The sequence below is a fragment of the Stenotrophomonas daejeonensis genome (assembly GCF_001431505.1).
Taxonomy (GTDB): Bacteria; Pseudomonadota; Gammaproteobacteria; order Xanthomonadales; family Xanthomonadaceae; genus Stenotrophomonas; species Stenotrophomonas daejeonensis.
The window spans coordinates 1-56,740 of record NZ_LDJP01000059.1 but is presented as its reverse complement, the minus strand read 5'-3'; the positions used below and the strand labels follow the sequence as shown (position 1 = coordinate 56,740).

48 protein-coding genes and 1 tRNA gene (1 of these 49 cut by a window edge) are annotated in these 56,740 nt (G+C 69.2%); 24 read left to right on the top strand and 25 right to left on the bottom strand.

All coding sequences use genetic code 11. The features are described from left to right. Positions 1–277, top strand: the 3' portion of a protein-coding gene (locus tag ABB34_RS10500) for a phasin family protein (protein WP_057641275.1). It extends 80 nt beyond the left edge of the window; only the last 277 of its 357 coding nucleotides appear in the window; its start codon lies off the left edge, out of view; the stop codon is at positions 275–277. A 342-nt stretch (positions 278–619) separates the two neighbouring features. Then, entirely contained in the window at positions 620–2,122 is a 1,503-nt protein-coding gene (locus ABB34_RS10495; RefSeq protein WP_057641274.1) for a GGDEF domain-containing protein, read from the top strand. A gap of 63 nt (positions 2,123–2,185) precedes the next feature. Here ABB34_RS10495 and ABB34_RS10490 read toward each other — a convergent pair whose 3' ends face one another. Further along, the gene (locus tag ABB34_RS10490; protein WP_057641273.1) at positions 2,186–3,082 is read right to left on the bottom strand and encodes a DUF808 domain-containing protein; all 897 of its coding nucleotides are present in this window, start codon (positions 3,080–3,082) and stop codon (positions 2,186–2,188) included. 180 nt (positions 3,083–3,262) lie between these two features. On the opposite strand from ABB34_RS10490, the gene ABB34_RS10485 reads away from it, so the two are divergent. Both ABB34_RS10485 and ABB34_RS10480 read left to right on the top strand, forming a co-directional pair. Next, positions 3,263–4,915: an ABC1 kinase family protein gene (locus ABB34_RS10485; protein ID WP_245625437.1), complete on the top strand. Its 1,653-nt coding sequence runs from the start codon at positions 3,263–3,265 to the stop codon at positions 4,913–4,915. Positions 4,916–5,051: 136 nt separating this feature from the next. Beyond that, positions 5,052–7,154 carry a phosphoglycerol transferase I gene (locus ABB34_RS10480; protein WP_057641271.1) on the top strand — a complete coding sequence of 701 codons (2,103 nt, stop codon included), beginning with the start codon at positions 5,052–5,054 and terminating at the stop codon, positions 7,152–7,154. A 99-nt stretch (positions 7,155–7,253) separates the two neighbouring features. On the opposite strand, the gene ABB34_RS10475 is transcribed toward ABB34_RS10480, so the two are convergent. Both ABB34_RS10475 and ABB34_RS10470 read right to left on the bottom strand, forming a co-directional pair. Beyond that, a complete protein-coding gene (locus tag ABB34_RS10475) occupies positions 7,254–9,656 on the bottom strand; it encodes a DUF3772 domain-containing protein (RefSeq protein WP_057641288.1) in 2,403 nt (800 codons plus the stop codon). Between the two features lie 121 nt (positions 9,657–9,777). Then, positions 9,778–10,026 (bottom strand): hypothetical protein, encoded by a 249-nt coding sequence (locus ABB34_RS10470; protein ID WP_057641287.1) that lies wholly within the window; start codon positions 10,024–10,026, stop codon positions 9,778–9,780. A gap of 158 nt (positions 10,027–10,184) precedes the next feature. On the opposite strand from ABB34_RS10470, the gene ABB34_RS10465 reads away from it, so the two are divergent. Together ABB34_RS10465 and ABB34_RS10460 are read left to right on the top strand one after the other, a co-directional pair. Then, positions 10,185–10,613: a hypothetical protein gene (locus ABB34_RS10465; protein ID WP_057641270.1), complete on the top strand. Its 429-nt coding sequence runs from the start codon at positions 10,185–10,187 to the stop codon at positions 10,611–10,613. Between the two features lie 75 nt (positions 10,614–10,688). After that, positions 10,689–11,162, top strand: a complete 474-nt coding sequence (locus ABB34_RS10460) for a YehS family protein (RefSeq protein WP_057641286.1) — start codon at positions 10,689–10,691, stop codon at positions 11,160–11,162. 190 nt (positions 11,163–11,352) lie between these two features. On the opposite strand, the gene cueR is transcribed toward ABB34_RS10460, so the two are convergent. The 7 genes from cueR to ABB34_RS10425 form a co-directional block, all read right to left on the bottom strand. Further along, the gene (gene cueR / locus ABB34_RS10455) at positions 11,353–11,751 is read right to left on the bottom strand and encodes a Cu(I)-responsive transcriptional regulator (RefSeq protein WP_057641285.1); all 399 of its coding nucleotides are present in this window, start codon (positions 11,749–11,751) and stop codon (positions 11,353–11,355) included. Positions 11,752–11,900: 149 nt separating this feature from the next. After that, on the bottom strand, positions 11,901–14,375 hold the full coding sequence (locus tag ABB34_RS10450) for a heavy metal translocating P-type ATPase (RefSeq protein WP_057641269.1): 2,475 nt from the start codon (positions 14,373–14,375) through the stop codon (positions 11,901–11,903). 82 nt (positions 14,376–14,457) lie between these two features. After that, complete coding sequence (locus ABB34_RS10445) at positions 14,458–17,130, bottom strand: bifunctional diguanylate cyclase/phosphodiesterase (RefSeq protein ID WP_057641268.1); 2,673 nt, start codon at positions 17,128–17,130, stop codon at positions 14,458–14,460. A gap of 172 nt (positions 17,131–17,302) precedes the next feature. Next, positions 17,303–17,800 (bottom strand): Ohr family peroxiredoxin, encoded by a 498-nt coding sequence (locus tag ABB34_RS10440; RefSeq protein WP_057641267.1) that lies wholly within the window; start codon positions 17,798–17,800, stop codon positions 17,303–17,305. 54 nt (positions 17,801–17,854) lie between these two features. Then, positions 17,855–18,622 carry an SDR family oxidoreductase gene (locus tag ABB34_RS10435; protein WP_057641266.1) on the bottom strand — a complete coding sequence of 256 codons (768 nt, stop codon included), beginning with the start codon at positions 18,620–18,622 and terminating at the stop codon, positions 17,855–17,857. 132 nt (positions 18,623–18,754) lie between these two features. Further along, positions 18,755–19,789 (bottom strand): LysR family transcriptional regulator, encoded by a 1,035-nt coding sequence (locus ABB34_RS10430; RefSeq protein ID WP_057641265.1) that lies wholly within the window; start codon positions 19,787–19,789, stop codon positions 18,755–18,757. Beyond that, positions 19,786–20,040, bottom strand: coding sequence for a sigma factor-like helix-turn-helix DNA-binding protein (locus ABB34_RS10425; protein WP_057641264.1), 255 nt, complete (start codon positions 20,038–20,040; stop codon positions 19,786–19,788). Before ABB34_RS10425 ends, ABB34_RS10430 begins: the two co-directional genes overlap by 4 nt. Positions 20,041–20,190: 150 nt before the next feature. On the opposite strand from ABB34_RS10425, the gene ABB34_RS10420 reads away from it, so the two are divergent. The 3 genes from ABB34_RS10420 to ABB34_RS10410 all read left to right on the top strand — a co-directional run bounded on the left by ABB34_RS10420 (position 20,191) and on the right by ABB34_RS10410 (position 22,218). Then, positions 20,191–20,670, top strand: a complete 480-nt coding sequence (locus tag ABB34_RS10420; protein WP_057641263.1) for a carboxymuconolactone decarboxylase family protein — start codon at positions 20,191–20,193, stop codon at positions 20,668–20,670. 86 nt (positions 20,671–20,756) lie between these two features. Next, positions 20,757–21,152, top strand: coding sequence for a cupin domain-containing protein (locus ABB34_RS10415; protein WP_057641262.1), 396 nt, complete (start codon positions 20,757–20,759; stop codon positions 21,150–21,152). Positions 21,153–21,330: 178 nt separating this feature from the next. Further along, a complete protein-coding gene (locus ABB34_RS10410; RefSeq protein WP_057641261.1) occupies positions 21,331–22,218 on the top strand; it encodes an RNA polymerase sigma-70 factor in 888 nt (295 codons plus the stop codon). 11 nt (positions 22,219–22,229) lie between these two features. Here the strand turns inward: ABB34_RS10410 and ABB34_RS10405 are convergent, their stop codons facing one another. From ABB34_RS10405 to dtd, 7 genes are all read right to left on the bottom strand, one after another. Further along, complete coding sequence (locus tag ABB34_RS10405) at positions 22,230–23,168, bottom strand: bestrophin family protein (RefSeq protein WP_057641260.1); 939 nt, start codon at positions 23,166–23,168, stop codon at positions 22,230–22,232. A gap of 147 nt (positions 23,169–23,315) precedes the next feature. Then, entirely contained in the window at positions 23,316–24,188 is an 873-nt protein-coding gene (locus ABB34_RS10400) for an alpha/beta fold hydrolase (RefSeq protein ID WP_083490157.1), read from the bottom strand. Positions 24,189–24,336: 148 nt separating this feature from the next. Then, a complete protein-coding gene (locus tag ABB34_RS10395) occupies positions 24,337–25,257 on the bottom strand; it encodes an MBL fold metallo-hydrolase (protein WP_057641259.1) in 921 nt (306 codons plus the stop codon). 481 nt (positions 25,258–25,738) lie between these two features. Continuing rightward, a tRNA-Ile gene (locus ABB34_RS10390) sits at positions 25,739–25,814 on the bottom strand. 66 nt (positions 25,815–25,880) lie between these two features. Then, positions 25,881–28,214 carry a GH92 family glycosyl hydrolase gene (locus ABB34_RS10385; RefSeq protein WP_057641258.1) on the bottom strand — a complete coding sequence of 778 codons (2,334 nt, stop codon included), beginning with the start codon at positions 28,212–28,214 and terminating at the stop codon, positions 25,881–25,883. Positions 28,215–28,362: 148 nt separating this feature from the next. After that, positions 28,363–30,219, bottom strand: coding sequence for an RNA polymerase sigma factor RpoD (rpoD, locus tag ABB34_RS10380; protein WP_057641257.1), 1,857 nt, complete (start codon positions 30,217–30,219; stop codon positions 28,363–28,365). A gap of 113 nt (positions 30,220–30,332) precedes the next feature. Next, the gene (gene dtd / locus ABB34_RS10375) at positions 30,333–30,779 is read right to left on the bottom strand and encodes a D-aminoacyl-tRNA deacylase (protein WP_057641256.1); all 447 of its coding nucleotides are present in this window, start codon (positions 30,777–30,779) and stop codon (positions 30,333–30,335) included. 63 nt (positions 30,780–30,842) lie between these two features. Between dtd and ABB34_RS10370 the strand changes: the two genes are divergently transcribed. The 4 genes from ABB34_RS10370 (at position 30,843) to ABB34_RS10355 (ending at position 35,347) form a co-directional block, all read left to right on the top strand. Next, the gene (locus ABB34_RS10370) at positions 30,843–31,763 is read left to right on the top strand and encodes a lauroyl acyltransferase (RefSeq protein WP_057641255.1); all 921 of its coding nucleotides are present in this window, start codon (positions 30,843–30,845) and stop codon (positions 31,761–31,763) included. A 73-nt stretch (positions 31,764–31,836) separates the two neighbouring features. Continuing rightward, positions 31,837–32,961 carry a GTP cyclohydrolase II RibA gene (ribA, locus tag ABB34_RS10365; protein ID WP_057641254.1) on the top strand — a complete coding sequence of 375 codons (1,125 nt, stop codon included), beginning with the start codon at positions 31,837–31,839 and terminating at the stop codon, positions 32,959–32,961. A gap of 386 nt (positions 32,962–33,347) precedes the next feature. Beyond that, positions 33,348–33,845: a PH domain-containing protein gene (locus tag ABB34_RS15255; protein WP_057641253.1), complete on the top strand. Its 498-nt coding sequence runs from the start codon at positions 33,348–33,350 to the stop codon at positions 33,843–33,845. After that, entirely contained in the window at positions 33,842–35,347 is a 1,506-nt protein-coding gene (locus tag ABB34_RS10355) for a PH domain-containing protein (protein ID WP_057641252.1), read from the top strand. The genes ABB34_RS15255 and ABB34_RS10355 overlap by 4 nt, the downstream gene beginning before the upstream one ends. Before the next feature lie 18 nt (positions 35,348–35,365). Here ABB34_RS10355 and ABB34_RS10350 read toward each other — a convergent pair whose 3' ends face one another. Together ABB34_RS10350 and ABB34_RS14925 are read right to left on the bottom strand one after the other, a co-directional pair. Beyond that, on the bottom strand, positions 35,366–35,848 hold the full coding sequence (locus ABB34_RS10350) for an adenylyltransferase/cytidyltransferase family protein (protein ID WP_057641251.1): 483 nt from the start codon (positions 35,846–35,848) through the stop codon (positions 35,366–35,368). A gap of 16 nt (positions 35,849–35,864) precedes the next feature. Then, entirely contained in the window at positions 35,865–36,884 is a 1,020-nt protein-coding gene (locus tag ABB34_RS14925; protein ID WP_161808907.1) for a CDP-glycerol glycerophosphotransferase family protein, read from the bottom strand. A 178-nt stretch (positions 36,885–37,062) separates the two neighbouring features. Here ABB34_RS14925 and ABB34_RS10340 point away from each other — a divergent pair, with 178 nt between their 5' ends. After that, positions 37,063–37,857, top strand: a complete 795-nt coding sequence (locus ABB34_RS10340) for a glycosyltransferase family 2 protein (protein WP_057641249.1) — start codon at positions 37,063–37,065, stop codon at positions 37,855–37,857. Here the strand turns inward: ABB34_RS10340 and ABB34_RS10335 are convergent. The 4 genes from ABB34_RS10335 to def all read right to left on the bottom strand — a co-directional run bounded on the left by ABB34_RS10335 (position 37,796) and on the right by def (position 42,226). Further along, entirely contained in the window at positions 37,796–39,115 is a 1,320-nt protein-coding gene (locus tag ABB34_RS10335; RefSeq protein ID WP_057641248.1) for an O-antigen ligase family protein, read from the bottom strand. The two genes, ABB34_RS10340 and ABB34_RS10335, sit on opposite strands and share 62 nt — an antisense overlap. 153 nt (positions 39,116–39,268) lie before the next feature. Beyond that, positions 39,269–40,606, bottom strand: coding sequence for a 16S rRNA (cytosine(967)-C(5))-methyltransferase RsmB (gene rsmB, locus ABB34_RS10330; RefSeq protein WP_057641247.1), 1,338 nt, complete (start codon positions 40,604–40,606; stop codon positions 39,269–39,271). Positions 40,607–40,610: 4 nt separating this feature from the next. Continuing rightward, positions 40,611–41,534 carry a methionyl-tRNA formyltransferase gene (gene fmt, locus ABB34_RS10325; RefSeq protein WP_057641246.1) on the bottom strand — a complete coding sequence of 308 codons (924 nt, stop codon included), beginning with the start codon at positions 41,532–41,534 and terminating at the stop codon, positions 40,611–40,613. Positions 41,535–41,710: 176 nt separating this feature from the next. Beyond that, positions 41,711–42,226, bottom strand: a complete 516-nt coding sequence (gene def, locus ABB34_RS10320; RefSeq protein WP_057641245.1) for a peptide deformylase — start codon at positions 42,224–42,226, stop codon at positions 41,711–41,713. Between the two features lie 134 nt (positions 42,227–42,360). On the opposite strand from def, the gene ABB34_RS10315 reads away from it, so the two are divergent. The 8 genes from ABB34_RS10315 (at position 42,361) to ABB34_RS10280 (ending at position 51,559) form a co-directional block, all read left to right on the top strand. Further along, complete coding sequence (locus ABB34_RS10315) at positions 42,361–43,497, top strand: LysM peptidoglycan-binding domain-containing protein (protein ID WP_057641244.1); 1,137 nt, start codon at positions 42,361–42,363, stop codon at positions 43,495–43,497. A gap of 78 nt (positions 43,498–43,575) precedes the next feature. Continuing rightward, positions 43,576–44,709 (top strand): DNA-processing protein DprA, encoded by a 1,134-nt coding sequence (gene dprA / locus ABB34_RS10310; protein WP_057641243.1) that lies wholly within the window; start codon positions 43,576–43,578, stop codon positions 44,707–44,709. Positions 44,710–44,751: 42 nt separating this feature from the next. Then, positions 44,752–45,225 (top strand): DUF494 family protein, encoded by a 474-nt coding sequence (locus ABB34_RS10305; RefSeq protein ID WP_057641242.1) that lies wholly within the window; start codon positions 44,752–44,754, stop codon positions 45,223–45,225. A 170-nt stretch (positions 45,226–45,395) separates the two neighbouring features. Next, positions 45,396–46,115 (top strand): pilin, encoded by a 720-nt coding sequence (locus ABB34_RS10300; protein WP_057641241.1) that lies wholly within the window; start codon positions 45,396–45,398, stop codon positions 46,113–46,115. 40 nt (positions 46,116–46,155) lie between these two features. Continuing rightward, positions 46,156–47,067 carry an RDD family protein gene (locus ABB34_RS10295; RefSeq protein ID WP_057641240.1) on the top strand — a complete coding sequence of 304 codons (912 nt, stop codon included), beginning with the start codon at positions 46,156–46,158 and terminating at the stop codon, positions 47,065–47,067. Positions 47,068–47,256: 189 nt separating this feature from the next. Beyond that, complete coding sequence (locus ABB34_RS10290) at positions 47,257–49,764, top strand: DNA topoisomerase I (protein ID WP_057641239.1); 2,508 nt, start codon at positions 47,257–47,259, stop codon at positions 49,762–49,764. Positions 49,765–50,180: 416 nt separating this feature from the next. Next, positions 50,181–50,741 carry an L-threonylcarbamoyladenylate synthase type 1 TsaC gene (gene tsaC, locus ABB34_RS10285; protein ID WP_057641238.1) on the top strand — a complete coding sequence of 187 codons (561 nt, stop codon included), beginning with the start codon at positions 50,181–50,183 and terminating at the stop codon, positions 50,739–50,741. A gap of 110 nt (positions 50,742–50,851) precedes the next feature. Next, positions 50,852–51,559: a hypothetical protein gene (locus ABB34_RS10280; RefSeq protein WP_057641237.1), complete on the top strand. Its 708-nt coding sequence runs from the start codon at positions 50,852–50,854 to the stop codon at positions 51,557–51,559. A 215-nt stretch (positions 51,560–51,774) separates the two neighbouring features. On the opposite strand, the gene ABB34_RS10275 is transcribed toward ABB34_RS10280, so the two are convergent. Together ABB34_RS10275 and ABB34_RS10270 are read right to left on the bottom strand one after the other, a co-directional pair. After that, complete coding sequence (locus ABB34_RS10275; RefSeq protein WP_245625435.1) at positions 51,775–54,684, bottom strand: TonB-dependent receptor; 2,910 nt, start codon at positions 54,682–54,684, stop codon at positions 51,775–51,777. A gap of 359 nt (positions 54,685–55,043) precedes the next feature. Beyond that, on the bottom strand, positions 55,044–55,817 hold the full coding sequence (locus tag ABB34_RS10270; protein ID WP_057641235.1) for an SDR family oxidoreductase: 774 nt from the start codon (positions 55,815–55,817) through the stop codon (positions 55,044–55,046). A 39-nt stretch (positions 55,818–55,856) separates the two neighbouring features. On the opposite strand from ABB34_RS10270, the gene ABB34_RS10265 reads away from it, so the two are divergent. Next, complete coding sequence (locus tag ABB34_RS10265) at positions 55,857–56,402, top strand: hypothetical protein (RefSeq protein WP_057641234.1); 546 nt, start codon at positions 55,857–55,859, stop codon at positions 56,400–56,402. 57 nt (positions 56,403–56,459) lie between these two features. Next, complete coding sequence (locus ABB34_RS10260) at positions 56,460–56,684, top strand: hypothetical protein (RefSeq protein WP_057641233.1); 225 nt, start codon at positions 56,460–56,462, stop codon at positions 56,682–56,684. Positions 56,685–56,740 lie beyond the last annotated feature (56 nt).

Below are 56,740 nucleotides of genomic sequence, written 5' to 3'. Positions count from 1 at the left end.
GCTGGAGAACGCCGAGAGCGCGTTCGGCGTGCAGTTGCGCGCCTTCGAGCGCAACGCCAATGCCACCGCCGGCTTCATCGGCGAACTGTCGCAGGCTGGCGCAGAACTGCCCACGCTGCTGCCCAAGGGCCTGCAGGTGGCGGGCGACAACCTGCAGCGGCTGGGCAATGCCGGCCAGGAAATGCTGGACCTGGGCCTGAAGACCGGCATCGCCATCGGCGAACTGGCGCGGCAACCATTCACCCCGGCACCGGCGCAGCCACGCAAGGCGCGCTGAGGCAACAGACAAGCGATTTGCGCGGTTTCCCTCCCCCGCGCATCCCGGACCCGGCAACGCCCCCGTTGCCGGGTCTTTTTTTGGTTCATTTCCCAACCCCGGGGAGCCATTCCGAGTACACCGCTTCCTCGTAGAGCGGGGCTTGCCCCGCTGGGGTCTTCCCGGTAGAGCCTCAGCGGGGCAAGCCCCGCTCTACCAAGCGCCGCCGCCGTGGCACGCGCAGCTTGCCCATCCCCGCAATCGGAGGCCTGGACAATGGCCGGCGGCGGTTCAAGGCAGTGCCGCGACGGCCGATAATCGGGCATCGTTCACTTTCCTGCCGCCCGTATCCGAACGCCCGTGATGGCCGACAGCCCCGACACTCCGCCGCCCGAACCCGCTGGCCTGGGGCGCATCCTCGCGCGCCGCAAAGCGGCCGCGACGGTACCTGCCAATACCAGCGACCCGCAGTCCGCGGCCCATGCGCCGGAAGCATTGCTGCTGGTCTTCGCCGAAGGCATGGCCGCGCTGCCCGGCGAACTCGGCCAACTGGGGGAACTGCTGCACGGCGCCCATGCCAACCGGGACTGGAAGCGCTACGGCCGGCTGCTGCGGCAGTTGATCGACAAGTACCTGCGCCACCTCGACCTGGAGCATGCGCACGCCGGCAACGGCGAAGCCGCGCGCCTGCGCGACATGCTCCGCAACACCCTCGACGCCGTGCTCAGCAGCCTGCTGCTGCAGGCGCCGGAGCTGGAAACGCAGGCGCGGCGCATGGGCGAGGAACTACGCGGCTGGCACGGCGGGCAGCCGCTGGAACCGGTGGAGCAGCACCTGCGCGAACTGTGCCACCAGGTCGGCGTGCGCAACAACGTGCTGCACGAACAGCATGACCTGCTGCTGAGCCTGTTCGACCTGCTGCTGCAGAACGTCGCCGAACTGATCGACGGCGGCAGTTGGCTGCAGGAGCAGATCGGCGCCATCCGCCAGCTGCTGTCCGGCTCTCTCGACCGTGCCTCGCTGGAACGCACCCGCAACGACCTGCGCGAGGTGATCTACCGGCAAAGCCTGCTCAAGCAGGGCATCGACGAATCCAAGGCGGCGATGCAGGAGCTGATGGTCGACTTCGTCGAGCAGGTCGAGGGCATGGCCGCGCAGACCGGCGAGTACCACGACCGCATCGCCGGCTACGCCGTCGCCGTGCGCCAGACGCGCAACCTCGCCGACCTCGGCCAGCTGCTGCAGGACGTGCTGCAGGACACCGCGCGCCTGCAGGCGCAGGCGCTGCGCGCGCGCGACCACCTGTCCCGCGCCCGTGCCGAAGCCAAGGCCGCCGAGCAGCGCGTGCTGCAGCTGGAACAACAGCTGGAGCAGGCCGACAGCCAACTGCGCACCGACCCGCTGACCGGCGCGCTGAACCGCCGCGGGCTGGAAGAGCAGCTCGCGCTGGCCACCGGCAACGCCGATTCGACGTTCAGCGTGGCGCTGCTGGACCTGGACCACTTCAGCCAGATCAACAACGTCCACGGCCACGCCGGCGGCGACCACGCGCTGCGCCACATGGTCGGCACGATACAGGCGCGGCTGGGCAGCCACGGCCAGATCGCCCGGCTCGGCGGCGACGAATTCGTGCTGATCTTGCCGGGCATGGCGCAGGCACAGGCCGAGTCGCAGCTGCGGCGCCTGCAGGAACTGCTGGCGCAGCGGCCGTTCCTGCATGGCGAACAGCGCGTGCAGGTGCGCTTCAGCGCCGGCGTCGCGCAATGGCAGGCGGGCGAAGCGGCCGACACCCTGCTGCAGCGCGCCGACCATGCGCTGTACGCGGCCAAGCAGGCCGGACGCGACCGGGTGGGTAGCGCGCAATAACGGCGTTCCGCCGCCATCCGCTCTCCACTCCAAGCCCCCTCCGCACTGTCGGGAACCGGTTGCCTACCTGCCGCGCAAACGCTGCACGCCGCCGACCACCGCCAGCACCGCCGCGCCCATCACCATGCCCACCACCACGCTGCCCAGCGCGTTGGCCAGCCATGCCAGGTTCGCCGGCGCCAGCCCGACGATGAAGTGGTGCAACGCCGGCAGCGAGTGCACCAGGATGCCGCCGCCAACCAGGAACATCGCCGCGGTGCCGGCGACGGACAGGCCGCGCATCAGCCACGGCGTCGCCAGCAGGATCGCGCGGCCGGCCGCCATTGCGGCGCGGCCCCGGCGCAACAGCCACAGGCCGAGGTCGTCGAGCTTGACGATGCCGGCCACCAGCCCGTAGACGAACGCCGTCATCGCCAGCGCGATGGCCGCCAGCACCAGCACCTGCTGCATGAACGGCTGCTTCGCCACCACGCCCAGCGACAGCACGATGATCTCGGCCGAGAGGATGAAGTCGGTGCGGATCGCGCCGCGGACCTTGTTGCGCTCCCACGCCGCCATGTCGGCGGTTTCCTTCGCCAGCGCATCCAGGCGCTCGGCCTGGCGCTGCCCGCCGTCCTCGTGCCGGTGCAGGAACTTGTGCGCCAGCTTCTCCACGCCCTCGTAGCAGAGGAAGGCGCCGCCGGCCATCATCAGCGGCGTGATCGCCCACGGCAGCCACGCGCTGATCGCCAACGCCGCCGGTACCAGGATCGCCTTGTTCAGCAGCGAGCCCTTCGCCACCGCCCAGACCACCGGCAACTCGCGCGCGGCGGTGACGCCGCTGACCTGCTGCGCGTTGAGCGCCAGGTCGTCGCCGAGCACGCCGGCGGTCTTCTTGGCCGCGACCTTGGTAAGGATGGAAACATCGTCCAGCAGGCTGGTGATGTCGTCGAGCAGGGCGAGCAGGCTGGCTCCGGCCATTGATGGGGCACCGAGGATGGGAAAATGGAATATTCGCCGATCCGCGGTGGCGGCGGCGTGCTCCGGCGCATTCACCCGCCGCCCACCGCCCCCCGGCGACACTGCCGGCTCCACGCACGACGAGGGCCGGCCTTGACCACCACCGCATGCGATGCCCCCGGCCCCGCGCTGATCGGCGGCATGAACCGGCGCCAGCAGATAGTCCGGTTGCTGCTGCGCTACCGGCACTCGGGCATCTTCTCCGGGCTGCAGCTGGACGGCGAACTGCCGCGCCTGGAAAAGGCCCCGGCCGCCGGCGACCCGGACCAGTTCGTCGCCGACCTCGAAGCGCTGGGCACCACCTTCGTCAAGCTCGGCCAGGTGCTGTCCACCCGCCCGGACATGATCCCGCCCGACTACGTGGCGGTGCTGGCACGCATGCAGGAACAGGTTGCACCGATCCCGGTGGAGCAGGTGCGCGCGGTGATCGAGGAGGAACTGGGTGCGCCGGTCGGCAAGCTGTTCGCGGCGTTCGACCCCGAGCCGCTGGGCTGCGCCTCCATCGCCCAGGTGCACCGCGCGGTGCTGCACGACGGCCGCGAGGTGGCGATCAAGGTACAGAAGCCCGAGGTCGCCGCGCAGTTGCGCTCGGACCTGGCGGTGCTGCGCAGCTTCGCCAGCGCCGCCGACCACCTGACCCGCGTCGGCCGCCGCGTGCGCTTTTCCGACTGGCTGGACGAGTTCGCCAAGACCCTGCACATGGAGCTGGATTACGAGGCCGAGGCGGTCAACCTCGCGCGCTTCGGCCGGCACCTGGCGCCGTACCCGGAGCTGTGGGTGCCGCAGCCGCTGTGGGACCTGTGCGGCCGCCGCGTGCTGACCATGCAGCTGGCGCACGGGGTGCGCGTGGATGCCATCCCGCCGGTGCGGCGCACCGAGCAGTCGATGCTGCCGCTGGCCGCGGCGCTGGTGCGCGGCTACCTCGACCAGATCTTCGTGCACGGCGAGATCCACGCCGACCCGCACCCCGGCAACCTGCGCGTCACCCCCGACGGGCGCCTGGCGATCTTCGACCTGGGCATGGTCGCGCACGTGCCGCCGCGCCTGCGCGAGCGCCTGCTGAAGGTGCTGTTCGCCGCGGTCGATGGCCGCGGCGAGGAGGTGGCCGACGAGATCATCGGCATCAGTACGCGGCTGGAGGACTACGACGAGGAACGCTACCTGCGCGAAACCGGGCAGATGATCGCGCGCTACGCCGCCAACGGCACCCTGTCCGAGGGCCACGTGGTGCTGGAGATCGTGCGCATCGCCACCGCCAGCGACCTGCGCACGCCGCCGGAGCTGAGCCTGCTGGGCAAGGCGCTGCTCAACCTGGAGGGCGTCTGCCAGCAGCTGGCGCCGGAGCTGGACACCCGCAGCGTGGTCGAGAGCCAGCTGCAGCACGTGATGCGCGCGCGCCTGCGCAAGTCGCTGTCGGCGGCCAACCTGGCCAGCGAGGCGATGGAACTGCAGCAGTTGCTGCGCACCGGGCCGCGGCGCATGTCCGACATCCTCGGGCTGATGGCCGAGAACCGCCTGCAGGTGAAGGTCACCGGGCTGGAGGAATCGCGGCTGATGGAGAACATCCAGAAGGTCGCCAACCGCATCGCCGCCGGGCTGATCACCGCCGCGCTGCTGCTGTCCTCGGTGCTGCTGATGCGGGTGCCGGCGCGGTTCACGCTGCTGGGCTACCCGGCGCTGGCGATGCTGCTGTTCCTGCTCGGGGTCGGGATCGGGCTGGGGCTGATCCTCAGCGCGCTGCTGTTCGACCACCACACCCGGGCCCGGGCGCGCGAGGAACGGGGCCACCGCTAGGGAGCCCCCAGCCAACATTTCAGTCAGGTTCGCATCGGCATGATCCTGTCATCCACGTTTCATGCGCCTGACACGGGCACGTGGGCCAGGCCTTCCGGGGGAAGGCTTTCTCTCCCTTCCACTACCAAGTGACCGCATGCATTGGATCATCTGGCTGTACCTGCCCGCGTTGTTCCTGCTGTTGCTGCTCTCGCCCAGGCTGGCGCGGCTCAAGGCCGGCCTGCTGTCGCTGTTGCTGCTGCTGTTGAGCACGTGGTGGCTGATCGACCGGCTCAGCGGCGACGGCATCAACTCGGCCACGCTCTACCACCTGCGCAGCGACATGGAAGGCGCCGGCGTGGGCGACTTCAGCGGCTACATCGTCGCGTACATCGCCCTGGCGCTGCTGTCGCTGACCCCGCTGCTGCTGGTGCGCGTGCGCCGCTTCCGCCTGCCTCGGCATGGCTGGGCGCTGTCGGCCGCGTTCGCCGCGCTGCTGGTCGGCGCCACCCTGCACAGCCCGCTCTACGGCGACGCGCAGCGCCTCTACCGGCAGATGCAGCCGGTGGACTACAGCGCGGTGGCGCCGGAGTACGTTATCCCCGCACAGCCGCTGGCGCGGCCGAAGAACATCGTGTGGATCTACGGCGAGAGCCTGGAGCGCACCTACCTGGACGAAGCCGCCTTCCCCGGGCTGATGCCCAACCTCAAGCGACTGGCTGGCGAAGCGCTGGACTTCCGAGACATCGCCTCGGCCGACGGCAGCGGCTGGACCATCGCCGGGCTGGTGTCGTCGATGTGCGGCGTGCCGTTGACCACCGCGCAGGGCGACGAGAACAGCATGGGCCGCATGGGCCGCTTCCTGCCCGAGGCGTTCTGCCTGGGCGACTACCTGAAGCAGCAGGGCTACGACAACCACTACATGGGCGGCGCCAACGGCCAGTTCGCGGCCAAGGCCGACTTCCTCGCCACCCACGGCTTCGACGAGGTGCGCGACCTGGCGTGGTTCAAGCAGCAGCGCATCGCCGACAAGCACTTCTCCAACTGGGGCATCCACGACGACGTGCTGCTGGACCGCGCCTTCGACCGCTTCATGGAGCTCTCCCGTGCTGGCCAGCCGTTCATGCTGACCACGCTGACGATGGATACCCACCACCCGGCCGGGCACCTGCCGGTGGCCTGCAAGGGCACCCGCTACCGCAGCCAGTACGGCAACATCGGCCTGCTCAACGCGCTCAAGTGCACCGACCGACTGATCTCGAAACTGGTGGACCGCATCCGCGCCAGCGAATACGGGCAGGACACGCTGGTGGTGGTGGCCTCCGACCACCTGGCCATGCCCAACGACCTCAGCGACGTGCTGGCCAACCTGCACCGCGAGAACCTGCTGCTGTTCCTCGGCGCGGACATCGCCCCGCGCCAGGTGGTGGCCAGCGCCGGCACCACGCTCGATTCCGGCGCCACCCTGCTGCAGTTGCTGGACCCGGCCATCGACGCGATCGGCTTCGGCCGCTCGCTGCTGGCCGCGCCGCGCGCGGCCAGCGCCAGCGTCGCCGCGCTCAAGGACGACGCCAGCGACTACGCGCGCTACCGCGCCTTCGCCCGCTCGCTGTGGCTGGGCGAGAAGACCCGCATGCTGCGGCTGGACGACGGCCAGGTGCTGGTCGGCGTGCAGAAGGTGCAGCCGCCGGTACTGCTGGAATACGACGCGCAGTGGGCGCTGCAGTCGGTGTACCTGGAGAACACCTCGCGCAGGTTCGACGAGGCCGACCCCGGCCACCGGCTGGCCTACGTGGACCGCTGCACCGCGTTCGAAGACGGCCTGGCCGATGGCGACTGGTGCGCGCTGCTGGTGGACAGCGACCAGGGCATGCGCCTGTACCGCGACGCCCAGCTGCGCCGCGGCATCGCCGTGGACGCGCCGCTGGAGCCGTTCCATGGCCCGCGCCCGAGCGTGCGCCAGTCGCGCATGATCAGCCGCCAGGCGCAGCACACCGGCCCCGGCCGCTACGTGCTGGAGCTGTACGCCAGCCAGCGCCCGGCGCGCGCGTTCTGGGTCGAGGCGGTGTCCTCGCAGCGCAAGGTGGTCGTGGCCCAGCAATGGGTGCAGGCCGACAGCGACGGCCGCATCATCCTGCCGTTGGGGCTGGACGAGGAAATCGACGACCTGGAGATCCGCGCCTGGCTGAGTCATGCCGAGAAGCTGGCGGTGGACAGCTACGCGCTGCTGCCGGCGATCCGCAGCCGGCCGCGTTCCTGAACCCATGAATCCTCCCTTGCAGGAGTGACGTGAGTCGCGACAGGACGCACGGGAGAGCCCCGTCGCGACTCACGTCACTCCTGCAAGGGATTCAAGGATTCACTGGTCGTCACGCACGAGGTGGATGTCGGTCGGCGTGACCAGCGCGATGCCCTGCTCGGCGGTGCGCCGCAGCAGCTCGAACAGCAACTCGCTGCGGGTGCCGTACACGTTGCGCGGGCTGGAGACGTAGGCGAAGCAGTTCAGCGCCACCAGCCCGCCGGCGATCGAGTCGATGAACACCGAGGGCGCCGGATCGTCCAGCACGCCTTCGTGGCCTGCAAACATGTCCAGCAGCAGTTGCCGCACCTGCGCCACGTCGGTGTTCAACGGCACCGAGAACTGGAGCTGCACGCGGCCCAGCGCACCGGCCATCGTCATGTTGCGGATGGTCTTGGTGATCAGTTCCGAATTGGGCACGATCAGCGTGGAGCGGTCGCCGACCTGGATTTCGGTCGAGCGCACCGAGATGCGGCGGATGTCGCCCTCCTGGTCGCCGATCTTGATCCAGTCGCCGATCTTCACCGGCCGCTCGGCCAGCAGGATCAGGCCGGAGACGAAGTTCTGGGTGATCGCCTGCAGGCCAAAACCAATACCCACCGACAGCGCGCTGGCCAGCAGCGCCAGTTTCTCGAAGCCGATGCCCAGCGTCGCCAGCGCCCACAGCACCGCCAGCACGATGCCGAGGTAGCGGGCCACGGTGCTGACCGAATTGCGCACGCCGGCATCCAGCCCGGTCTTCGGCAGGTAGGTGCCCACCAGCCACTGCTGCAGTATCCGCGCCAGGCCCAAGCCGAGCACCAGCACCAGCGCCGCCCACAGCAGCGACGACGGTTTCAGCAGCTGGTCGCCGATCTTCAGGCCCGAGCCCAGCGCGGCGGTCCAGTCGTACAGCGCGCTGGCATTGCCGAACAGCGCCACCAGCGCGGCCAGGCCCAGCAACACCAGCACCACCCGCAGCAGGGCCGACAGCAGCACGCCGGCCTGTTCCAGCTGCGCCGGCTGCAGGCCGGTGGACAGGCGCAGCACGCGGCCGAAGCCGCTGTCCGGCGCCAGCAGCCACAGCGACAGGTCGTCGGCGAATTTCAGCAGCAGCGAAACCACCAGCACCAGCACGGTCACCCCGACCATCTGCTGGGTGGCGAACAGCGCGAAGTTCAGGTAGCCCAACAGGGTGGCCAGCAGCGCCGCCAGCACGGTCAGGTGGCCACCCAGCCGCGCCAGCACCAGCCAGCCGCTGCGCAGCCGCAGCGGCTTCGCCGCGCCCGCATCGGCGCGCTGCTCGGCCCGCATCGCATCGGCGGCGCGGCGCCGGTGCAGCCGCGTCAGCGTCACCAGCATCGCCATGATCAGGGCGACGTAGCCTAGCGCGACCAGGCCATCGAGTAGCACCGCGCTGACCTGCGAGGTGCGCGCCGCGCGCGCCAGCGCGCGCAGCAGCAGGGTCGCCCAGGTCAGTGCCGCGGCGCCACGGGCCAGCGCCAGCAGGCGCCGGGCACTGGCGTCGTCCACGTTCGCCAGCCGCCACGACGGCCGCCGCGGTACCAGCAGGCAGGCGGCGACGGCGGCGATGAAGGCGGACACGAAGGTCGCCGTGACCAGTACGTCGGCCACCGACTCCAGCCTTGGCGGGATCGCCGATACCGCGCGCAGGCCGCCCACCACCGCCAGCGCCGCCAGCCCCGGCAGCAGCGTGCCGACCAGCAGCAGCCACACCGCCAGCCCGGTGCGGCGCAGGCGCCCGGCCGGTGCCTGCGCGGACGCGGCGCGGCGGCGGCCGAACCGGCGCAGCCAGAACTGCAGCGGCAGCACCAGCAGCAACGCCAGCAACACCCCCAGCGACGGGACCTTCGCCCCATGCGCGGCCACCGCGTCGTGCAGGGCGTTGCCGGCCTGCCGGTACAGCGCGCGGATCCGCTGCAGGTCGCCGGGCAGGCTGTCGGCGAACTTGCGCCACAGCACGGGCGACAACGGCGAGCCCACCTTGCGCCCAAGCTGCGCGCCGAACTGCTGGGTGCGCATCTTCTCGATCGAATCACCGAGCTGCCGCGCCTCTTCGGCCAGCAGCCGGCCACGCTTGACGTCGGCGTCGAGCTGGCTGCGCTGCTGCTCCAGCACGCCACGCTGGCGGGCAATGCCACGCTCCTCGGTCGCGCCCTCCTGTAGCGGCCCGAGCTGGGCGATGCGCGCGTCCATCCGCTCCAGCGCCGGCTGCAGCGCCTGCACCCCGGCCTCGGCGTCGCGCCGCGCCTGCTGCGCCCGCTCGGACAGCGTCCGCAGCGTTTCCTGCGCGTCGGCGTCGTCCAGCCCGAGGCGCACCGCCTGCAGCGCATCCCCGGCCTGCTCGATGCGCTGCCGCGCCTGCGGCAGGTCGACCTCGTCGGCCACGTTGCCGGCGGCGAGCGCGGCGCACGGCCACGGCCCGGCGCCGACCAGCAGCAATGCCAGCAACCACGCGCGCAACAACGGGAAACGGGGACGGGAAGACAAGGCGGCGCATCCGCGGCATGCGCGGACCACCGCGCGTGGGCGGACTATAAGTCAGCCGATGTCCACGCCCCGCCAATGGCGGGCCTGCCGGCCCTCAGTATTTCAGCGCCAGCTCGGCGACCTGCGGCCGGTACTGCTGGTACAGGTCCTGGAATTCCTCTTCGGTCAGCATGTCCGGCGCGTATACCGCCACCGGCTCCCACTCCCGGTCGGTCGGCAGCGGCTGCCGCGGGCCGGCGCGCAGCGAATAGCTCTCGCCCTCGTAATCGACCAGCTCGGGCACGTGCTCCCAGTGTTCGCGCGCATAGCCTTGCGCCCCCTTGAGCAGGATCACCGCGTACATCATCGCCTCCTGTGTTGCCGCGAAGAGGCCTTGCAGCCTAGCGCCGTCGGCAGGCCGGTGGAAGGTCGCGGCGCGACAGGCCGGGTTCACCCCGGTGACGCTAGCGTGGCCGCATCGTCCCTGCCACGATGCAGCCACACCTTCCGGAGCGCCCCGCGATGAAACCGCCCGTGATCCTCCTCGCCTGCCTGCTGGCCCCGTTCGCGGCGGCGGCGCAGAGCGCCACGCCGGGTGCGCTGGACCTGAGCGTGCCGCAGGCACCGCTGCGCTACATGAACGACCCGTCCTACCAGTCCGACGCGCCGGGCACCTACTACGGCGACCACAGCGGCCCGCGCCCGAAGCGGGATGCCGTTGCCGCCACCACCCACGACGATGGTTTGCAGGTGCATGGCGCGATCAGCACCGGCATCGGCTACTCCAAGGCGTTCGGCAACAGCCGCTGGAGCTCGGCCGACATCAACCTGGGCAAGGACTACACCACCGACGAAGGCAACAGCCGCCGCGTGGACCTGAACATCCACATCAGCCAGGGCAAGGGCGCCGGTCCGTTCGGCTATGGCCCGGGCCCCTGGCATGGCTGGTGACGCCGGGGCAATGACGCCGCGGCGCTACAATGCGCGCCCGCCGGGCGGTTCCGCCACGGCCGCGACGGAATGGCGATGATCAACAACGACGTACTGCGCAGCATCCGCTACATGCTCGACCTCGGCGACAAGCACGTGGTGGAGCTGATCCAGCTGGCCGACCCCGCCTTCGCGGTGGACCAGGCGCAGGTGCACGACTTCCTGCGCAGGGACGACGAGCCGCTGTTCGAGCCCTGCCCGGACGCGGCGCTGGTGCGCTTCCTCGACGGCCTGATCGTCCACTTCCGCGGCCGCGACGACACCCAGCCGGCGCGCGCGCCGGAAGCGCGCATCAGCAACAACCTGGTGCTGAAGAAGCTGCGCGTGGCGTTCCAGCTCAAGGACGTGGACATGCACGCGATCTTCGACGCGGCCGGCTTCCCGCTGTCCAAGCCGGAGCTGTCGGCGCTGTTCCGCCAGCCCGACCACAAGAACTACCGCGCCTGCGGCGACCAGTTGCTGCGCAACTTTCTCAAGGGCCTGACCGCGCGCCTGCGCGGGAATGGCTGACATTGGTCCAAGCGATAGCCCTCGGCAGGAGCGCACCTCGGTGCGCGATGGGACTTTCGCAGGAGATGCATCCCAGGTGGCGCCCGACCGTTGGTCGCGGCGGCGGCGCAAGGCGCCGAGGGCTGTGCCGACCAACGGTCGGCACCCACCGGGTTGTCGGTAACGCTTCATCGCGCACCAAGGTGCGCTCCTACAGACCACCTCCGCCCTCGATGCCGCGCAAAATCGGGCAATCCGGCCGTTCGTCGCCGGCGCAGCAGTCGGCCAGCGCCTGCACGGTCTGCACCATGTCCTGCAGCTCGGCGATGCGCCGTTGCAGCACCGCCACGTGTTCCAGCGCCATGCGCTTGACGTCGGCGCTGTGCCGCGAGCGGTCGCGCCACAGCGCCAGCAGCTCGCCGATGCGCTCCACGCTGAAACCCATGTCGCGCGAACGCTTGATGAAGCCGAGGGTGTGGATGTCGCGTGGGCCATAGACGCGGTAACCGGCGGCGGTGCGCGCCACCGGGCCGACCAGCCCGGCGTCCTCGTAGTAGCGGATCATCTTGGCCGAGATGCCGGTGGCCGTGGCCGCCTGTCCGATGTTCATGGCGTCTTCCATCGTCGTTTCCTGCCTTGCATGGGTCGGGGCCACGCCCCCGACGTTCATTGCCCCGGGTAAAGCCGCGTCGGGGGTGTAACCCCGACCTACGCTGTTCGCGGTTCCGCGCGAAAGGGCGGGAGAGTTCAGAGCCATCGTTACGGTTTGAACCTGCGCAGCCGCAGCGCGTTGCCGAGCACGAACACCGAGGACAGCGCCATCGCCCCGGCGGCGAACACCGGCGACAGCAGCACGCCCCACGCCGGGTACAGCACGCCGGCCGCGACCGGGATCAGCGCGGCGTTGTAGGCGAACGCCCAGAACAGGTTCTGGCCGATGTTGCGCAGCGTCGCGCGGCTCAACGCGATGGCGTTGGGCACGCCCTGCAGGCTGCCGGACATCAGCACCACGTCGGCCGCTTCGATCGCCACGTCGGTGCCGGTGCCGATGGCCATGCCGACGTCGGCCGCGGCCAGTGCCGGCGCATCGTTGATGCCGTCGCCGACATAGGCCAGCCGGCCGTGCGCAGCCTTCAACCGCCGTACCGCATCGACCTTGCCTTCGGGCAGCACCTCGGCCACCACGTCGTCGATGCCGAGTTGGCGTGCGATGGCCTGCGCGGTGCGCCGGTTGTCGCCGGTGACCATCGCCACCTTCAGGCCCAGCGCGTGCAGCCGGGCGATGGCCGCGGCGGTGTCGGGCTTGATCGGGTCGGACACGGCGATGATCGCCGCCAGCCGGCCGTCGAGCGCGGCGTACAACGGCGTCTTGCCCTGCTCGCCCAATCGTTGCGCAATCTCGGCGAAGGTCGCCACATCCAGCCCGAGCGTGTGCATGAAGCGGTCCGCGCCCACTTCCACGCGCACGCCCGCCACCTGTGCGCGCACGCCGTAGCCGGTGACCGACTCGAACGCCTGCACCGCCGGCAACCCCAGCCCATCCTCCCGCGCGGCATCGACGATCGCGCGCGCGATCGGATGCTCGGAGCGGTCCTCCACCGCCGCCACGCCGGCCAGCACCTGTTCGCGGGTGAAGCCCTCGGCCACGTGCAGGTCGGTCAGCACCGGCCGGCCCTCGGTCAGCGTGCCGGTCTTGTCCACCGCCACCACCGCCGCTTCCTTCAACAGCTGCAACGCCTCGCCCTTGCGGAACAACACGCCCAGCTCGGCGCCACGGCCGGTGCCGACCATGATCGAGGTCGGCGTCGCCAGCCCCATCGCGCACGGGCAGGCGATGATCAGCACCGCCACCGCGTTGACCAGCGCGAAGCTCAGCGCCGGCGACGGGCCGAACAGCCACCACGTGGCGAAGGTCAGCAGCGCCAGCGCCATCACCACCGGCACGAACCACATGGTGATGCGGTCCACCAGGCCCTGGATCGGCAGCTTGGCGCCCTGCGCCTGTTCCACCATGCGGATGATCTGCGCCAGCACGGTGGCGGCGCCCACGGCGGTGGCACGCACGCCCAGCGCACCGGTCTGGTTGACGGTGCCGCCGACCACGCCGGCGCCCACGGCCTTGGCCACCGGCACCGGTTCGCCGCTGACCATCGATTCGTCGACGTAGCTGTCGCCGTCGACCACCTCGCCATCCACCGCGATGCGCTCGCCCGGGCGCACCTCGACCACCTCGCCCACTACCACCTCCGCCAGCGGCACCTCCACGGTGCCGCCCTCGCGGCGCACCCGCGCGGTGCGCGGCTGCAGGCCGAGCAGGCGCTTGATCGCCTCCGAGGTGCGGCCCTTGGCCCGCGCTTCGAGCAGGCGCCCGAACAGGATCAGGGTGACGATGACCGCCGCCGCCTCGTAGTAGACGTTGACCGTGCCGGCCGGCAGCAGCCGCGGCAGGAAGGTGGCCACCAGCGAATAGCCATAAGCCGCCAGCGTGCCGACCGCGACCAGCGAGTTCATGTCCGGCGCGACGCGCAGCAACGCGGGAATGCCGGCGCGATGGAAACGGCGGCCGGGGAACAGCAGCACCAGCGTGGTCAACGCGCATTGCAGCAGCCAGCTGTTGCGCGTGCCCAGCGTGGTGGCGATGACGTGGTGGAAGGCCGGCACCATGTGCGCGCCCATTTCCAGCACGAACACCGGCAGGGTCAGCGCGGCCGCCAGCAGCAGGTCACGCTTGAGGCCGCGCAGTTCATCGGCTTGGCGCTGCACCTGTGCAGCGTCGTCGCCGGCAGCCTGCGGCAGCCGCGCCGCGTAGCCGGCCTTGGCGACGGCGGCGACCAGCGCGGCCGGATCGAGCGTGGCATCGCCCAGCACCCGCGCGCGGCCACTGGCGAGGTTGACGCTGGCCGACTGCACGCCGGGCACCTTCGCCAGCACCCGCTCGACGCGGCCGACGCAGGAGGCGCAGGTCATGCCGTCGATGCCCAGTTCCAGCGGCGCCGGTGCCGCCACTTCGTAGCCGGCCTTCTCCACCGCGCGCACCAGCGCCTGCCGGTCCACGCCCACGCCCTGCACCGTGGCGCGGCCGTTGGCGAGGTTGACGCTGGCCCGCGCCACGCCCGGCACCGCGGCCAGCACGCGCTCCACCCGGCCCACGCACGAGGCGCAGGTCATGCCGAGAATCGCCAGTTCCTGTGTCGGGCCACCGGCGGCGGGTAGCGGGTTGTTCGGGGATGTCATCGGCTCACCAGCAGGCATTCGTGATGGCGGCCACCATAAAGCTTCCCATCATGGGAAGGTCAACAACCCATCGGCAACCCCATTACGGGGTGCGCTGGAACAGCACGCGCTCGGAGCGGTGCAGGGCGAACCCCTGCGCGTAGTCCACGCCCAGCGCGCGCAGCACCTCCAGGTAGCGCTGGTCCTCCACCCATTCGGCCACCACCTTGGCGCCGCGCTGGTGGCCGATGCGGGCCACCGCGTCGATGATGATGCGGTTCATCGGGTCGCTGTCGAGGTTGCGCACGAAGCTGCCGTCGATCTTGATGACGTCCACCGGCAGGTTCTTCAGGTAGCCGAACGAGGCCATGCCGGCGCCGAAGTCGTCCAGCGCGATGCGGCAGCCGGCCGCGCGCAGGCGCTCGATCATCCGCACCACCCGCAGCAGGTCGCGCACGGCCACCGTCTCGGTGATCTCCAGGCAGACCTTGCGCGGCGGCACCGCGTGGCGTTCGAGGGTGTCGAGGATGAAGTCGGCCAGCCCTTCGTCCTCGATGCTGGCGCCGGAAAGATTGATCGCGCAGGTCGCCAGCGTGTCGCCGCACGGGTGCAGGCGGGCGAAGTTGGACAGCGCGGTGCGGATCACCCAGCGGTCCACCGCCGGCATCAGCCCGTAGCGTTCGGCCGCGCCGAGGAACGCGCCCGGCAACACCACGCCGCCGCTTTCGTCGCGCATGCGCAGCAGCAGCTCGACGTGGGTGGCCGGCGCCAGCGTGCCATCCAGTTGCACCACTTCCTGGTAGTCCAGCAGCAACCGGTCCTGCTCCAGCGCCCAGCGCAGGCGGTTGGCCCATTCCATCTCGCCCATGCGCCGGGTGGCGTCATCGTCGTCGCCGTGCACGCGGACGCGGTTGCGGCCGTCGTCCTTGGCCAGGTAGCAGGCACTGTCGGCCCAGGCCAGCAGGTCCTTGAGGGTGCGCCCGTCGCGGTCGACCATGACCACGCCGACGCTGGCGCTGACCGTATAGGTACGGCCCTGCCACATGAAGGTGGAGCGCTCGATGCAGCAGCGCACCTGCTCGGCCAGCGCCAGCGCCTGCACCGCGTCGACGTCGAAGGCCAGCAGGCCGAATTCGTCGCCGCCCAGCCGCGCCAACAGGTCGCCGTGGCGCAGGCCGCCGCGCATCGCCTGCCCCAGCTGCACCAGCAACTGGTCGCCGGCCATGTGCCCGGACAGGTCGTTGATGATCTTGAACTGGTCCAGGTCGATGTACATCAGCGCGAACGGCTCGGACGCCAGGCGCCCGGCACGGTTCATCAGCGCCTGTCGCAGCTGGCGCTCGAACTCGCGGCGGTTGCACAGGCCGGTGAGTTCGTCGTGCGTGGCCTGGTAGCGCAGGCGCTCGGTCATTTCCCGTTGCGCGCTGGTGTCGGTGGCGACCATCAGCAGGTGCGGCGCGGCGTCCACTTCCACCCGTGCCAGCGCGGCATGCACCCACAGGCCGGCGCCGATGCCGTTGAGCACCACCGCCTCGCGGCTGTCCCAGTGGCCGTCGTCGGCGACGGCGGCCAGCGCCTGCGCGCCCAGCGCCGGGTCGGCGAACAGCGCGTCCAGCCGCATCCCGGCCACGCGCCCGAGCTGGGTACGCGCGGCGTGGTTGGCGTGGATGATGCGGCCATCGCCGGCACCGGCCAGCAGCACCAGCGCCGGCAGCAGTTCGTTGAGCACGCGGAAGCGGGCCTCGCTCTCGCCGAAGCGCGCGCTCATCTTCCGCCCCAGGTCCACCGCGCGGCGCTGGGTGGCGCCCTGCGACCACAGGAACAGCGCCAGCAGCACGCTGATCGCGCTGCCGGAGGCGAGGATCAGCCACAGCTGCGTCCAGTTGCCCAGTTCCGCGCGCGGCCACAGCCGCAGCTCCCACGTACGCCCGCCGAACTCGACGCGGCGCACCCGCACGCCGGCGGCGGCATCGTCGGCCGGCAGCGGCGCGGTGGCGAATACCTGCGCGTGCTCCGGCGCCGCGCCCGCGTCGCGGATGTCCACGTGCATGTGGTCGAGGATGCTGCCCTTGAGCGCGTTGCCGACCATCGGCTCCAGCCGCAGGCTGACCGCCAGCGCGCCCAGTTCGCGCGCCTGCCGTTCGGCCAGCGTCGTCGGCGCCGGGCCGCGCGTGTACGCCGGCAGCCGCACGGTGACGCCCAGCGCCGCCTGCCCCTGGCGGTCGCGGAACTGCAGCAGCGGGAACGGCGCCGACAGCGCCGGGGTGTCGGCATCGCGCGCGCGCAGCAGCGCGTCCATGTTCTCCGGCTGGCTGGCGATGTCGAAGCCCAGCAGCGCCTCGCTGCCCTGCAACGGTGCGAGGAACAGGTAGCGGTAGATCCCGCGCCCGTCGTCCGGCGCGGTTTCGCGGCCGGCGAAGCCGGTCAGCACGTAGCCGTGCAGCCAGTCGCCCGAGCGCAGGTTGCGCTGGTAGTCGGTGAAGGCGGCCTGGTCCATCGGCTGGCTGCTGGACAGGAACACGGTCTGCATCGAGCGCAGCACCAGCGCGGTATTTTCCAGCGATTCGCGCAGCCGCTGCGGCGCGGCGTCGGCCAGCGAGCGTTGCAGGGATTCGACCTTCTGGTGCTCGACCTTCCATTCGCGCCGCGCCAGCTCGGCGGTCAGCAGCAGGCCGGCCAGCAGCGCCGCCAGCGCCCACAACGGCGAGGCGAAGCGGTACGACGGCACGCCCGCGGCGATACCGTCATGCCCTCGCACTGTGTCTTCTTCATCCATGCCGGCGGCTCCCCCCTGTCATGTGGTCCTGCCCCACGATGACCCTGCGCCGCGATTGTTAGCACAATCCACTGCAGGCCGCGACTGCGGCGGCGGGACATGGAAGCAGGTGCGCCGCCCTATCCGGCGGGATGGAAGCGGAACGTGCACCGGCGATGCGCGGGGCGCGGGATCACGCCACGGCCACCCGCACCACATGGCTGATCCCGCGATGGAACATCTTCGCGTAGGGGCATACCCGTTCGGTGTTGCGCACCAGCTCGGCCGCCAGCGTCGCATCCATGCCCGGCAGGTACACGACGATCTCCGCCGACAGCAGGTACAGGCCATCCACCGGGTCGCGGGCGAAGGTCACCGCCACCTCGATGCCGGGGTTGTCGAGTACCAGCCCCGCGCGCGCGGCCACCAGCACCAGGGCGCCGTGGAAGCAGCCCGCGTAACCGGCCGCCAGCAACTGCTCCGGGTTGGTACCGCCGCCCGGCCCGCCCAGCTCGGGCGGCAGGCGCAGGTCGACGGCAAGGGCGCCATCGTCCGAGCGCACCACGCCGGAGGCGCGCCCGTGCCGCGCCTCGCCTCCGCTCACCCGCACCCGGCCGGTATACAGCGGGCGCGCGGCATCGCCGTGGTATTTGTCGAGCACGCTGGAGGGCGGCGGCTTCAGTCCGGTCATCGGGTCTTCCCGCAGGGGGTGGCGTGGATGCGCAGGGATGCGCTCACGTGCGGCTCAGGCCGCCCGGTCCTGCGCCGGGCCGGACTGCCGCAGCCATTGCTCGAAGCCCACCTTGCCCGTCCACGCCGACCCGGCCGGCACCAGCGTGTCGTCCTGCAGCCGGGCACCGAAGTAGCTGGCCAGCGCATCGCCCACCACCTCGCGCGCATCGCCGGTGGCGGCGAGGAAGCGCTGCACCAGCGCGGCCATCGGCGCGCGCTCCGGCCCGGCGATCTCGACCACCCCGTTGGCCGGTGGCATCAGCGCCACGCGCGCCACCGCGTCGGCCACCTCCTCGGCGGCGATCGGCTGCACCAGCGCGGTCGGCAGGCGCAGGGGGCCGCCGTCATCGGCGGACTGGACGATGCCCGGCAGGAACTCGAAGAACTGGGTCGAGTGGATGATGGTGTAGGCGATGCCCGCCTCGCGGATCAGCCGCTCCTGCGCGATCTTGCCGCGGAAGTAACCGCTGGCGGCGAGCTTGCCGGTGCCGACCACGGACAGCGCGACGTGGTGGCGCACCCCGGCCCGCGCCGCGGCGCCGAGGATGTTGCGGCCGGCCGTCTCGAAGAACGACAGCACCGCCGCGTCCTCGAACGACGGTGAATTGGCCAGGTCCACCACGACCTTGGTACCGGTCATGGCCGCATCCAGGCCTTCACCGGTCAGCACGTCGATGCCGGTGGACGGCGCGGCGACCACGGTTTCATGGCCGGCCGCGCGCAGGCGCTCCACCACCTTGCTGCCGATGCGGCCGGTGCCGCCGATGACGAGAAGCTTCATGACATGTCTCCAGAAAGTGGGGAAGGCCGCGCGGGGTGCCGGTGGCGCGGGAAGCCATCCTAGGAAGCCGCCGGCCGCGGCAGTAGGTCCGCGCAGGGACGCGCAGCGTTGCCCCGTGCGCACCAATGGCAGTCACGCCCACGCCGGCTGCGCCGGCGCTTCCCGGGCCGCCGCCTGCTGGCGGGCCTCCCAGTGCGAGACCACGTCCAGGTCCAGCGCGCGGATGCGCTGGGTGCTGAAATCGATGAACGCGCGGATGCGCCTGGGCAGCTGGCGGCGGCTGAGGTAGCACAGGTAATGGCCGCGGTCGTGCGGCGCGTAGCGGTCCAGGCAGGTGACCACGGTGCCCGCGCGCAGCGCTTCGCACGCCTGGTAGCTGGGTAGCTGGGCGATGCCCAGCCCGTCGACCACCGCCTGCAGCACCAGGTCCCCGTCGTTGAACACCAGCGCCGTGGCTGGCTGCGGGCTCACCGCGTCGCCATCGACGCGGAAGTCCCAGCGCTGCAGGCGGCCGCCGGGCAGGCGCCGGCCGATGCAGGCGTGCGCGGCCAGCTCCTCGACGCTGGCCGGCAGGCCGCGGGCCCGCGCGTAATCCGGCGCGGCGCACACCACCAGTTGCATCGGCACCAGTTGCTTGGCGATCACCTGGCTGTCCTCCAGCAGGCCGTCGCGGAAGGCGACGTCGATGCGGTCGGCGGCCAGGTCCGGTGCCTGTTCGTCCAGCAGCAGCTCCACCGAAACCTCGGGGTATTCGTCGCGGAAATCCGCCAGCAGCGGCGCGATCACCCGGCGCCCGAACCCGTGGGTGGCGCTGATGCGCAGGTGCCCCCGGGGCGGGCCGTCGCGCAGGTCGCGCATCTCGTCCAGCGCCTGCAGGATGCAATCCACGCCGGGGCTGCAGCCCTCCAGGAACAGTTCGCCCTCGCCGGTCAGCGAGGTCGAGCGCGTGGTGCGCAGGAACAGCCGCACGCCGAGCTGGTCCTCCAGCTTCCGCACGCTGCGGCTGACCGCCGAGCGGCCGATGCCCAGGCGGTCGCCGGCACGCGCGAAGCTGCCTTCCGCGGCCACCGCGATGAAGGCCAGCACGCCCGCATAGCTCGTGGAGAACGAGGCGTTGAGGGAATCGCGGCCATCGGCGGCCGCGAAGGGTTGCGAGGTGGATTTCATGGGGTTCCCGGTTCCAGGTGGTCGCGATGGGCCCGCAGGCGGGCGCGCGCCTGTTGCAGCCGCCGCCGGCACGGCGGCAGTTCCAGCCCGAGCAATGGCGCGATGTCGTCGAAGCCGGCGCCCAGCACGTCGTGCAGCAACAGCACCGCACGGGCATCGGGTGGCAGTTCGTCGAGCGCGGCAAGGAATTCCTGCCAGACGCGCTCGCTGGCGGGCAGCAGGGCATGGCGATGGGCGGATGGCGTGTCCATGCCCGGCAGACGGGCGGGCACCCGCGGCTGTGACAGCGTATTGGTGCCTTTCGCGCACCACGGTGCGTCCCCGCGCCGGCCTACCGGCCGCGGCGGGGCAGCCGTAGCCTCGCACCAATCCCGTCACCCCAACCGCAAGGAACCATCGCCATGACCGCACGCCTGGACTACGCCAAGCAGTCGCCCGAACTGTTCAAGAAGCTGGCCACCTTCTCGCAGGCCACCCACGCCACCTCGATCGAGGCCACGATCCACGACCTGGTCAACATCCGCGCATCGCAGCTCAACGGCTGCGGCTTCTGCTTGGACATGCACGTCAAGGAAGCCACGATCCGCGGCGAGCGCCCGCTGCGCCTGCACCACGTCGCCGCCTGGCGCGAATCGAACCTGTTCAGCCCGCGCGAGCGCGCCTGCCTGGCGTGGACCGAGGTGCTGACCGAACTGCCCGCGCAGGGCGTGCCGGACGAGCTGTACGAGCGCGTGCGCACGCAGCTGTCCGAGCAGGAGATCGTCGAGCTGACCTACGCGGTGATGGCGATCAACGCATGGAACCGCGCCAACGTCGCCTTCCGCACCGAACCGGGCGCGCTGGACAAGGCCTTCGGCCTGGACAAGGCCGGGCTGGCCTGACGCCGGCGGCGCCGGCCTCCGCGCCGGCGCCGCTTTCCATCCCGCCCACGTGCCGCGACGCGATGGGCCACTGCAGGAGATCCGCCATGCGTTCCCTCCCCTCCCTGACGCTGCTCGCCCTGCTGCCGCTGGGTGGTTCCGCCGCCGAGCCGCCCGGGCCGGTCGTGCACGACGTGATGACCCGGGCGCTGCCCGACTACCCCGGCAAGGAAGCGTTGATCCTCACCGTCGAGTACCCGCCCGGCGGTGCCGATCCGGTGCACCGCCACGACGCGCACGGCTTCGTCTACGTGCTCGAAGGCCATATCGTGATGGGCGTGGCCGGCGGCCGCGAAGTCGCCCTGGGCCCGGGTGAAGCCTTCCACGAGGGCCCGCACGACCTGCACACCATCGGCCGCAACGCCAGCGCCAGCGAGCCGGCGAAGTTCGTCGTGTTCCTGCTCAAGGACATCGGCAAGCCGGCGGTGCTGCCGCCGCACTGAGGCAACCCCGCCGCACTGTGCCCTCTCCGGAGGGCGCAGTGCGGCGCAACCACCGCAGCCATCCCGGCTCCCCTCTCCACGCACAGCGCGGCCCCATCGCGCCACGGGTCCGCCCATCGGCAACCGCGGCCGGCGGCGCCGGTGTCACAATGCAGGCATCCCATCCGTCTGCATTGGCGTGGAAGACCCCACCGACCTGTTCACCCGCCTGCGTCCGCGCCTGTTCGGCGTGGCCTACCGCATGCTCGGCTCCGCGGCCGAGGCGGAGGACGTGGTGCAGGACGTCTGGCTGCGCTGGCATGGCGCCGAGCGGGAGGACATCGCGAACCCCGAGGCCTGGCTGGTCGCCACCACCACGCGCCGCGCCATCGACGGCCTGCGCCTGGCCCGGCACGCGCGCGAGCACTACGTCGGCATGTGGCTGCCCGAGCCGCTGCTCATCGACGACAGCGCCACCCCGGAATACGTGCTGGAAACCGCCAGCGACCTGTCCCTCGCCTTCCTCAACGTGCTGGAACGGCTGGCGCCGGATGCGCGCGCCGCCTTCCTGCTGCGCGACGTGTTCGACCAGGACTACGACGTCGTCGCCCGCACGCTGGGCAAGACCGAGGCCGCCTGCCGGCAGATCGTGCACCGCGCGCGCCTGCAGCTGCGCCAGGAACGGCCGCGCTACAACGTGCCGCAGGACGTGCACCAGCGGCTGATGCGCCGCTTCGCCGAGGCGGTGTCCAGCGGCGACTTCGCGACGATGAAGGCATTGATGGCCGAATCGGCGGTGCTGGTCGGTGACGGCGGCGGCATCGTCACCAGCTTCCCGCAGCCGCTGCGGGGCGGCGTGCGCATCGCCCAGTTGCTGTATGCCCCGCAACTGCGCCGCCGGGACCAGCTGCGCATCGTGCCGGCGATGTTCAACGGGCGCATGGGCCTGCTGCGCTATTTCGACGGCATGCTGGAATCGGCGATGGCCTTCGACACCGATGGCGAGCGGATCGTGGAAATCCTGGTGCAGCGCAATCCGCACAAGCTGCAGCGCCTGCTCGAACAGCGGGTGACGAGCATCCGGTAGCGCCCGCGCCGCTATGGCGCGAGCGGCGCCTGCTGCGATGGTGGGGTGGAGGTTGCGGCAACGCCGGGCGCGATCTCCAATTCCCGCTCCAGCGCGCGGCAGGCTGTTGCGATGGACGTGCCATCGGCATCGTCGTACGCCGCATTGCGGCCCATGTCGCCCAGCGTCAGGTACAGCCAGCTCAGCAGCGCGGACAGCGGCACGATCGCCCAACACGCAATGGCGCCGATGACGTCGTCGTCGAACAGCACCAGCGGCCCCATTGCATCGAGCAGGCCGAAGGGCAGCAGCAACCCGAAAGCGACCGGCAGCAGGACATCGACGATGGCATGGCGGCCGGCGGCGGCGGCGGCGGCGTCCCGCAGGCGCTCGGCGGCGGCCTGCCGCCTCTGCAGCTCATGCAACAGGCGATGCAGTTCCAGGAACGTCGCGGCATGCAACCGATCCTCGGCCAACAGCACCTTCAATGCGTCGCCCTGCAGTTGCAGTACCTGGCCGGCCATGTTGTCCGCGGCAAGGATGCAGCTTCGCTCATGCGCATCGACGTGCCGGCCCAGCCCGCGCCTCAGGATCGCCATCTGTCCGGGCGCCTGGCAGCCCAGGTCGTACTCCATGCCACGGCCGGCAACTTCCCGACCGTCGTCGGGCCGCACCTGGTGACGCAATGCCGCCAGCCATGCCAGATGGCGATGGACCAGTTTCTGCGCCGCCGCATCGTCTGGCAGCGCGCTGCGAACCAGCAGCGCCCAGCTGCGGCTGGCGGCGGCGATCGACGCCCACACTCGCCGCGCATCGGCCGCACGCGCATGGCCACGTGCGGCCTTGAACCCACCACTGACCGCCAGGGTGAGCCCCAGCATCGTCAGCAGGCTCCACGGCAGGATGATCCACTGGCCATCGGTCCAGCGGTAGAGCACCACGACCGCCGCCGCATAAACCGTGGCCGGCAACAGCGGGCGTTTCGTCCAGCGGATGCGGTCACCCGGAACACACGTGTCTGCAGCATGCATGGCTGCGTTCTCCTCGTTGGCATGGAGGGCCCGATCCTTCGCCGGGCCACCTCGGGTCGGGTCGACCCGACCCGCCTTGGAACCGCGTCACGGCCGCAGGAAGGCCAGCAGATCGTGGTTGAGCCGCTCCTTGTGCGTCTCGGTCAAGCCATGCGGTGCGCCCGGATAGACGATCAGCTTGGCTCCTTCGATCAGCGCGGCGGACAGGCGGCCGGCCACGTCGATCGGCACGATCTGGTCGTCGTCGCCGTGGATCACCAGCGTGGGCACGTCGAACTTCTCCAGGTCACCGCGGAAGTCGGTGGCCGAGAACGCGGCGATCGAGTCGTAGGTGTTCTTGTGCCCGCCCTGCATGCCCTGCGCCCACCAGCTGTCGATCAGGCCCTGCGAAACCTCGGCGCCGGGACGGTTGAAACCGTAGAACGGGCCGGACGGGATGTCCCGGTACAGCTGCGAGCGGTTCTCCCGTTGCGCCTTGCGGATGCCGTCGAACACCTCAATCGGTACGCCGTTCGGGTTGTCGTCGGTCCTGAGCATGAACGGCGGCACCGAGCTGACCAGCACCGCCTTCTTCACCCGGCCGGTGCCGTGGCGGCCGATGTAGCGCGCCACCTCGCCGCCGCCGGTGGAGAAGCCGACCAGGGTGGCATCCTTCAGGTCCAGCGCGTCGATCACCGCGGCCAGGTCGTCGGCGTAGTGGTCCATGTCGTTGCCGTCCCACGGCTGGCTGGAACGGCCGTGGCCGCGGCGGTCGTGGGCGACCACGCGGTAGCCGTGGCCAGCCAGGAACAGCATCTGCGATTCCCAGCTGTCCGAACTGAGCGGCCAGCCGTGGCTGAAGGTCACCACCGGGCCGTCCTTCGGCCCCCAGTCCTTGTAGTACAGCTGCACGCCGTCAACGGTGGTGATGCAGCTGGCCGTGCGGGCGGTGGTGATGGAGGTATGGGCAAGGGTGCTCATGGTGTTGTCTCCTGCGGGAGTGACAGGCAACCCAGCAATCGCCAACCGGAACCACGGGGGTGCGGTGGCGCAAGGCTGATCGTGGGAGTTCGGACAAGGGCGTGCCTGCATCGGGACAATGCAGGGCACGCACAGCCGGTGGGCGCGATCAGAAATCCCAGAACACCGGCACCCAACGGAAAGCATCGCCATCGGCGGACACGCGGCCGATGGACGGAAACGGCAGGTGGGTGGCCACCAGCATCTCGCCGGTCCCCGCCAGCTCCCGCAGCAGCGCGATGCGCACGCGTGCCGACTCCTCCGGGTCATGCTCGAAACCGTTGTGCCAGTTCGGCTGCTCGAAGCCGACCGCGAACACCGCATCGCCGGCAAAGGTGAGCGCTTCGCCACCGGAGGCCAGCCGCACCACGCTGTGGCCCGGCGTGTGCCCGCCGGTGCGGCGCACCGTCACGCCCGGCGCCACCTCGTGCTCATCCTCGAAGGTATGCACGAAGCTGCCGTATTCGCTCCAGAAGCGCGTGGCGGTGGCGCGCAGCGCATCCGGGAAACCCTGCGGCATGTTGGTGCGGGTGAAGTCCGGCGATTTCCAGAACTCCACTTCGGAGGCGGCGATGTGGATCCGCAGGTCCGGGCGCAGGCGCTCCTTCACCCCGTCCACCAGCAGGCCGCCGATGTGGTCCATGTGCATGTGGGTGATCACCACGTCGGTGATCTCGGTCAGGTCGATGCCGGATGCGCCCAGGCGGCGGATCAGCTGGCCTGCGCGCGGCAGCTGCAGGTCCGGGTCCGTGCCGAGGCCGGCGTCGATCAGGATGGTGCGGTCGCCGCTGCGCACCACCATCACGTTCAACGCCCAGTCGAACGCGTCCTGCGGCAGGTACATTTCCTCGAACCACTCCGCGCGTTCGGACGGCTCGACGTTGTGGCCGAGCATCTTCGTCGGCAACGGCAGCACGCCGTCGCTGACTACCAGCACGTCTATGTCGCCGACCTTCAGTGCATAGCGCGACGGAACCAGTTCGTCGAGCGCGGTGGCGGCGGGAGTTGCGGTGTTTTCCAGGCTGAGCATGATGAGATCTCCACGAGATGACTGCTGGCTGGCAGCAATGCGGGGCTGGCAGGTCGCCGGTGGCCCGAACGTTTCTGAAGCCCGCCCTCGCCCGGCGCAGGGCACATCGATGCGAGGCGGAATGCCCGGCAGGACGGCGCTGCTAATTCGGTTGAAGGCGAGGTCCCTCGCCACAGGCGTTGGACTCAGACCACGGCAGGGCGCCGTGTGGAATCAGCGTAGGAAACGCGGGGGAAAGGCAGTAGACCCGTGGGCGGGCTCACGGTGTTGCCCGTTGCGCAGCAATGGCGGGAAAACCGGACGTGCCGCGTGACACGGATCGCTCAGGGCGGCATCGATGCGCCGATCAACCCGGGTACGACGATCATGAGAATGGCCATCGCAATGAGGGCCCGTGCACGTTGATGGTCGGCAAGTGCCACTGCGGGTTGCCGGAATGCGCAGATTGCGTTGCGCGGCACGAATGCAACCTTGTGTTGCGTGGTGGGCCCACCAGGATTCGAACCTGGAACCAAAGGATTATGAGTCCTCTGCTCTAACCGTTGAGCTATGGGCCCGCGTGCAGGGGCGCAAGTGTAGTGGAGGCCGGCGCGGGCGACCACACCGCCGGCCTTGCGCCGGCGTCAGTGGGTGGACTGCGAATAGGGACGCATCCGCGGATCGGTGCCCCATTCGCGGCTGGGTTCGGCCTGCATGGTGAAGCGCAATTCGCCGCCGGCCATGATCTCCTCGTGTCGCAGAAAGGCGCGCTCCAATGGCTTGCCGTTGAGAGTGGCGCCGCCAATGTAGGGATGGGCGTCGTCCAGGCCGTCGGCGACGATGGTGAAGCGTTCGCCATTGGGCAGGTTCAAGGTGGCGCGCGGCAGGAACGGGCGGCCGATGACGTATTCGTTGCTGCCCGGCGTGACCGGGTAGAAGCCCAGCGCGGTGAATACGTACCAGGCCGACATCTGGCCGAGGTCGTCGTTGCCGGCCAGTCCGTCGGGGCGCGGCGCGTACTGGGTGTCCATGATCCGCTTGAGCCGCGCCTGGGTACGCCACGGCTGGCCGGCATAGGCATAGAGGTAGGCGACGTGGTGGCTGGGTTCGTTGCCGTGTGCGTACCAGCCGATCAGGCCGGTGATGTCCTCCATGTGCTCGAACACCGCCGGGTCCACCTTCGCATCGAACACGTCGTCGAGCCGTTGCAGCAGCTTGTCCGCGCCGCCGTGCGCGGCGGCCAGCCCGGCCACGTCCTGCGGCACGTACCACGAGTACTGCCAGGCGTTGCCCTCGGTGTAGTCGCTGCCGTAGCCGCTGGCATCGGGATCGAACGGCTCGCGGAAGCCGCCATCGCGCTTGCGTGCGCGCATGAAGCCGGTGGCGGGGTCGAAGGCGTTCTTCCAGTTGCCGGCGCGCATGGCGAACTCGGCGGCGACGTCCTCGCGCCCCATCGCCGCGGCCATGCGCGCGATGCTCCAGTCGTCGTAGGCGTATTCCAGCGTCTTGCTTGCCGCCTCGCCTTCCTCGTCGATCGGCACCCAGCCCAGCTCGCGGTACTGGGCGATGCCGTCGTAGGGGCCGTAGTCGGCGCTGGCGACCATCGCCTCCAGCGCCTCGTCGGCATCGAAGCCGCCGATGCCCTTCATGTAGGCGTCGGCGATCACCGGCACGCCGTGGTAGCCGATCATGCACCACGTCTCCAGGCCGTGGAACGACCAGACCGGCAGGATGCCGTAGGGGCTTTCGCGGCGCGCGGCCAGCAGCGAGTTGACCATGTCGCTGCTGCGCTGCGGCGGCTGCAGCAGGGTCATCAGCGGATGCAGCGCGCGGTAGGTGTCCCACAGCGAGAAGGTCGAATAGTGGGTCCAGCCCTTTGCCTGGTGCACGGCGTTGTCCGGGCCGCGGTAGCGGCCGTCGCTGTCCATGAACAGGGTCGGGCCGAGCATGCTGTGGTACAGCGCGGTGTAGAAGCTGGTGCGCAGTGGCGCCGGCGCATCCACGTCCACCGCCGCCAGCGCCTGCGCCCACTGCGTGCGGGCGGTGGCGCGCATGCCGTCGAAATCCCAGCCAGGCGCTTCGGCGTCGAGGTTGGCGATGGCGTTGTCCTCGCTGACCGGGGAGATCGACACCTTCACCAGCAGCGGCTCGCGCCCTCCATCGCCGAAATCGAAGCTGCCGACGAGTTGACGGCCTTCGATCTGCGCGCGCGCGGCCGGGTCCTTCTCCGCCGGCGGCGGGAAGCCGCGGTAGGCGACGTCGGCCTCGGTATCGTGGAAGGCATGCCCGGCCAGCGGCCGCGAGAAGCGCATGGCGAAATACAGCTGGCGGCCGGGCGCCCAGCCGCGAGTTTGGCGGTAGCCGGTGACGGTGCCGTCCGCGCGCAGCCGCAGGCGCGACCACAGGACCTTGCCGGGGTAGTCGTACATGCTGGTGCGCAGGTCGACCAGCACGTGCGCCGGCTGGCCTTGCGGGAAGGCATAGCGGTGCATGCCCACGCGCGCGCTGGCGGTCAGCTCGGCACGCACGCCGTAGTCGTCCAGGGTGACGGCGTAGTAGCCCGGCTCCGCTTTCTCGTCCTCGTGGCGGAAGCGCGAGGTGTAGCCGCTGCCGGGCCTGTCGACGTCGCCGCGTTCGTACTTCACCTCGTTGGCGATCGGCATCACCAGCACGTCGCCGAGGTCGGAGTGGCCGGTGCCGGAGAAGTGGGTGTGCGAGAAGCCGACGATGGTGCGGTCGTCATGGCGGTAGCCGGCCGCCCAGCCATAGCCTTCCTTGCGCGACTTGATTTGGGTGTCGGGGCTGAGCTGGATCATGCCGTGCGGCACCGTCGCCCCGGGGTAGGTGTGGCCTTCGCCGCCGGTGCCGATGAACGGGTCCACCGCCGCCACCGCGCGCTCGCCGGCACCGTCGCCCGCCACCGCCGCGCCCGCCAGCAGCGCCAGCGCCAACCCCCACTTCGCCTGTCCGACCGTCATCACCCGCCCCTTTTGGACCGATCCAATGCAGGCGTCGAAAATACCATCCGCCGCTGCCGCGAAGGTGGTACGACCTTCCATAAACGGAAAAGCCCCGCTTGCGCGGGGCCTTTCCTGCCGCTCCCGCGACGGGCGCGGGCCGGGTGGGTCACTCGATGTCGAGGAAGCTGCGCAGCTGCTCGGAGCGGCTCGGGTGGCGCAGCTTGCGCAGCGCCTTGGCCTCGATCTGGCGGATGCGCTCGCGGGTGACGTCGAACTGCTTGCCCACTTCTTCCAGCGTGTGGTCGGTGTTCATGTCGATGCCGAAGCGCATGCGCAGCACCTTGGCTTCCCGCGGGGTGAGGCCGGCCAGCACGTCGCGCACGGTCTCGGACAGGTTGATGTTGGTGGTGTTGTCGATCGGGGACTCCACGTTGGTGTCCTCGATGAAGTCGCCCAGATGCGAATCCTCGTCGTCGCCGATCGGGGTTTCCATCGAGATCGGCTCCTTGGCGATCTTCATCACCTTGCGGATCTTGTCCTCGGGCATGTCCATTTCCTTGGCCAGCTCCTCCGGGGTGGCCTCGCGGCCGTACTGCTGGAGCATCTGCCGGGAAATGCGGTTGAGCTTGTTGATCGTCTCGATCATGTGCACCGGGATGCGGATGGTGCGCGCCTGGTCGGCGATCGAGCGGGTGATGGCCTGGCGGATCCACCACGTCGCGTAGGTCGAGAACTTGTAGCCGCGGCGGTATTCGAACTTGTCCACCGCCTTCATCAGGCCGATGTTGCCTTCCTGGATCAGGTCGAGGAACTGCAGGCCGCGGTTGGTGTACTTCTTGGCGATGGAGATCACCAGGCGCAGGTTGGCCTCGACCATTTCCTTCTTGGCCTTGCGCGCCTTGGCTTCGCCGTAGGCCATGACGCGGCTGATTTCCTTCAGCTCGTCCAGGCTCAGGTGCGCGGCCTTCTCCACGTCCAGCGTGGACTGCTGCTCGGAGATGATCTGCTCCTTGACGTCACGCAGCGCCGAGGACCACTTCTGCTTGCGCTTGATCGCGTCCTCCACCCATTCCAGGTTGGTCTGGTTGCCTTCCCAGGAGCGGATGAAGTCCTTGCGCGGCATGCGTGCGGTGACCGTGGCCAGGTGCAGCACGCGGCGTTCCTGCGCCTTGACCTGCGCCATCGTGTCGCGCAGCTGGCGGACCAGCACGTCGGTCAGCGGCAGCGGCAGCTTGAGGGTGACGAAGGTGGCCGACAGCTCCTCGCGCAGCTTGGCCTGCGCCTTGGCGTCGCCCTTGGCGTGGGCCTTCTTGAACTTGGCCAGGTCGCTGGCCAGCTGTTCCATGCGGCTGGCGACTTCGGCCGGGTCCGGACCGGTCGGGCCGGTATCCTCCTCGCCGCCGTCCTCGTCCTCGTCCTCGTCGGCCTCCGAATCGCCGTCGTCGCTGCTGTCGTCGCTGTCGGCGGCGGCGGCCGGCGCCGGCACTTCCTCGGCCAGGTCGTTGAAGCCGACGATCACTTCGGCCAGGCGCTTCTTGCCTTCCTTGTGCAGCTCGTAGTCGGCCAGCACCGACTCGACGGCCGGCGGGAACGTGCCGAGCGCGGCCTGCACCCGGCCCAGGCCTTCCTCGATGCGCTTGGCGATGGCGATCTCGCCCTCGCGGGTCAGCAGCTCGACCGTGCCCATCTCGCGCATGTACATGCGCACCGGGTCGGTGGTGCGGCCACCCTCGGTGTCGAGTGCGGTCAGCGCGGCGGCGGCTTCCTCGGCGGCGGTGTCGTCCACCTCGCGGTTGCCGGTGTTGCCGTCGCTCAGGCTCAGGGTGTCGGCATCGGGCGCCACTTCATGGACGTCGATGCCCATGCCGGTGATCAGGCCGATGATGTCCTCGATCTGCTCCGGGTCGACCATGTCGTCGGGCAGGTGGTCGTTGACTTCGGCGTAGGTCAGGTAGCCCTGTTCCAGGCCCTTGCTGATCAGTTGCTTGATATCGGATTGCTGGGCAGGACGTTCGTTGGCCATGTAGTGCTCGCGCCACCGGCAGGGGGTAAGGAAGAGAACCTACTATTATACCAGCGCCACGGGACGCCTGCCGTGCGGTGGTTTCACGGGCGTCACGGGCGACGGGCGGCGGTTCAGGCGCCGGCCTTGAGCAGGAAGGTGACCGGGCCATCGTTGGCCAGGCTGACCACCATATGGGCACCGAAACGGCCGGTTTCCACCTCCGCGGCATGTTTTTCACGGCAGATCGCCACCAATCGGTTGAAAATCCGTTCAGCCTCGGCCGGTGCCGCCGCGCTGGTGAAGCTGGGCCGCATGCCCGAGCGGGTGTCGGCGGCCAGCGTGAACTGGCTGACCAGCAGCAGGCCACCACCGGTATCGCGCAGGGAAAGGTTCATCTTGCCGGCATCGTCGGCGAAAACCCGGTAACCGAGCAGGCGCTCGGCCATCCGCGCCAGCGCCGCCTCGTCATCTCCCGGTTCGACCCCGACCAGCGCCAGCAGGCCCGGGCCGATCTGCCCGACCACCGCCTCGTCGACACTGACCGACGCCTGGGCAACACGCTGGATCAAGGCAAGCATGGACACTCCTGCGGGATGGGCCGCCCATCATGGCATCCGGGCGCAGCCGCTAGACTTGCACGGATGAAACCGGAAACCACCGCCCGCCTCTATCATCGCCTTGCCGCCGCGCTGACCGGCCTGCCGTGGTCGTGGCTGCGCGCCCTGGCCGATGCCGCGGCATGGCTGTGGCGGCGCATCGACGCGAGGGAAAGCCGGGTGACCCGCCGCAACCTGGAACTGGCCTACCCGGAACTGTCCGCCGCGCAGCGCGCGCGACTGCACCGCGACGTGCTGCGCAGCACCGCCCGGCAGACGCTGGAAACGCTGTACCTGTGGACCCACGACCCCGCCGCCAACCTTGCCCGCCACCTGCGCGAGCGCCACGGCCACGAGCTGTACGACGCGGCCCTGGCCTCCGGCAAGGGCGTGATCGTGGTCGCCCCGCACTACGGCAACTGGGAGCTGCTGAACCAGTGGCTGGCCTCGCGTGGGCCGTTCGCCTTCGTTTACGCCCCGCCCGAGAGCCCGGCCGGCAACGCCTTCCTGCAGCTGGCGCGCGGCGGCGACAACGTGCGCCAGGTGCGTGCCGAAGGCCCGGCGGTGCGGCAGCTGTTCAAGGTGCTCAAGGACGGCGGGACGGTCGCCATCCTGCCCGACCAGCAGCCCAAGAACGGCGACGGCGTGTTCGTGCCGTTCTTCGGCGTGCAGGCGCTGACCATGACCCTGGTCAACCGGCTGGCCGAGCGTACCGGCGCCACCGTGCTCTACGCCTGGTGCGAGCGCACCGGCCCCGGCCTGCAGTTCGCCCTGCACGTGGAACCGGCGCCGGAACGGATCGCCGACCCCGATCCGCAAACCGCCGCCACGACCCTCAATGCTGGCGTCGAGCGCATCGCCCGGCGCGACCCGGCGCAGTACCAATGGACCTACAAGCGCTACAGCCTGCGCCCGCCCGGCAGCGGCGAAGCCAACCCCTACGCCACCGCGCGGCATCCGCACTGAGCCCGCGCGCCACACACCGTTCCACCCGCCACCGCGATTGAATCCCCGGCCGGCGGCCCCCATCAGGTTCACGATGAACGCCTCGCTCCCCTCCCAAGCCTCCCGCACCTTCGGCGAAACCGCTGCCATCCGCTGCGAGCGCGCCGCCGCCGAGCTGCGCGCCGGGCGGCCGGTGGTGGTCACCGGCGGCCAACGGCGGCTGGCCACGCTGGCGCTGGACAGCGCTTCCCCGGCCGGCTACGCCGCCTTCGCCGCGGCGGCCGATGGGCGGCACTACCTGTTCCTGACCGCCCCGCGTGCCCGCACGCTGGGGCTGGATACCGCGCACGGCATCCGCATCGCGCTGGCCGGGCACGACTTCGGGCAACTGCCGGCGCTGGCCTGGCTGCGCGATGCGACCGCGCCGCGGGACGGCCTGCACGAGGGCGACGACCTCGACGACGCCGCCACCGAAATCGCGCGCCTGGGCCTGCTGCTGCCGGCGCTGATATCGGTGGAACTGCCGGCGGGCGCGACGCCGTTCGACGGCTGCCTGCAACTGGCGCTGGCCGACCTGCGCAGCGGCGCCACCCAGGCCGGGCAGGACTACGAGCTTGTCACCCGCTCGCCGGTGCCGTTGCGCGACATCGGCATGACCGAGTTCGCCGTGTTCCGCGGCGGCGTGGCCCAGCGCGACCAGGTCGCGGTGATCGTCGGCTCCCCGGACATGGCCGGCGCCGTGCCGGTGCGCGTGCATTCCTCGTGCCTGACCGGCGACCTGTTCGGCTCGCTCAAGTGCGACTGCGGCGACCAGCTGCGGCGCGGCCTGCGCACGCTCAAGGAACTGGGCGGCGGCATCCTGCTGTACCTGGACCAGGAAGGCCGCGGCACCGGCATCGCCGCCAAGATGCGCGCCTACGGCTACCAGCACGAGGGCCTGGACACCATCGACGCCGACGCCCAGCTCGGCTTCGGCGCCGACGAGCGCCGCTACGGCAGCGCGGTGGCGATGCTGCGCGCGCTCGGCGTGCAGCGCATCCAGCTGCTGACCAACAACCCCACCAAGGTGCAGCACCTGCGCAACGCCGGCATCGAGGTGCTCGGCTGCGTGCCGATAACCGGCGAGATCACCGCCGAAAACGAGCAGTACCTGCGCACCAAGGCCACGCGCGCCGGCCACCACCTGGACGTGGACGCGCTGATCATGGCCGCGCAGTGAGGCAGGAACGAGTGGAGAGGAACGAGCAAAGGCAACAGCGATTGCCGCAAGCGTCGGCCGCCTTTGTTCGTCGCCTTTTCCCGAATCCTTCATTTTCACCTTCGCGGGAATGATGGGCTCCTGCTTGATGGTGGCATTCTGATGGTTCGCCCGATTGCGGGGCAGGCACGCAGATGTTCCGTAGAGCGGGGCTTGCCCCGCTGAGGCATTCCCGGCTGAGCCTCAGCGGGGCAAGCCCCGCTCTACAAGAGATGGCACACCCTTGGCATCGCTCGAAGCGGCTCCCCGCCATCGGGCGAACAACCTTTTTGATTGCGGTTGCTTCACGCCGCGAACCCGCTTCTACTCGTTCCTCGTTCCTCTCCACTCGTTCCTCCCGCAGCCCCATGCACCCACCCGAACTCCCGGACACCCCCGACGCCCCCTGGCAACCGCTGCCGGCACGCGGCGCGTTGCTCGCCGCCGCCGGCAGCGGACTGGGCATGGCGCTGATGCTGGGCATGGCCTGCGCCCTGCTGATGCTGGTGCTGCGCCTTCCGCAGGCGTTGCCGGCCCTCCTTGCCGGCATCGCCGTCGGTGTCCTGGCCGGTGCATGGTTCGGCTGGCGCCGGCACCGGCGCACGTTCTGGCGGCTGGACGCGCAGGCGCTGGCCGTGCGCCGCGGCCACCTGTGGCACAGCGAAAGCCTTGTCCCGATATCGCGCGTACAGCACCTGGACCTGCGCCGCGGCCCGCTGCAACGCGCCGCCGGGCTGGCGACGCTGGTCGTGCATACCGCCGGCACCCGCATGAACACCGTGGCCATCGCCGGGCTGGAACAGGCCGACGCCGAACGCCTGCGCGACCGGCTCGCGCGCCAGCTCGACCACGACGACGCGCTGTGAACCACCCCGGGCCACCGGCGGAAGGACAGGAGCAGCGGCTGCACCCGTGGTCGTGGCTGTTCGCGTTGCAGCAGCAGGTGCAGCAGTTCCTGCTGCCGCTGGTGGCGCTGCTGTTCTTCGGCAGCCGCCGCGAGGACGGCCAATGGCCATTCCAACTGGTCACGCTGGCGGTGGTGGTGGCACTGGTCGCCAGCGCGCTGCTGCAATACCTGACCTACCGGTACCGCATCGGCCGCGACGCGCTGGCCATCCGCAGCGGCATCCTCGAACGCACCCGGCGCGAAATCCCGTTCGCGCGCATCCACAACGTCGTCGTCCACCAGAACCTGCTGCACCGCCTGTTCGGCGTGGCCGAACTGCGCCTGGAATCGGCGGCCGGCAGCAAGCCCGAGGCGGAGATGCGGGTGCTGCGGCTGCAACAGGCGCTGGAGCTGGAACGGCTGATCCGCCAAGGCAGCCACGTCACGGCCGCAGGCGAGGCCCCGGCCGAACCGGCCAGCGAGGTGCTGCTGACGCTGCCGTTGCCCGAGCTGGTGCGGCAGGGGCTGATTTCCAACCGCGCGATGGTGGTGATGGCCGCGCTGGTCGGCGCCGTCTGGCAGATGTTCCCGCGCGAGCTGGTCGAGGACTTCATCCGCGAACAGGGCCGCCAGGCCTTCGGCTATGCCAGCGGGCTGCAGCTGGCCACGCCGACGCTGCTTGCCGGCGGCCTGCTCGCGCTGCTGCTCGCACTGGTGCTGATGCGGCTGTTGTCCATCGCGCTGGCGATCGTGCAGTACCACGGCTTCCGCCTGAGCGAGCAGGAGCGGCGCCTGACCGTGGAGCGCGGCCTGCTCACCCGCTTGCGCAGCAGCGTCGCCCGGCGCCGCATCCAGGCATGGACGCTGCGCGAAGGCCTGCTGCACCGGTTGTTCCGGCGTCGCCAGCTGCGCGTGGACATCGCCGGCGGCGGCACCGGGGAGCAGGACGGGCGGGCGCTGAAGGAACTGGTGCCGCTGGCACCGCCGGCGTCCTGCGATGCGCTGCTGCAACGGCTGCTGCCCGGCGTGCAGTGGCCGCCGACGCACTGGCAGGCGGTATCCACCCGCGGCTGGTGGCGGCTGTGCCTGCCCGCGCTGTTCGTCACCGGCGTGGCGACGGCCTTTGCCTGCCTGCGTTTCGGCGGCTGGGGCCTGCTGCCGCTTCTGTGGCTGCCGTGGTCGCTGTTCAACGCGCACCGCCAGGTCACGCGCATGGCCTACAGCATCGATGCGCGACGGGTGGCAGTGCGCGGCGGCTGGTGGAGCCGCTGGTGGCGCATCGCCGAACTGGACAAGCTGCAGGCGCTGCGGCTGGACCGTTCACCGCTGGACCACCGCTTCGGCACCGCCACGCTCACCCTCGACACCGCCGGCGCCTTCGGCGCGCAACCGCTGCGGCTGCGCTTCCTCGAAGAAGCGCAGGCGCGCGAACTGATGGAGCGGCTCGGCAGGGAGATGGCGCGGCGGCGGTTGCGCTGGTGAGCCCTCCCGTCGGAGTGCTTATTCGAACTGATCGACGATGGAGGAAATGATCCCCAGCGCCTGACGCAGTTCGCCGATGTGCTCCTTCCCCAGTACCCGCAGCGCCTGTTTCAAATGGGTGCTGGAGATGTCTTCCGTACGCGGCAGATACACCACCTCGCAATATTGCTTCAAGTCATCGAACCTGCCCGCCCAATCAGCGCCCATCCCAAACACGGAAACCCCATGGTGGCGGATGTCCGCCACCTTCTGTTCCCATGAGCTTTCGGGAATGGCCAGATCGACGCATTTCATGCTCTGCACCAGACGAAGCCGGTCGGGGAATGGAATGATTGTCCGCTTCCCTTTGCCGGCATTGAATTCGTCCGTCGACACCCCGACCACCAGGCGGTCTCCCAGTGCCTTCAACCGCTCCAGCAGGTTCAAATGTCCCACGTGCAGCAGATCGAACGTGCCATAGGTCAGTACCACCCTGTCCCGGTCGCCAACAGCAGTTTCCATTGCATGTCACCCACGATCAGCGCGGAAGTACGCGCCAGTACTTGAAACGCCGCAACAGGTTCAGCGGCTTGCGCCCCAGCCCTGCGCGCCCATTGATCAGCATGTTCTCCACCGCGTCCAACACCCGCTCGCTGGAACGGCCATCGTTCCAAGGGTGCATTTCTTCCGCATAACGCCCGCGCGCATGACGTGCGGGATCCTCGCCCCGCATAGCCATATCCAGAGCGCCCTCCAGTTCTTCCACACGGACGATGTTGATCAGGTGCGGACCGGGAGCCCGATTGCGATAGGTCACAACCGGTTTTCCCGCAAGCATGAACTCCGCCGCGGCCGACGATGTATCCGTCAACATCACATCGGCCAAGCGCAACAATGGCAGCATCCTCGCCTCTTCCACCACCTCGAAATTGGGTGCGGCGATCGCCCGGATGGGCGCGGCGAAGCGCTCTTCCATTTTCGGATGGAACTTGACGATCCAGTGCCAGTCACGTTCTCTGGCAATTCTTGCTATCTCGTCTGCCAAGGCCGGGGCTGATGTCAGTGCCGGGCTGAACGTCGGCGCATAGAGGACTGTCTTCACGCCATCGGTTCGGGCCTCGGCATCGGCTGCAAACAATGGATCCATCTTCGGCCAACCGGTTTCTTCGACCTTGAACCAGCCATGCTTTACAGCAAGCTGTTTGAAGGGCCCAGTCGTGGAAGGTCCAAAAGTACAAAAAAGATCGAACATGCCCCTGATGCGGAAGTGCCCTTTCTTTTCTATGCCCAAGCCATGAAAGACCTGCACCTTCAATCCCGGGAACGACAATGGCACTTCATTGCCGGGCACGAATACGGCATCCGGTGCGAATGTCCGCACTTCGGACACGGTTTTCAGCAGGGATTCGTCCTCGGAAAGATACTCTGGGGCAGGTCCATTGAGGAACCAAGCTACTTCACACCCACGCGCCCGGGCGGCCTGCTGCAATGGTCGCAGGATTTCGAAGCTGTAGTCGAGTTCGACGAAGAAAAGGTAGCGGCGTGGTCGATTGAGCATTTCCGGTTCCCATTGTTCCGGCACCCCGCTGACCAACCGCCGGGCCCTGTGGAAGCACGCGACATTCCACCTTCCGCAAGGAAAGCACGCAAGAGTACAGCGTTCGTACACAGACATCGACATGAGACGGCGCTAGTATGCCTCCGCCCTCCCGACATGCCCCCGCTTCGCCATCGACATGACCCCCCGACCGCGACTATCCGCCTGCATCATCACCTACAACGAGGCCGACAGGATCGGTGCCTGCCTGGACTCCCTGGGTTTCTGCGACGAGGTCATCGTGGTGGACTCATTCTCCGGCGATGCCACGGTGGCCATCGCCGAAGCGGCCGGCGCGCGCGTGCTGCAGCGCGCCTTCGATGGCTTCCGCAGCCAGAAGGCGTTCTGCGTGGCGCAGGCCAGCCACGACTGGGTCCTGTGCCTGGACGCGGACGAACGCATCGACGCCACGCTCCGCGCGGCCATCGAGGCCGAACGCCGTGCCGGTTTCGCGCGCGGCAACGGCTACCGCTTCGCACGCTGCTCGGAATACTTCGGCCGCTTCCTGCGCCACGGCACCGCCTACCCCGACCGCGTGCTGCGGCTGTTCGACCGCCGCCACGGCGGCTGGCACGGCGACCGCGAGATACACGAAGCGGTGACGGTGGATGGCCCGGTCGCCCTGCTCCCGGGCGACCTGCTGCACCATCCCTACCGCAGCTTCCTGCAATTGCTGGACAAGAAGCAGAAATACGCGAGGATGATGGCCGAACACGAGTTCAGCCGCGGCAAGCGCGCCAGCCTGGGCAAGCTGGTCGCGGCGCCCGCCTGGCGCTTCTTCCGCAGCTACGTATTCAAGCGCGGCTTCCTGGACGGCTGGCCGGGACTGATCGAAGCCTTCGTCAGCGCCAACTACGTGCGGCAGAAAACCATCATGCTGTGGTTGCTGCAGAACGGGCAGCCCCTGGCCGACCCGCCGCGCACTCAGTCCTGAGCCTGCGCCCGGCGGCCTCGACCAGCGACAGGCCGCACAACACCCCCACCAGCGTGGCGTACGTGGCCGTGGTGATCTGGTGGGCGAACATCGACTGGGTCAGGCCGCACAGCGCATAGGCGACCACCAGCATCACCCCGGCCGCGGCCGGGCCACGGAAGCCGTCCTCGCCGCTGCGCCGGTGCAGGCGGACGAACAGCCACAACGGCAGGCCATACACCGCCAGCAGCAACAGCAGGCCGGGGATGCCCTGGGTGGACGCCCACTCGGCGACATCATTGTGGGCATGCCCCAGATGGCAGCGTGATTCGCTTCCGCTCACCCGCCGCATGCAATCGGGCAGGCGCTGCATGGCCTTGTCGAAATGGCCAATGCCGATCCCGGTCCACGGCCGTTCGCGGAAGGTATCCCAGGCCACGTTCAGCAGTTCCAGGCGGGCACCGGCCGAGGAATTCATGTCTCCCCGTTCCAGCCGCTGGACATCGCTGTGCAACTCGTCCAGCCGGGTCTGCTCGCGCAACCCGGGTACCGCCAGCAACAGCACGGCGACGGCCAGCACCAGGCCCGACAGCATCGCCAGGCGGACGTGCCCGCGGCCCCAGCGCAACGAAAACACCAGCGCCAGCAGCAACGCCAGCATCGCCGGCCATGCGCCACGGCTGCCGCTGAGCAGGATCACGCAGCCTCCTGCGGCCATGCCGGTCACGATCCAGCCCCAACGGCCGGGCGCGCGGCAGAACACCAGCAGGACCATCAGCACCAGCGAGACGTCGGCCAGCACGATGGCATTGGTCCACGCCTCGGCACGCGCCTGGCCACCGGCCACCTGGGCCACCGCTATCGCCAGTGTGGCGAACAACCCTGCCCACGCTCCCCACCACAAGGCCTGCCTGGATGGTCGCAACGCACATACCCACAGCGCCGCCCACGGCATGACCAGGAAGCGGGAGACCTTGTCCACCTCGCGCACGGAGCGGTCACTGCCCCAGGCCGACACCATGCCCAGCGCCACGACCACCACCGCCAACCCCAGCAGCAGGCGCACGACGGGTTTCACCGGCAGGCGGGCATGCCACAGGTAGTCGATCCCGAACAGGCTGGTGACCACCAGCAGCAGGCCGAACGGCAGCAGGTTCGCGGGCAGGCTGAGCACGAGGGCCGGCAACAGGAACAGCGCCGATGTCGCGATCAGGTGCAGCAGCCGCCAACGCCGGCCGGGGGCGTCGGGAACAATGGGCGGTGGCGGGAGCAGACTCATTGGTACGCATTGACTCCTGCGCGGTGAACCGTCCCTCACGGCGGGCCGTCCGTTCCCCGGCATCAAGGCCGAAATGATAGCGGGCATGCGGACAGGAGCCTGACCGCCAACCCACCGCCGAACACCATGAAAACCACCTGCAGCGCGGCAGGCTCAGTGCCGCTTCAACAACCTCGCCTGGAAGAACCCGTCGCCATCCTGCTCGCCGGGGAGCCGCTGCCGGCTTCCCGCGTCATCATGGCCGAAGGCTTCCGGCAGGGCGTCGATGCGCGCATCCGGCGTCCGCGCGAGGAACGCCGCCACCTGCTGCTGGTTCTCGCGGCGCAGGATCGAGCAGGTCGAATACAGCAGCACGCCACCCGGGCGCAGCACCTGCCACAGCGCATCCAGCAGGCGTGCCTGCAGCGCCACCAGCGCATCGATGTCCGCGGCGCGGCGGTGCAGCAGCACGTCGGGCTGGCGGCGGACGATGCCGGTGGCCGAGCACGGCGCGTCCAGCAGCACCGTGTCGAACGGTTCGCCATCCCACCATGCGGCGGTATCGGCGGCGTCGGCGGCCTGCACCCGGGCATGGGCGCCCACGCCGGTGCGCGCGAAGGTTTCGCCGATGCGCTGCAGGCGCCGCGCATCCACGTCCAGCGCCAGCAGGCGCAGCGTCGGGTCGCGTTCGAGCAGGTGCGCCGACTTGCCGCCGGGCGCCGCGCAGGCATCCAGCACGTGCGCGCCAGCCGCCGGCGCCAGCGCGTCGGCCACCTGCTGCGCGGACAGGTCCTGCACCGACACCGCGCCCTGCGCGAAGCCCGGCAGGCCGTTCACCGCCACCGGCACCTGCAGCCGGATGGCGTCGGCGGCCAGCGGCGAAGCCTCGGCGGCGATGTCCGCTTCGCGCAGCAACTGCAGATAGGCATCGCGCGAATACCGCTGGCGGTTGACCCGCAGCCACAGCGGCGCCGGCTGCAGGCTGGCGGCAAGGACGTCGTCGGCCTGCTGCGGCCAGTCCTGTCGCACCTGCCGCAGCAGCCACTGCGGCCACGCGTCCTCGGCGCGTGCGGGCGGAAAGCCTTCGCGCTGGGCACGGCGCAGTACCGCGTTGACCAGCCCGGCCTGCCGCTCGCGGCCCAGCGCGCGCGCTGCCTCGACCGTGGCCGACAACGCCGCATGCGCCGGCAGCGCCAGCGCGTCGAGCTGGGCGAAGCCGGCCAGCAGCAGGCCCATCAGGTCGGCATCGCGCGACCCCAGCGGCTTCTGCAACCAGCGCTGCAGCGCCTGCTCGTAGACGTTGCGGCGGCGCAGGGCGGCGAAGCAGATGGCTTCGAGCAGCGCACGGTCGCGGCTGTCGGCCAGTTTCGGCAGGGTAGCCGCGAGTTCGGCCTTCAGCGAACGCCCACGACCGACGACCGCGGCCAGCACCTTCGCCGCCAGCATCCGCGTCTGCACGCCGGGCACGCGGGCGGCGCCGCCATCCCGGGGGCCGGTTGCTGTTCCCGCCATGCGCTCAGCTCCCGGCCTGCAGGTCGCGGCGTGCGTTGAGGTAGTCGGCGGCGGTGATCGCCTTGCCGCCCTCGCGCTGCACCACGCGCAGGCGTAGCGCGCCCTGCCCGCAGGCGATGTCGATGCCGTCGCGCGAAGCACCGAGCACCGTGCCCGGCGCCTTGCCGCGGTTGTCGTCGAGGGCCACCGCGCCGTGGATGCGCACGCGCTCGCCGGCCAGCATGGCTTCGGCCACCGGCCACGGGTTGAAGGCGCGCACCTTGCGCGCCAGTACGGTGGCATCCTGCGCCCAGTCCAGTTTGGCCTCGGCCTTGTCCAGCTTGTGCGCGTAGGTGACCCCTTCGGCCGGCTGCGGGTGCGCCACCGGCTTCAACCCGGCGCGCAGCAGGCCCAGGCCGTCGGACAGTACCTGCGCGCCCAGCGCCGCGAGGCGGTCATGCAGCAGCCCGCCAGTATCGGTATCGGCAATCGGCGTGCGCTGGCTCAGCAGCACCGGGCCGGTATCGAGGCCGGCCTCCATCTGCATCAGGCAGACGCCGGTTTCGGCATCGCCGGCTTCGATCGCGCGCTGGATCGGCGCCGCACCGCGCCAGCGCGGCAGCAGCGAGGCATGCACGTTCCAGCAGCCGTGGGTGGGAATGGCGAGCACCGCCTTCGGCAGGATCAGGCCATAGGCGACCACCACCATCAGGTCCGGCTGCAAATCGCGCAGTTGCTGCTGCGCCTCGGGCGTCTTCAACGTTTCCGGCTGGAATACCGGGATGCCGCGGGCGATCGCGTCGAGCTTGACCGGCGAGGGCATCAGCCCGCGGCCACGGCCGGCCGGGCGGTCGGGCTGGGTGTAGACGGCCACCACTTCATGCTGGCGGGCGGCCGCGCCCAACGAGGCAACGGCGAATTCCGGCGTACCGGCGAAGACGATTTTCATGGTGATGGATCGGGGAATGGGGGAACAGGGAACGGGGAATGAAAGTGCACGTGGACCGCCACGGTACGGCGCGGACGCCCCCGGTCGCGCGCAACCAATGGCTCTGGGGAACCGCAGCGGCCGACCGGGTTCAAGGAAACATCATTCCCCGTTCCCCGATTCCCCGTTCCCGGCGGTCAGGCCACGTGCTTGCGCTGCTTGGCCAGCTTCTTGCGCACCATCTCGCGCTTGAGCGGGGACAGGTAGTCGATGAACAGCTTGCCATCCAGGTGGTCCATCTCGTGCTGGATGCAGGTGGCCAGCAGGCCGTCGGCCGCCAGTTCCTGCTCGGTGCCCGTGCGGTCGAGGAAGCGCACGACGATGGCATCGGCGCGGGTCACGTCGGCGAAGATGCCGGGCACCGACAAGCAGCCCTCCTGATAGACGCGACCGCCGTCGCTGGCGCTGACGATGCGCGGGTTGATGAACACCTGCGGCACGTCGTGCTCTTCGCTGACGTCGATGACCATGAAGCGCTTGTGCACGTCCACCTGGCTGGCGGCCAGGCCGATGCCCGGCGCGTCGTACATGGTCTGGAACATGTCGTCGAGCAGTTGCTGGAAGGCCGGGGTGGTCACCTCGGCGGCATCGACCGGCGCGGCCTTGGTACGCAGGCGCGGGTCGGGGAATTCGAGAATGGGCAAAAGGGCCATGAAGGGCTACCGATATGGGGGTTGTGCCGTGCAATTCGGCAGGACGTCCCAATTCTAGCGCCTGCGCTTGCCCGGCGCCCCGGGTTCTGCACTATAGTGCGCGAACCTGTTGGGGAATCAGGCAGATCGCAATCATGCTGAAACAACTCCGTACGGTCGCCGCCGTCGCGTTGCTGACCGTCACGACCTATGCCGTGGCGGTGGAAGCCAATGGCACCCATCCCGAGACCTACGTGGTCAAGAAGGGTGACACGCTGTGGGACATCGCCGCCCGTTTCCTGAAGAAGCCGTGGCTTTGGCCGGAAATATGGCAGGCCAACCCGCAGGTCCAGAACCCGCACCTGATCTATCCGGGCGACGTCCTGAGCCTGGCCTACCTCGATCGGGTGACGCCGCAGGGGCAGGTCGAGCCGGGCCCGCGCCAGGACGCGCCGATCAACGCGGTGCCGCTGTCGGCGGTTGAACCGTTCCTGAAGAACCTGAACATCGTCGACGGCTTCAAGGAGCTGCCCTACGTGGTCAGCCTGGAAGACAGCCGCCTGCGCGCCAGCGCCGGCCAGCAGGCCTACGTGCGTGGGTTGCCCGACACCCAGCCCGGCCAGCGCTACATGGTGGTGCGCCCGACCGTGCGCTACGGCCAGCCCAAGCCCAGCGACGACCTCGACGCCCGCGGCGACGCCACCCGGTTCAGCGGCAACCTGTGGAAGAGCTACGTCGCCAGCAGCGACCGCAGCGAACTGCTCGGCTACGAACTGGCCCAGGTCAACCTCGGCAGCGTGACCCACGTGGCCGCGGGCGAGGCCGGGGTCGCCACCCTGCTGCTGGAGGACAGCGGCCGCGAGGTGCGCGCCGGCGACCGGCTGGTGCCGGTGCAGGCCCAGCCCTACGACCTGCAGTTCATCCCGCACGCGCCGAACACCACGCTTGCCGACGGCGACATCCGCGTGCTGGCGGTGACCGACACCTTCACCTCCGGCGGCCCGCGCGACGTTATCGCCATCTCCGCCGGCGCCCGCGACGGCATCGACAACGGCACCGTGTTCTCCATCTGGCGCAGCGGCCGCCACGTCAACGACCAGGTCGCCGGCATGGCCAGCTCGCGCGCCGACGACGCCCTCAAGCATGGCGCCGGCCGCGTGGCGATGCCGGACGAATACGCTGCCCACGCGATGGTGTTCCGCACCTTCGACAAGGTCAGCTACGCGCTGGTGATGGAAGGCACCAAGCCGGCCCGCGTTGGTTACAAGCTCAAGCATCCCGACGCGCAGTAAGGCGTCGCGGCAAAACCCCACGCAGCATCACGACGGCGCCCCAGGGCGCCGTCGTCGTATCCACGCCAGCATCGGCCGATGGCTTCCCTCGTCCCCGGCGACACCGATGCATTGCTGGTGCTGGCCCTGTCCGGCGGCCCGCTGCGGCCGTTGCGCACGCTGCTCGACCAGTGCGGCGACGCCGCCCATGCCCTTTCGGCTACTGCCACCGCATGGCGCAAAGCCGGCTGCACGCCCGGCCAATGCCGCGCCCTCGCCACGCCCGACGCCGCCGCGCTGGAACGGGCGCAATGCTGGCTGCAGCACCCGCGCCACCACCTGCTGGGCTGGCACGATCCCGACTATCCACCCCTGTTGCGCGACAGCTCCAATCCGCCACCGGCGCTGTTCGTCGATGGTGACCCGACCCGCCTGTGGCGGCCGGCAATTGCGGTGGTCGGCAGCCGCAACCCCAGCGCCGGCGGCCGCGACAACGCGCGCGAATTCGCCGCCGCGCTGGCCGCCGCCGGCATCGCCATCGGCAGCGGGCTGGCCGCCGGCGTGGACGCCATCGCCCACCAGACCGCCCTGACCGGCGATGGCGGCACCTTCGCGGTGATCGGCACCGGTCCGGACATCGCCTACCCGCGCCACCACGGGCCGCTGCAGGAGCAGGTGGCCGCCAACGGTGCGGTGGTCAGCGAATACCCGCCGGGCACGCCACCGCGCGGCGGCCAGTTCCCCGCGCGCAACCGGCTGCTGGCCGCGTTGACGCTGGGCACGCTGGTGATCGAGGCCGCCGAGCGGTCCGGCGCGCTGATCACCGCCCGGCTCGCCGCCGAGGCCGGGCGCGAGGTGTTCGCCGTGCCCGGCTCCATCCACAACCCGATGGCACGCGGCTGCCACCGCCTGATCCGCGATGGCGCAACGCTGGTGACAGGCGCCGGGGACGTTCTCGACGAGGTGGCCAACCTGGCCGGGGAACTGGCCGGCGCCTTGCAAAAGCGGTTGCACGCCCCCATCCAGAGCGACCCGGAAGCACCGCTTCCGGCCCCACCCCCGCCGGACCCGGACTACCAGCGCTTGTGGCAAGCGCTGGGTCACGACCCAACCGGTATGGATTCATTGATCGAACGCACCGGATTGACGGCCGCCAGCCTGTCCTCCATGCTGCTGGTCATGGAACTGGAAGGTAAGGTATCGGCCGCCCACGGCCGCTATACCCGTATCTGAGGTTCTTCACCTCCACAGCGCCGTTGGCGCAGGCCGAGGGCAATGAAAGAGAGCATCCTGGACGTCCTGCTGTACCTGTTCGAACACTATTTCAGCGAGGATGCCGACCCGGTCCGCGACCGCGATTCCCTGCAGACCGGGCTGATCCAGGCCGGCTTCAGCCCGACCGAGATCAACAAGGCCTTCGACTGGCTCGACGCCCTGGCCGAACAACGCCCGGCCGTGGCCCGGCCACGCGTCGCCGGGCCGGTGCGCATCTTCCACGGCGCCGAGCTGGACAAGCTGGACGTGGAATGCCGCGGCTTCCTGCTGTTCCTCGAGCAGCAGGGCATCCTCGACGCCGACCAGCGCGAGCTGGTGCTGGACCGGGCGATGGCGCTGGACCAGGACGAGCTGGACCTGGACGACCTGAAGTGGGTGGTCTTGATGGTGCTGTTCAACCAGCCTGGCGCGGAAGCCGCCTACGCCTGGATGGAAACCCAGATGTTCGTCGACGAACCCGAACCCCTGCACTGAAACAACCTGAAGCCCCTCTCCCACCGGGAGAGGGGTTGGGGTGAGGGTGCGGGCGAAGCCTCGCAGCACCCAACTCCTTGAGGCTTCGCTCGTACCCTCATCCGCCCCTTCGGGGCACCTTCTCCCGAAGGGAGAAGGGAAAACCCGGCACTGACACCAAAGGAATCCCCGTGAGCCAGTGGTTTTACGCCGACGACAACCGCGAACGCCGCGGCCCGCTGCCTGCCGAAAACATCGTCGAACTGTTCCGTTCCGACCGCATCGTCGGCGATACCCTGGTCTGGCGCGAAGGTGCCGGCGACTGGCAGCCGCTGCGCAACTTCGCCGCCGAGCTGGGGCTGGACGAGGCCACGCCGTCTTCCGCCGGCCCCGCCGCGCCGCCATTGCCGCCGCCGGTGCAGCACCTGCCCCCGGCCGCCCCGGTCATATCCACGCCCCCTGCCAAACCGGGCCTGTCCGGCTGCGCCATCGTCGGCATCGTCGTCGCGGTGGTCGGCGTGGTGCTGGTCGCCATCGCCGGCATCCTCGCGGCCATCGCGGTGCCGGCCTATGCCGAGTACGTGCAGCGCTCGAAAACCGCCATCGCCTACGGCCAGCTGTTGCCGTTGCAGGCCGAAGTGGCGGCCTTCGCGCAGGCCCACGGCCGCTGCCCGGTCAATGGCGACGACGGCTTCGGCGAACCGGAAGCGCTGGCCGCCGGCGAGGTGGCCTCGGTGCGCGTCGGCCGTTTCGGGAACGGGCATTGCGGCATCGAGGCGCGCCTGCACGTCCCCGGCCGCGACGCGCTCGATGGCAAGGCGATCTGGCTCGACTACGATAGCGACACCGGCACGTGGCAATGCAGCTCCGACGTGGCAGACAAGTTCCTGCCCACGGGTTGCCGCGGCTGATGCCGGGCACAAATCAATTCTTTCCGGGGAAAACCAAGAGATGAGCGAGTGGTACTACGCCGATGCCCGGCGCGAGCGGCACGGCCCGGTGGACGCGGGCGTCATCCGCGACAAGTTCCGAAGCGGGGAACTGGACCTGTCCACGCTGGTCTGGTGCGAGGGCATGATGGAATGGAAGCCGCTTTCGGCGATGGCCGACGAGCTGCAGTTGCTGGTGCAGGCCAATACCGGCATCGACCTGCGCGCGGACTACACCGCCATCGAGAACGGTACCGCCACCTACACTCCCTATGCCGCGTCGGCGGCCACGCTGGAGGAACGGAGTTCGGCGGTACAGGGCGGGGAAATCGTCCACGCCGGGCTGTGGCGGCGCTTTGCCGCCTCGTGCATCGACAGCATCGTCACCGCCGTGGCCTCGTATGCGCTGCTGATCCCGCTGTTCCTGGTGTTCGGCCTGAGCATGAGCGCGCTGGCGCAGTCCGAGCTGGCCGGCGCCGGCGTGTCGATCGGCTTCATGGTGACCCAGTACTCCATCAGCATCCTGGTGCCGGCGCTGTATTTCGGCTGGATGCAGTCGTCCAGCAGCATGGCCAGCCTCGGCAAGATGGCGGTGGGCATCAAGGTGGTGCGCGGCAACGGCGAGCGCCTGAGCTTCTGGCGCAGCTTCCTGCGCTACATCGCCCTGATCCTGTTCACCCTGGTCACCTGCGGCCTGGGCATGTTCATCGCCGGCCTGATGGTGGCCTTCACCGAGCGCAAGCAGGGCGTGCACGACATGATCTGCGACACCCTGGTGGTGGACAAGTGGGCCTTCACCAACCGCCCGGAATGGCAGCAGCGCGGGCTGGGCACGGTGACCATCGTGGTGCTGTCGATCTTCGGCCTGCTGATGCTGGTCGGCATCATCGGCATCGTGGCCCTGTTCGGCATCCTCGCCAGCCACGGCCGCTGAGGCGCCGGCCGCGGGTGCTTGACAGCGCCCACCCCGGCATGATTCCTCTAGAAAAGGAAGAAAGCTGAACGCCCGGGCACCTGCCCGGGCGTCGGCATATCCATCACGGCCGAATCGGCTTCACTAACGGGCGCGTTTGCGCCACCCTAGCGCCCCACCGGGGCACCCCCGCCCCAAGAAAGCAACGACATGCCCAAGCACCTGCTCATCGTCGAATCGCCGGCCAAGGCCAAGACGATCAACAAATACCTCGGCAAGGACTTCACCGTCCTGGCCTCGTATGGGCATGTGCGCGACCTGGTGCCGAAGGAAGGCGCGGTCGATCCCGACCACGGCTTCGCGATGCGCTACGACCTGATCGAGAAGAACGAGAAGCACGTCGAGGCCATCGCCAAGGCGGCCAAGGGTGCCGACGACATCTTCCTGGCGACCGACCCGGACCGCGAAGGCGAGGCGATCAGCTGGCACATCGCCGAGATCCTGAAGGAACGCGGGCTGCTCAAGGACAAGCCGATGCAGCGGGTGGTGTTCACCGAAATCACCCCGCGCGCGATCAAGGAAGCGATGAACCAGCCGCGTGCCATCGCCGCCGACCTCGTCGACGCGCAGCAGGCGCGCCGCGCGCTGGACTATCTGGTCGGCTTCAACCTGTCGCCGGTGCTGTGGCGCAAGGTGCAGCGCGGCCTGTCCGCCGGCCGCGTGCAGAGCCCGGCGCTGCGCATGATCGTCGAGCGCGAAGAAGAGATCGAAGCGTTCAAGGCGCGCGAATACTGGTCGATCGGCGCCGAATGCGCGCATCCGACGCAGCATTTCTCGGCCAAGCTGATCAAGCTTGACGGGCAGAAGTTCGAGCAGTTCACCATCACCGACGGCGACACCGCCGAGGCCGCGCGGCTGCGCATCCAGCAGGCCGCGCAGGGCCGGCTGCACGTCACCGACGTGGCCAGCAAGGAGCGCAAGCGCCGCCCGGCGCCGCCGTTCACCACCTCCACCCTGCAGCAGGAAGCCTCGCGCAAGCTCGGCTTCACCACCCGCAAGACCATGCAGGTGGCGCAGAAGCTGTACGAGGGCGTGGCCATCGGCGACGAGGGCACGGTCGGCCTGATCTCGTACATGCGTACCGACTCGGTGAACCTGTCGCAGGACGCGCTGGTCGAGATCCGCGACGTCATTGCCCGCGACTACGGCACCGCCTCGCTGCCGGACAAGCCCAACACCTACACCACCAAGAGCAAGAACGCCCAGGAAGCGCACGAAGCGGTGCGCCCGACCTCGGCGCTGCGCACGCCGGCGCAGGTGGCGCAGTTCCTCAGCGACGACGAGCGCAAGCTGTACGAGCTGATCTGGAAGCGCGCGGTGGCCTGCCAGATGATCCCGGCCACGCTCAACACCGTCAGCGTGGACCTGTCCGCCGGCAGCGAACACGTGTTCCGCGCCAGCGGCACTACCGTGGTGGTGCCCGGCTTCCTGGCCGTCTACGAGGAAGGCAAGGACAACAAGAATGCGGAAGACGAGGACGAGGGCCGCAAGCTGCCGGCGATGAAGCCCGGCGACAACGTGCCGCTGGAGCGCATCGCCGCCGAGCAGCACTTCACCCAGCCGCCGCCGCGCTTCACCGAAGCGGCGCTGGTCAAGGCGCTGGAGGAATACGGCATCGGCCGCCCCTCCACCTATGCCTCGATCATCCAGACCCTGCTGTTCCGCAAGTACACCGAGATGGAGGGCCGCAGCTTCAAGCCCACCGACGTGGGCCGCGCGGTCAGCAAGTTCCTGTCCAGCCACTTCACCCGCTACGTCGACTACGACTTCACCGCCAAGCTCGAGGACGAACTGGACGCGGTGTCGCGCGGCGAGGAGGAATGGGTGCCGTTGATGCAGCGGTTCTGGGGCCCGTTCAAGGAGCTGGTCAGCGACAAGAGCGAGTCGCTGGACCGCACCGACGCCGGCAGCTCCCGCACGCTCGGCACCGACCCGAAGAGCGGCAAGGAAGTCAGCGCGCGCATCGGCCGCTTCGGCCCGATGGTGCAGATCGGCACTGTCGAGGACGAGGAGAAACCCAAGTTCGCCTCGCTGCAGCCGGGCCAGAGCATCTATTCGATCTCGCTGGACGACGCGCTGAAGCTGTTCGACATGCCGCGCAAGCTCGGCGCCGACGCCAATGGCGAGGAAGTCAGCGTGGGCATCGGCCGCTTCGGCCCGTTCGCCAAGCGCGGCAGCACCTATGCCTCGCTGAAGAAGGAGGACGACCCGTACAAGATCGACCTGGCGCGCGCCATCTTCCTGGTCGAGGAGAAGGAAGAGATCGCGCGCAACCGCATCATCAAGGAGTTCGAGGGCTCGGACATCCAGGTGCTCAATGGCCGCTTCGGCCCGTACATCAGCGACGGCACCCTCAACGGCAAGATTCCCAAGGACCGCGAGCCCGCCTCGCTGACCCTGGCCGAAGTGCAGCAGCTGATGGCCGAGACCGGCAAGCCAGCGCGCAAGGGCTTCGGCGCGAAGAAGGCGGCCGCCAAGAAGGCCGCGGTGAAGAAAGAAGCGGCACCGAAGAAGGCCGCTGCGAAAAAAACGCCGGCCAAGAAAGCGGTGAAGAAGGCGGCTGCCAAGACCACGACGACCGCAACCAAGAAAATTGCTGCGAAGAAGACCGTGGTGAAGAAGAAAGCAGCAGCGGCTGACGACGCGCCGCCGTTCTGAGGCATGACGCGCGCAGGAAAAATCGGTAACTACTACCTTCTCCCCTCGGGAGAAGGTGCCCGGAGGGCGGATGAGGGGCGAACGAAGCCAGGTTGACCGAACCATCACGGGTTCCGCTACACCCTCACCTCAACCCGCGCCCCGGCCCTTGCGCAAGCGCAAGGGCGTTCGAGGAACAGCGAACCAGTGGTTCGCAAACTGTCCATTTCACCCCGATGGGAGAAGGGCCTTAGTCTCCGTGAGTGCCGACTGTTAGTCGGCACTATCCACCAGCCTCATGAAAGCCTCACGGCGCTGCGCGCCGCCGCCCGACCAACGGTCGGGCGCTACCGAGAGATTGACCGGGAATGTGCAGCTCACGGCCACCCCACTCGTTCCTCACTACTCTCCCCTCGTTGCTCGCCCTTCGCCCCACCATGCTCGAACTGACCCCACAAACCGCCCCACCCACCCTCCGCGCTGGCGGCGTCATCGCCTACCCGACCGAAGCCGTCTGGGGGCTTGGCTGCGACCCTGCCAACGAGGCGGCGGTGATGAAGCTGCTGGCGCTCAAGCAACGCCCGGTCGAGAAAGGCATGATCCTGGTCGCCGCCGCCGTGGCGCAGTTGGACGGCTGGGTGCGGCTGGACGCACTGGCCGACGACCGCCGCCAGGCCGTGCTCGACAGCTGGCCCGGCGCCAATACCTGGATCGTGCCGGCCGGCCCCCGCACGCCGCGCTGGATCACCGGCGCCCATGACGGCGTCGCCGTGCGGGTCAGCGCGCATCCGCTGGTGCATGCCCTGTGCGAAGCCTGGGGCGGCCCGCTGGTCTCGACCAGCGCCAACCTTGCCGGCCAGCCTCCGGCGCGCAGCCGCGAACAGCTCGACCCGGCCCTGCTCGCGCAACTGGACGGCCTGCTCGACGGCGCCACCGGTGGCCTGGCCCAGCCCACCCGCATCCGCATCGCCGCCACCGGGCAGACCCTGCGCGATTGACGCCTCCGTAGGAGCGCACCTTGGTGCGCGATGGGGATTTATCGAGGAAGCCCTTCGCGCACCAAGGTGCGCTCCTACCCGTTGCCCGCCAGATGCGGCACCATGGCCCCATGCATGCGCGCCTGCTCCTGCTCGGCTCCCTGATCCTGCCGCCCTCCGTGGCGCTGGCCGCCGAACCACCGCCTGCCAGCAACGTGCGCGTCTACCGCTGCGTGGCCAGCGATGGCACGGTGGCACTGCAATCCACGCCCTGCGACGACACCCACCGCCAGCAGGTGCTGGACATGCAGCGCCCGCAGGACCCGCCGCCGCGACCGGCCGCACCACCACAGCCGCAACCGGCTCCCGCCGCCGCCACGAACGAACGCGAAGTCCGCATCGTCACCGTGCAGCCGCCGCAGCCCATGTACGAATGCGTCGGCCCGGACGGCGAGCGCTACCTCAGCGACGACGGCATCGGCAACCCGCGCTGGGTACCGCTGTGGGTCGGTGGCCATTACCCGCCGCCGCGCGGCAGCGGCGGCAGCGTTTCCGGCAACCTGAGCCTCGGTTCCGGGCAGCTGTCCATCCGTGGTGGTCAGCCTCCCGGCCACGGCCATCCGCATCCACGGCCCGGCCCCGTCGTGGCCGGCGGTACCTGGATACGCGATAGTTGCCACCCGCTGCCGCAGCAGGAAGTCTGCGACCGCCTGCGCGACCGCCGCTGGGAGCTGATACGCCGCTACAACAGCGCCCTGCAGAGCGAGCGGCAGGAACTGAAGCGCGAGCAACGCGGCATCGAGGCGCGACTGGGACGGGATTGCGATGCGGCTCCCTGACCTTGCGGGTCACCGGCGATCGCTCCTTCGCCAAGGTGTTCTTCCAACCCATCGCCTCTCCGTCGGAAACTGGACTCCGGGCTGGAGGACCGGCCGGGTTGGAGCCATGAGCCGAGCCCAGAAGAAGAGCCCCGCGTTTCAGCAACGCGGGGCTCCCCGATGAAACCGCTCAAGCCTCTTCCGAAGCGGGAGCCTGTACTACAAGGGTCCAACCATCAGAACGAGTAACGCACGCCCAGGTAGGCACGGCGCGGCTCGACCCATTCAACGGCTTCGCCAAAGTTGTAGATGCCATCACCCGCGACGAGATCCTGCACACGGGTCGTGCTCTGCCTGTTCAGGATGTTGAAGATATCCAAGAACACTTCCATCTTGCCCACCGGGAGCTCCTTGGTGTACTTGGCCCGCACGTCCAGGGTGGAATAGGACGGGCTTTCCTCGCTGCCCACCGAACCGGCCGTCAGCCAGGTATCGGTCACGCCTTCGTACTCGTAGGGGTCATCCATCATCGGCAGGTGGCGGCTGGACGTCAGCCAGGTACGGCTGAACAGCGTGCCGCTGTTCCAGTTGAACACGCCGCTGAGCTCCAGGCCGAAGTCCCAGTAGTAGGTGGCGAAGGCCTTGAACTGCCGCTTGATGTTGCCCGGCTGCGGGCCCCACGCATTGGGAGCGCGCGGGTCCAGCGCGATCCAGTCGCCCTGGTAGTCGGCGTTGCCGTCCGAGTTGGTATTGCCGTGCGCGTCGTTCAAGGTGAGCGACATCATGCCCTGCCAGTTGTTGCTCTTGACCTTCTGCAGGGTGACTTCCAGGCCCTTGTACTCGCGCTTGCCGCCCTTCAGCGTGCCAAGCACGTAGTTCGTGCCCGGATTGTCCGCATAGCCGAAATAGGAATACGGCAGGTAGAAGTACGATCCTTCCGGAGCCTGGCTGTCCGCGCCCACGCCATCGGGGTCGGAGTACAGCCCCAAGTCGTAGTCTTCCATGATGTCCTTGGTTTCGCGCTTGGTCAGCGTCACCGAGAACGCATAGTCCTGGCCGAAGTTGGTGGCGTAACCGAGCATGAGTTCATCGGTGTACGGCGTCTTGATGTTGGGCGCGATGGCGGCATCACCCGGCCCGCGCTGGCGGAAGGTGTACCACTGGCCGTCGATGTTGATCTGCTCGTCGTAGGTCGGGCCGGTGACCGCGCCGGCGAAGTCCGCCATGTCCGCACGGATCGGATCGTAGTAGCGGCCGTAGTAGGCCCAGACCTTGCTGCGGCCGTCGCCATTGATGTCGTAGGCCAGCGAGATGCGCGGCGAGATGTTCCAGTCGAACTTGTGGATCGACGTCCCGGCCGAATTGACGAACTCGGTGCGCTCGGCGCGGGCACCGACGTTGGCCGAGAACTTGTCCAGGGTCCAGCTGTCCTGCAGGTAGAACGAGGTCTGCTTGGACTTGACCGTGTACGCAAGCCCCTCGTTCTCCGACTGCAGGATGCGGTAGACGTTGACCTGGTCGTAGGGATTGCCGGTGGTATCGGTGAAGGTCTTCGCCAGCAGATCGTCCTGGCTCAGGCCGGTGGCGGCCATGAGCCGGCTGATGTCCGTGGAGGAAATGGCGCGGGGCCCTCGCCACGCGTAACCGCCCTGCCCCATGTACTCGCCCACCGTCGTGCCCGAATCCCCCGCACTGATGGAGGTATAGCGGGGACCGGCGGGATAGACGGTCTGCTCTTCGTACGTGCCCTCGCCCTTCAGGAAGCCCGCCTTGAAGGTGTGGTCGCCCCAGTTGGTGCTCAGCAGGTAATCCAGGCTGGCACCGAACTCCTTGGAGTCGCGGTTGGTGATCAGGTTGGAGCCCGTGCCGCCGCGGTTGATGTCGGTATTGCTTGCCCCGTCAAGGCCATTGTGGAAGGCCACGTTGTTGAACGGATCATTGCTCGCGGCGAACTGGGAAAGCTCCGACTCGTGCTTGTTCACATACACGTCCAGGCCCAGGTTGTCCCAGTCGTGGGAGTACTCGAACTTGTAGTTGTTGCCGCCCTGCTTGCGGGTAAGGTCGCGGTTGTTCGGCACGGTGGGATCGAGCGAGCCACTGCGATCCAGCGGATCGTTGAAGAAGGTGGCGGTCAGGCGGTCGCGGTCCGTCAACTGCCAGGTCAGCTTGCCGAAGCTGCGGTCGCTGTCCTGCTTCACCGTGCGCATGACGTCCTGGGTGACCGGATCGACCACGTCCTCCTCTCGGTTGACGCGCTGGTAGGAGGCGAAGAACCACAGCTTGTCCTTGATGATCGGGCCGCCCAGGGTGACGGCCGTGTCGTAGGTGGAGAAGCTGGAGTCGTCCAGGTGCTTGTTCTTGGAAACCAGCCTGTCGTTCTGCAGGTAGTAGTTGACCGAGCCATGCCACTCGTTGCTGCCGGACTTGGTGATGACCTTGGAAATCAGGCCCTGGCCACCGGCGTATTCGGCGGGGATGCCGCCGGTCAGCACCTGCATTTCCTGGATGATCTCGGAGTTCAGGTTGGAGCCGAAGGTACCGGTCGAGGGGTCGGTGACGTTGACGCCGTCGATGTAGTAGAGGTTGTCGGTCGAGGAGCCGACGGCGCCGCCGATGTCGGAGTAGTTCACGCCGGACTTCGACGCCGGGTTGCCGCCCACGGAGGGCTTCACGCCTGGCACCAGCTGCAGATAGCTCTGGTAGCTGCGCGCGGTCGGCAGCGACTCGGTCATGTCCAGGGTCAGCGTGGTACCGACCACGGCCGAGGTGGTGTCGATGGCGGCAAGGCCCGAACCGGTCACCATGATCGCATCGAGATTGATCGCGCCGTTGCCGCTGTCACCACCGCCGCCGCCCAGCGCGTAACCCAGGCTGAGGTCCTTGCCGCTGACCACCGCGACGTTGCTGGCGCTGAAGTCGTTGTAGCCGGTGGCCGATATCTCCACCGTGTAGTTGGTGGCCGGGTCGAGGCCGGTGACGCGCACGGTGCCGTCGGCGGCCGTCGTGGCGGTCTTGCTGATGAGGCTGCTGGGGGAACTGATCTTCACCGTCGCACCGGCGACGGGGCCATCCGAACCGCGGATGGTGATGCGCAGGCCGCCGGTATCCGCGATGGCCGCGCCGACGAAGCACATGCTGAGTGCCATGCTGAGCGCGGTACGCCTCACGCCCTTGGAAAACACATTGAAACCGTGATGAGTAACCATTCGTGACTCTCTCCGTGAAGTTCAAAAGTGTTGCCATCAACCAAGCAGGCGCCCAACCTGAACGAACAAATAATGAGCGCCTGATGAACGGAGAGTAATGCAATTTTTACGAAAATTGGAATTTCCGTGAGATTGGGCCGGCTCCTCCGAGCACAGGCTATCCAAGTCCCCAAACGCTGACTGGGCAAGGGTTTGGGCTGCCTTGAAGCATGTGCGGCTCACCGCAAATCAGCCGGGCCGGGATCAGCCGCATGCCCGGCCGCTGACCGGCTGGTGCCCTCCCGTGCCGGTCAAGCCCCTCAGAACCCGTAACGCAGGAACCCGCCATCCACCGCGATGCACTCGCCGGTGACGTAGCTCGACGCCGGCAGGCACAGGAAGCCGACCGCGGCGGCCACTTCCTCCGGTTCGCCGATGCGGCGCATCGGCGTGCGCGCGATCACCTCGTCGTAGTAGTCCGGGTCGGACAGCGGGCCGGAGGTGCGGCGGGTGCGGATGTACCACGGCGCCACCGCGTTGACGCGGATGCCGTCCTCGGCCCATTCGCAGGCCAGGTTGCGGGTCATCTGGTGCAGCGCCGCCTTGGTCATGCCGTAGACCACGCCGCTTCGCACGTGGGTAAGGCCGGAGACGCTGCCGATGTTGACGATGGCCGAGCTCGCGTGCCGGGTCAGCAGCGGGTGGGCCAGCCGCGACAGCTCGAACGCGGAGAACAGGTTGGTCTCGAAGAGGCCGCGCCACTCGTCCTCGCTGTAGTCGTTGGTCGGCCGGGTGACGTTGCCGCCGGCGTTGTTGACCAGCAGTTGCAGGCCGCCGTGATCCTCGACCCAGTCGAGGATTTCATGGCGGTCCTCGTCGCCGGAGACGTCGGCGGATAGGCCGTGGATCCCGCGGCCGGGAAACTCGTCGGCCAGTTCGTCGCGCGCCTGTGCCAGCGCGTCGGCATCGCGCGCCACCAGCAGCAGGTCGGCACCGAAGCCGAGCAGTTCGCGCGCGATCGCCAGGCCGATGCCGGCACTGGCGCCGGTGATCAATGCGGTCTGTCCGTCCAGCCGCCAGCGGTTCGTGTCCATGCGTCGTAGCATAGCGTCCACCCCCGCACCGGCAATGCCATGCCCCGCATCCGCGGCCCGCTCTTGGTCCTGTTGTCCGCCACGCTGCCTTACCCAAGCGGTGCGCCGCATGCGCAGGCGTTGTTCGGCGGCGTGGATGCCGGCATGAACGTGGAGCAGTTGCTGGCATCGGTGCCCGGTGCGGTGGTGCCGGAGCCGGCCCAGTCCCTGTACCGCGGCGACCTGGAGCGGGTGCGCATCGAGGGCCTGCAACTGGGCGGCCACGGCTTCACCGGGCATGCCTATTACCGGGACGGCGCGCTGTCGCAGCTGACGCTGGGCCTGGCGCGCCGCGACCTGCCGCCGGACGAGGCGCTGGCCGCCTACGACGCGGTGCTGGCCGAGCTGGTCGCCCACCACGGCCCGCCATCGCGCAGCGAGGATTTCCTCGACGATCCGCAGGCACCCGAGCGCGAGGCGCGGTGGCAGGCGCCGGGGCAGGACGTCACCCTGCTGTACATCGGCAACAGCGATGGCAAGGGCGGCTACCTGTCGCTGCTGAACGTGGTGTTCAAACCGGTGCCGACAAACGGGGAGGCAAGGTAGGCCATCCGCTTGCAGTGCTTGTGTCAGGATGGGGCAGGTTTCCGCCGGAGCTTGCCGATGAAAGCGCGTCACTGCCTGCCGATGTTGTCGATGGTCCTGCTTGCCGCCTGCGGCAGGCCGCAGCCGCCGGATACCGAGCGCCCGCCCGAGCCGCAGGCCGGCGCGATGCGCGATGCCATCGCGCAGCCGCTGGAGAAGGCACAGGCGGCGAAGGCGGCGGTGGAGGAAGCCACCGGGGCCGAGAGCGCGGCGTTGCAGGATGCGGAGAGTGCGCCGGAGTAAGCCGGCGATTGAACATCCGGACTCCGTTTACCCCTCATCCCAACCCCCGCTCCGCG

Excerpts from the sequence above, each read along its gene's own strand:
- ABB34_RS10495 (WP_057641274.1), top strand. The coding sequence starts at position 620 with ATGGCCGACAGCCCCGACACTCCGCCGCCCGAACCCGCTGGCCTGGGG.
- ABB34_RS10490 (WP_057641273.1), bottom strand. The coding sequence starts at position 3,082 with ATGGCCGGAGCCAGCCTGCTCGCCCTGCTCGACGACATCACCAGCCTG.
- ABB34_RS10485 (WP_245625437.1), top strand. The coding sequence starts at position 3,263 with ATGAACCGGCGCCAGCAGATAGTCCGGTTGCTGCTGCGCTACCGGCAC.
- ABB34_RS10480 (WP_057641271.1), top strand. The coding sequence starts at position 5,052 with ATGCATTGGATCATCTGGCTGTACCTGCCCGCGTTGTTCCTGCTGTTG.
- ABB34_RS10470 (WP_057641287.1), bottom strand. The coding sequence starts at position 10,026 with ATGTACGCGGTGATCCTGCTCAAGGGGGCGCAAGGCTATGCGCGCGAA.
- ABB34_RS10465 (WP_057641270.1), top strand. The coding sequence starts at position 10,185 with ATGAAACCGCCCGTGATCCTCCTCGCCTGCCTGCTGGCCCCGTTCGCG.
- ABB34_RS10460 (WP_057641286.1), top strand. The coding sequence starts at position 10,689 with ATGATCAACAACGACGTACTGCGCAGCATCCGCTACATGCTCGACCTC.
- cueR (WP_057641285.1), bottom strand. The coding sequence starts at position 11,751 with ATGAACATCGGACAGGCGGCCACGGCCACCGGCATCTCGGCCAAGATG.
- ABB34_RS10450 (WP_057641269.1), bottom strand. The coding sequence starts at position 14,375 with ATGACATCCCCGAACAACCCGCTACCCGCCGCCGGTGGCCCGACACAG.
- ABB34_RS10445 (WP_057641268.1), bottom strand. The coding sequence starts at position 17,130 with ATGGATGAAGAAGACACAGTGCGAGGGCATGACGGTATCGCCGCGGGC.
- ABB34_RS10440 (WP_057641267.1), bottom strand. The coding sequence starts at position 17,800 with ATGACCGGACTGAAGCCGCCGCCCTCCAGCGTGCTCGACAAATACCAC.
- ABB34_RS10435 (WP_057641266.1), bottom strand. The coding sequence starts at position 18,622 with ATGAAGCTTCTCGTCATCGGCGGCACCGGCCGCATCGGCAGCAAGGTG.
- ABB34_RS10430 (WP_057641265.1), bottom strand. The coding sequence starts at position 19,789 with ATGAAATCCACCTCGCAACCCTTCGCGGCCGCCGATGGCCGCGATTCC.
- ABB34_RS10425 (WP_057641264.1), bottom strand. The coding sequence starts at position 20,040 with ATGGACACGCCATCCGCCCATCGCCATGCCCTGCTGCCCGCCAGCGAG.
- ABB34_RS10420 (WP_057641263.1), top strand. The coding sequence starts at position 20,191 with ATGACCGCACGCCTGGACTACGCCAAGCAGTCGCCCGAACTGTTCAAG.
- ABB34_RS10415 (WP_057641262.1), top strand. The coding sequence starts at position 20,757 with ATGCGTTCCCTCCCCTCCCTGACGCTGCTCGCCCTGCTGCCGCTGGGT.
- ABB34_RS10400 (WP_083490157.1), bottom strand. The coding sequence starts at position 24,188 with ATGAGCACCCTTGCCCATACCTCCATCACCACCGCCCGCACGGCCAGC.
- ABB34_RS10395 (WP_057641259.1), bottom strand. The coding sequence starts at position 25,257 with ATGCTCAGCCTGGAAAACACCGCAACTCCCGCCGCCACCGCGCTCGAC.
- ABB34_RS10385 (WP_057641258.1), bottom strand. The coding sequence starts at position 28,214 with ATGACGGTCGGACAGGCGAAGTGGGGGTTGGCGCTGGCGCTGCTGGCG.
- rpoD (WP_057641257.1), bottom strand. The coding sequence starts at position 30,219 with ATGGCCAACGAACGTCCTGCCCAGCAATCCGATATCAAGCAACTGATC.
- dtd (WP_057641256.1), bottom strand. The coding sequence starts at position 30,779 with ATGCTTGCCTTGATCCAGCGTGTTGCCCAGGCGTCGGTCAGTGTCGAC.
- ABB34_RS10370 (WP_057641255.1), top strand. The coding sequence starts at position 30,843 with ATGAAACCGGAAACCACCGCCCGCCTCTATCATCGCCTTGCCGCCGCG.
- ribA (WP_057641254.1), top strand. The coding sequence starts at position 31,837 with ATGAACGCCTCGCTCCCCTCCCAAGCCTCCCGCACCTTCGGCGAAACC.
- ABB34_RS15255 (WP_057641253.1), top strand. The coding sequence starts at position 33,348 with ATGCACCCACCCGAACTCCCGGACACCCCCGACGCCCCCTGGCAACCG.
- ABB34_RS10350 (WP_057641251.1), bottom strand. The coding sequence starts at position 35,848 with ATGGAAACTGCTGTTGGCGACCGGGACAGGGTGGTACTGACCTATGGC.
- ABB34_RS14925 (WP_161808907.1), bottom strand. The coding sequence starts at position 36,884 with ATGCTCAATCGACCACGCCGCTACCTTTTCTTCGTCGAACTCGACTAC.
- ABB34_RS10340 (WP_057641249.1), top strand. The coding sequence starts at position 37,063 with ATGACCCCCCGACCGCGACTATCCGCCTGCATCATCACCTACAACGAG.
- ABB34_RS10335 (WP_057641248.1), bottom strand. The coding sequence starts at position 39,115 with ATGAGTCTGCTCCCGCCACCGCCCATTGTTCCCGACGCCCCCGGCCGG.
- rsmB (WP_057641247.1), bottom strand. The coding sequence starts at position 40,606 with ATGGCGGGAACAGCAACCGGCCCCCGGGATGGCGGCGCCGCCCGCGTG.
- fmt (WP_057641246.1), bottom strand. The coding sequence starts at position 41,534 with ATGAAAATCGTCTTCGCCGGTACGCCGGAATTCGCCGTTGCCTCGTTG.
- def (WP_057641245.1), bottom strand. The coding sequence starts at position 42,226 with ATGGCCCTTTTGCCCATTCTCGAATTCCCCGACCCGCGCCTGCGTACC.
- ABB34_RS10315 (WP_057641244.1), top strand. The coding sequence starts at position 42,361 with ATGCTGAAACAACTCCGTACGGTCGCCGCCGTCGCGTTGCTGACCGTC.
- dprA (WP_057641243.1), top strand. The coding sequence starts at position 43,576 with ATGGCTTCCCTCGTCCCCGGCGACACCGATGCATTGCTGGTGCTGGCC.
- ABB34_RS10305 (WP_057641242.1), top strand. The coding sequence starts at position 44,752 with ATGAAAGAGAGCATCCTGGACGTCCTGCTGTACCTGTTCGAACACTAT.
- ABB34_RS10295 (WP_057641240.1), top strand. The coding sequence starts at position 46,156 with ATGAGCGAGTGGTACTACGCCGATGCCCGGCGCGAGCGGCACGGCCCG.
- ABB34_RS10290 (WP_057641239.1), top strand. The coding sequence starts at position 47,257 with ATGCCCAAGCACCTGCTCATCGTCGAATCGCCGGCCAAGGCCAAGACG.
- tsaC (WP_057641238.1), top strand. The coding sequence starts at position 50,181 with ATGCTCGAACTGACCCCACAAACCGCCCCACCCACCCTCCGCGCTGGC.
- ABB34_RS10280 (WP_057641237.1), top strand. The coding sequence starts at position 50,852 with ATGCATGCGCGCCTGCTCCTGCTCGGCTCCCTGATCCTGCCGCCCTCC.
- ABB34_RS10275 (WP_245625435.1), bottom strand. The coding sequence starts at position 54,684 with ATGGCACTCAGCATGTGCTTCGTCGGCGCGGCCATCGCGGATACCGGC.
- ABB34_RS10270 (WP_057641235.1), bottom strand. The coding sequence starts at position 55,817 with ATGGACACGAACCGCTGGCGGCTGGACGGACAGACCGCATTGATCACC.
- ABB34_RS10265 (WP_057641234.1), top strand. The coding sequence starts at position 55,857 with ATGCCCCGCATCCGCGGCCCGCTCTTGGTCCTGTTGTCCGCCACGCTG.
- ABB34_RS10260 (WP_057641233.1), top strand. The coding sequence starts at position 56,460 with ATGAAAGCGCGTCACTGCCTGCCGATGTTGTCGATGGTCCTGCTTGCC.